Consider the following 54,829-nt stretch of genomic DNA (forward strand, 5'->3'; position numbering starts at 1 on the left):
CCGCCGCCAGCGCGGCGGCATCCGGATAACGGTCGCCCGGATCCTTGGCCAGCGTCCGCTCGATCAACGCCGCGACCGACGCGGGTACGTCGTCGGGCAGCGGCGGCGCCTCCTCGTGCAGGTGCTTCACCGCCACCTGAAGCGGATTGTCGCCGGTGAACGGCGGCTCCCCGACGATGCACTGGTACGCGACCGTGCCGAGCGCGTAGATGTCGGTGGCCGCCGAGACGGGTCGGCCGGCGGCCTGCTCGGGAGCCATGTAGAGCGCCGTGCCCGGCACCGCGTTGGCGCTGGTGATGCTGGTGATGTTGACCGAGCGGGCAACACCGAAGTCCAGCAGCCGCACCCGGCCGTCGGTCTGGACCAGCAGGTTGCTCGGCTTGACGTCCCGGTGCACGATCCCGCCCCGGTGCGCGGCGTGCAGGGCGTGCGCGACCTGCGCCACCACCCGGAGAGTCTCGGCGACACCGAGCCGGCCCGCCTCGCGGATCCGCGCCGACAGCGGCTCACCGTCGGCGTACTCCATGACCAGGTAGTCGGTCCGACCGGAAGGCAGCTCGTCCTCGCCGTAGTCGTAGACCTGGACGATGCCGGGGTGGTGCAGGGTGGCCAGCATCCGCGCCTCGGCGCGGAACCTGGCGATGAAATCGGGGTCGGCCAGCAGGGCCGGCAACAGCACCTTCACCGCGACCCGGCGACCGAGCACCACGTCGGTGCCGCGCCACACGTCACCCATACCACCGGTGGCGACACGGTCATCGAGACGGTACCGCCCGCCCAGCACGACTCCGGATTCCAGCACGTGCTCACCGTACCCAGCGAGTGGATCTCGTACCCAATCGCGGCGGCCTCTTCCGCGAGACGCACCGACGGTCGCGCGGCCCACCTTACCGACCGGCGTCGCCCGCGGACGCAACGGGGTCCCGCCCGCCCGGCGGTCGGATCACCGGCCCGGGCGGGCGGTGCGGCCTACCCCGCGAGCCGGATCGCGGTCGAGTCCTCGGCCCGGTAGAAGCGCATCCGCTCCGGGTCGACCCGGAGCCAGACCGGGCTACCGGGACCGATCCGGAAGCTCGGCGGGGTCTGCACCTTGAGCTGCCGACCCTCCAGATCCACCGTGAGCAGGATCGCGGCTCCGGTCGGCTCGACCACCTCGACCCGGGCGGCGAGCCGGTCCGGACCGTCGGCGTCGAAGACCTCGATGTTCTCCGCCCGCACGCCCACGGTCAGCTCCTCGGACGGATGGTCGGCCAGCGCCACCGGGGCCGTGATCCGCTGGTCGCCGAACCGCAACCCGAGCCGGTCGTCCGAGCGGTCCAGCCGCGCCGGAAGGAAGTTCATCGGCGGGGCGCCGAGGAACCCGCCGACGAACTCGTCGGCGGGAGCGTCGTACACCTCGAGCGGCGGTCCGACCTGGGCGATCCGGCCCTCCCGGAGCACCGCGACCCGGTCGCCGAGGGAGAGCGCCTCGGCCTGGTCGTGCGTCACGTAGACGGTGGTGGTGCCGAGCTTGCCGACGATCCGCTTCAGCTCGGTACGGAACTCCATCCGGAGCAGCGCGTCCAGGTTGGACAGCGGCTCGTCCATCAGCAGCACGTCGGCGTCCACCACGATTGCCCGGGCCACCGCGACCCGTTGGCGCTGGCCCCCGGAGAGCTGGGCCGGATAGCGGTCGAGGTACTCGGTCAGGTGCAGCAGTTCGGCCGCCTCGCCGACCCGCCGGTCGACCTCCGCCTTCGGGGTCTTCCGCATGGTCAGCCCGAACGCGATGTTCTGCCGGACCCGCAGGTGCGGAAAGATGGCGTACGACTGGAAGACCATGGAGAGCCCGCGCTGGCGGGCCGGCAGGTCGGTCACGTCCCGGTCACCGATGTGCACGGTGCCCTCGTCCGGCGACTCCAACCCGGCGATCATCCGGAGCAGGGTCGTCTTGCCGCAGCCACTGGGTCCGACGAGCACCAGGAACTCGCCGTCGCGTACGTCCAGGCTGATGTCGTCGGTGGCGGGCGTCCTGGTTCCCGGATAGGTCTTTGCCAAATTCCGCAGCACGATCTCGGCCAACGCTCGTCCCTTTCCTCGGTGCCGTTCCCGGCGACGTCAGCGGATCGTGGTTCCCCACATGTTCAACAGGTACCGGCGCATGAACGCGATGAAGACCAGGGCCGGTACGACGAGCGCGAAACCGCCGGCGAACCGGAAGGCCAGTGGTGAGTCGGCGAGGGTCGAGAGCACCTGGGCCGGCAGGGTACGGCGGTTGAGGGTGAGCACCGCCGCACCCAGCACCTCGTTCCAGGAGGTGACGAAGGTGAAGATGGCGGCGGCGGCGATCCCGGGCAACGCCTGCGGCAGCACCACCCGGGCGAAGGCCTTCGGAGCGCTGGCCCCGAACACCATCGCCGCCTCCTCGTGCTCGACCGGCACCGCGACGAAGATCGCCGACGTGATCAGTACGGTGGTCGGCAGGGCGAGTGCGGTGTGCAGCAGTGCCACCGCGTACGTCGTGTCGTAGAGCCCGCTGGCCAGGAACACCCGGGCCAGTGGCACCGAGAGCACGACGATCGGCAGGGCCCGGGTGAGCAGCAGGAAGAGTTGGTACGGTTCCCGCCCCCGGAACGCGTACCGGGCGACGGCGTATCCGGCCGGCACGCCGAGGGCCAGCGACAGGACCAGGCTGAGCAGGCCGACCTCGACGGAGTTCTGGAAACCGCCGATCACCCCGGTGCTGTCCAGGAAGACCCGCATCGTCTCGGTCGACAGGTCACCGGGCAGCAGGGAGAGCGGGAAACGGTTCAGCGACTCGCGGCTGGAGAGTGCGGCCAGCGCGATCAGGTAGATCGGTACGCCCATGAAGAGGGTGACGGCGACACAGGCGAGGTGGATTCCGACGGTGCGGCGCCGCACCGCGCTCCGCCGGCTCACCGGACGCCGCCGGTCGACGGGTCGCGCAGCACCCGCAGGTAGACGACGGCGGTGCCGAGCGACATCAGGAGAATGACCAGCGCGATGGCCGCCGAGACGTGCTCGTTCTGGAGCGTCACGTACCACTGGTAGGTCTCGCCGACCAGCAGCGGGAAGCTCCGACCGGTGAGTGCCTGGGCGACGGCGAAGGTCTGGAGTCCGAGGATCGTCCGGAGGATCAGCGCGACCTGGAGGCTCGGCCGCAACTGGGGCAGGATGACGTGCCGCAGCCGCTGCCAGTACGTCGCGCCGAAGACCGCCGCCGCCTCGTCGTAGTCGCGCGGGATGTTCTGCAGCCCCGCGACCACGATCACCAGGACCAGCGAGGTGGCCCGCCACAGCTCGGCCAGCAGCACCGCGACGAACATGCTGGTCTGGTTGTCGTACGACAGCCAGGCGAAGCCGTCACCGAGCCCGAGTCGGGCCAGGGTCGAGTTGAGGTACCCCCGGTCGGCGAAGATCGACAGCCAGACCAGGCCCGCCGCGAGATCGCTGATCGCCAGGGGCACGCACCAGACGTAGAAGTAGAACGACGACAGCCGGGGACGTTCCCGCAGCAGCAGCGCCATGGTCAGCGCGAACCCGAACTGCAGCGGGATGAGCACAACGATCAGCAGGGCGGTGTTCCGGGTGGCGGTCCAGAAGTACGGATCGTCGACCATCCGGCGCAGGTGGGCCAGCGTGGGCCCGTCCGCACCGGTGAACGCCTGCCCGACGCCGACCGCGATCGGCCAGAGGAACAGCGCGGCCAGGAAGACGACGGAGGGTGCGACGAGCAGGGCGGCGGTCGGCACCCGGGACCGCCGTCGTCGACGGGCCGCCCGGGGCGGGGTCGCCGCCGACGCCGGTTCCGACGGGGCCGGGTCGGGCGCCGTCGTCACTGCACCCGGCACGTCTGCCCCGCCGCGACCGGGTCCGGGCGCCAGCACGGCACCTTCGCCTCGTCCAGGATGGCGTTCAACTGCTGGGCCTGGCGGTCCAGGACCTGCTGCACGGGCCGGCCGTCCAGGCAGATCTCCTTGAAGCAGTTCTTGAAGATCTGCGAGACCTCTCCGTCCTTGGCGCCCAACCCGACCGGCGGCAGCGCGAGGATGGCACCCTCGGCGCTCTGCTGCCGGCGTACCGCCTCGGCCTCCAGCGCGACGGCGGGCGGCAGGTCGGCCGGAAGCTGGGCGTTGACGACCGGGAAGAACGCGTTCCGGCGCAGCACCTCGAGCTGCACGTCCGGGGTGGTCAGCGCCTCGATCACCTGGCGTGCCCGGTCCGCCTCCGGCGCGCCGCGCGGGATCGCCAGGCCGGCGACGACCAGCATGTAGCCGAGGCCCTTCGGGCCGCGCGGCGCCGGTGCCATCACCCAGTCGTCCGGCTTGTCGGCCGGGGCGTTGACCAGCCGGGCGACGTGGTCCCAGGCGATCAGCACCTCACCGCGTTGCAGCGGCTCCTGCATGTTGTCGAAGTTGGTCGACGCCGGGGCGGTCTGTGCCCACAGCTCCTTCATGTACTGCCAGGCGGCGGCCGCCTCCGGGCTGCGGAACGTGGTCATCTGACCGCCGGTGAAGCTCGGCAGCAGGTAGCCCTGGAAGAACCGGTGGTAGAGGCCCTTCGGGCCGCAGGGTAGGCCGAAGACCGGCTTGTTGCCGTTGCCCCGCCGGGCGGCGGTGATCCAGGCCAGCAGCTGGTCGTAGGTCAGGTTCTGTACGTCGGCCCCGCTGGGCAGCCACTCCAGGGCCCGCTTGTTGACGGCGAGCACGTACGACGCCTGCATCCACGGCAGGTACGTCGTGGCGCCGCCGGCCAGCTTGCCGAGGTTCGCGATCTCCGGCGGGAACTGGCGGTCGGCGAGCTTCGCGGCCAGGTCGTCGAGGTTCTCGAACTTGTCGGCGTGCGGGGCGAAGTCCCCGTGCAGGCCACCGGCGAGGCTCACCTGGACCCGGCCCGCCGCCACCTGCGAGGTGATGGTGGAGGAGAAGACGTTCGGCTCGACCGTGTTGTAGGCGACCGCGCCGGACTTCACCCGGTCGCGGAGGATCTGCTCGAACCGTTGCCGCTCCTCCACCGGAGTGAACTGGGTGGAGATGAAGGTGATCGCACCTTCGGCGTCCGAGCCGGTGGTCGAGGCCCCGCCGCAGGCGGCGAGGAGCGGAGCGGCTCCGGCGGCGAGGCCGAGGCCGAGCAGTCGGCGACGGTCGAGCCTGAGGTCTAGGGTGCCTGAGCCTGCGTGTGGTGCCATCGTGCCTCCCCGTGCGGTGGCGGGCCGGCCCGGTCGCCTGCTGCGGGCACCATCGCCGGCTTGTGCGGAGTGTCACAAGTGCACATATTCGCAAGCGTGGTGTCAAGTCGAGGAGATGCTCAGTCGGCGTTCCGGTCCGCCTCCTCGGCGAGTCGTCGGGCGAGTGGCTCGATCCGGTCCCGCCAGACGGTCAGCGCCGTTGCCTGCTCTCCGGCCGTACCGGGCGGACCGGTGTGGACGAGGACGAGGCGGGCGCCGTGCCCGGTTCCGGCGGACAGTTCCCAGCGGATCCGTCCGATCGATTGCCCGGCGGGCTGCCAGGCGTACTCCAGCAGGGACGGTGCGTCCAGTTCGGTGATCACTCCGGCCGGGAACTCGTCGGTGGTGAACCCGGGCGGCGGGATCGCACCGACCGTGGCCGCCGCTCCCGGATCCGCGCCGGCGAGGGTGCCCCAGACCGCCTCGATCGGCTGGGTCAGTTGCCGCTCGAAGCGTACCCGCCAGCCGTCCGCAGTGGCCTCGGCGATGCCGTCGGCCAGCCCGAACGCCTCGACGTACGACTCGTGCAGCCGTCCCGAGGGGCGTTCGAGCGGTCCGGTCGGTCGGCCGTCCACCAGCCGTTCGAGCCCGTCCAGGCAGTTGCGCCAGCCGGAGGCGTAGCTCGCCGCCGCCGGCCGGTCGTCGAACGTGTGGCTGAACACCAGCAGGCATCCCGGGCCGTCGGCGCGCAACTCGATCCGGAACAGGTCGCCGTCCCAGTCGAAGGCGAACAGCCGGGGCGGGTCGTACGCGCTGACGGAGCCGACGGTCTCGGCACCGCCCGGACCGAAACTGAACGTGATCCGTCCGCCCACCCGTGGCTCCAGGCGTACCTCGGCCGGGAACCACTGGCTGAGGTGCTCGGGTTCCGTGACGGCCGGCCAGACCTTCTCCGGCGGGTGCGCCAGCCGCCGCTCGATGCGTAGCCGTTGGCGCCCGTCCACGCTGTCCAGGCTCTCGTTCATCAGCGGTCCTCCGATTTCGTGCCGTCGAGCTGTCCCGGCGCTGTGTGATCGCCGGAACTGTCGGACCCGTTTGGCATGGTGTTCAGGTGTTGTTCAAGCGTGTCCAGCCGACCGGCCCACATCCACCGATACGGTGCGAGCCAGGCGTCGAGTTCGGCGAGGGGTTCGGGACAGAGTTCGTACCAGCGACGTTGCGCGTCCGGCCGGACCCGCACGAGTCCGGCGTCGCGCAACACCCGCAGGTGCTTCGAGGTGCCCGGCTGGGTGAGCCCCAGCTGCTCGGTCAGTTCGTTGACCGAGCGTGGGCGTTCCCGGAGCAGGTCCAGGATCCGGCGGCGGGTCGGCTCGGCGAGTACCTCGAACGGGGTGGCCACGGCGATGAACATACCAACTCGGTAATATGCCGAGCAAGTTATGTAACCAATGTTTCTCCAGCGGCCGGTGACGGTTGTGTACCGGCAAACGGGGTAAGGCACAACGATCGTGGCGGAGGGAGGCACCACAGGTGATGTCGTCGGATCTGGACAGCGGCACGATCTTGAACGCCGTGGATGACGCCGAGGGATACATCGCGAAGATCTGCTTCAAGACCGGACCACCCACGCTGCACGGCGTAGAACTGGAATGGACCGTTCACGACGCGGCCTCGCCGAACCGGCCGATCGAGCCGGACCGGCTCCGGACCGCCCTCGGACCCCACGCCCCGCCCACTATCGACCCGGACAGTCCCGCCGCACCGTTGCCCAGTTCCGGCACGGTCAGCGTCGAGCCCGGAGGTCAGGTGGAGATCTCCACCGCCCCGCGTCGCTCGCTCGGCGAACTGCACGAGAGCACCACCTCGGACATCGCCCACCTCGACGGCCTGCTCGGCAGCGCCGGGCTCGTGCTCGGCGACACCGGCATCGATCCGTACCGCCCGCCGGCCCCGGTGGTGGACACCCCCAGATACCGCGCGATGCGTTGTGCGTTCGACCGGCTCAATCCGGCTGGCCGGACGATGATGTACAGCACGGCCGGGCTCCAGGTCTGCCTCGACGCCGGTACGACCGGCGAGTATTCGGAGCGCTGGGCCACGGCGCACGCGGTCGGGCCCGCGTTGCTCGCCGCCTTCGCCACCGCCCGGCGGCACGCCGGTCGGGACACCGGCCGGGCATCCGCCCGGATGGCCGCCTGGCAGCGGATCGATCCGGCCCGGACCCGACCGGTCTGGACCCCGGACCGAGGCGCGGTCGACCCGGTCGCCGCCTGGGTCGGCTACGCGCTGGCGGCACCGCTGCTCTGCGTACGCCGGGACGGCGCCGACTGGAGCGTCCCGCCGGGGATCACCTTTCGGGACTGGATCGCCGGAGCCCTGCCCCAACGGCCGAACACCGACGATCTCGACTACCACCTCAGCACCCTGTTCCCGCCGGTACGTCCCCGGGGCTATCTGGAGATCCGCTATCTCGACGCCCAACCGGCGGGGGAGTGGATCGCCCCGGTCGGGGTGCTCAGCGCCCTGCTCGGCACCGACCGGACCCGGTCGGCGGCCCTCCAGGCGTGTGAACCGGTCGCCGGACGGTGGACCGAGGCGGCCCGGCGCGGGCTAGGTGACCCACTGCTGGCCCGGGCGGCCGAGACCGTGCTGGACCTGGCGCTCCGGGCGTTGGACCACACCGGCCTGCCGCCGTCGACCCGCGAGGACATCACCCGGATAGTGGCGCGGCGGCTCGCTGTCGCGCGGGGAGGACCGTCATGACCCACCTCAGTCAGGAGAGCGAGCCGACGGAGGTGTTGCGGGACCGGATCGCCGCCGTGCTCGGCCGGGCCCGCGACCGCAGCATCCGGCTCACCGAGGCAGTCGACGACGACGATCTGGTACGGCAACACTCGCCGATCATGTCCCCACTGGTCTGGGACCTCGCCCACGTGGGCAACCAGGAGGAGTTGTGGCTGGTCCGCGACGTCGGCGGTCGGGATCCCGTACGGCGCGACATCGACGAGCTGTACGACGCGTTCAAGCACCCCCGCAAGGACCGTCCGGCACTGCCGCTGCTGGGCCCGGTGGAGGCGCGGTCCTATGTGGCGACGGTCCGGGACAAGGTGTTCGACCTGCTCGACGGGTTCCGGTTCGACGGGCGCCGACTGGTCGCCGACGGATTCGCGTTCGGCATGATCGCCCAGCACGAGCAGCAGCACGACGAGACGATGCTCGCCACCCACCAGCTCCGGGCGGGGCCGCCGGTGCTCTCCGCGCCCCCGCCGCCGGCCGCCGTCGTACCGGTGACCGGCGAGGTGCTGATTCCGGCCGGGCCGTTCGTGATGGGCACCTCGACCGATCCGTGGGCGCTGGACAACGAGCGGCCCGGCCACCTGGTGGACCTTCCGGCGTACGTGCTGGACGCGGCGCCGGTGACCAATGCGGAGTACCTGGCCTTCGTCGCCGACGGTGGCTACGCCGAGCCGCGCTGGTGGAGCGGGCCGGGGTGGCGGTACCGGTCGGCCGAAGGACTCTCGGCACCGATGCACTGGCAACGGGACGGCGGCGACTGGGGTTACCGGCGATTCGGTCGGTTCGCCCCGCTGGTGCCGGACGAGCCGGTGGTACACGTCGGCTACCACGAGGCCGAGGCGTACGCGGCGTGGGCCGGGAAGCGGCTGCCCACCGAGGCCGAGTGGGAGAAGGCGGCCCGGTGGGACCCGGTCAGCGGGCGGTCCCGCCGCTACCCCTGGGGCGACGAGGACCCGACGCCGGAGCATGCCAATCTCGGCCAGCGGCACCTGGCGCCGGCACCGGTCGGGGCGTACCCGGCGGGTGCCTCGCCGCTCGGCGTACACCAGTTGATCGGTGACGTCTGGGAGTGGACGTCGAGCCCGTTCCAGGGCTATCCCGGGTTCACGGCGTTCCCGTACCGGGAGTACTCCGAGGTCTTCTTCGGTTCGGACCACCGGGTGCTGCGTGGCGGGTCGTTCGGTACCGACCCGGTGGCCTGCCGGGGCACCTTCCGGAACTGGGACCTGCCGATCCGTCGGCAGATCTTCAGCGGCTTCCGCTGCGCGCGGGACGCCCGGCCGGACGAGGTCGCGTGAGCCGACCGGGCCGTGGCGCGCCCGCGCCGGACGTCCGTTGCGCGCTCGCATTGCAGGACTGCCGTCGCGAGCGGGCACCGGAGGACTGATGTGTCGCCATCTGGCCTATCTCGGCCCACCCGTGCCGCTCGGCGCACTGGTCTTCGACCCGCCGCACTCGCTGGCCCGGCAGTCCTGGGCACCGCGCGACATGCGCGGCGGGGGCACGGTCAACGCCGACGGCTTCGGTGTCGGCTGGTACGGCGCTGCCGCCGAACCGGTGCGCTACCGCCGGGCCGATCCGATCTGGACCGACCTCACCCTGCCGGCGCTGGCCGCGTCGACGGTCTCCGGTGCGGTGCTGGCGGCGGTGCGCTCGGCGACCGTCGGCATGCCGGTGGTGGAGACCGCGGCGGCACCGTTTGCCGAGGGACCCTGGCTGTTCAGCCTGAACGGCCTGATCCGCGGCTGGCCGGACTCGGTCGCGGAACTGGCCGGTCGACTGCCCACCCGGGACCTGCTCACCCTGGACGCGCCGACCGACGCCGCCCTGCTCTGGGCGCTGGTGCGGCACCGGTTGCGTGCCGGGGCCGCCGCGCCGGAGGCGGTCGCCGAGACCGTCCGGGAGGTCGCCGCCGCCGCGCCCGGCTCGCGGCTGAACCTGCTGCTCACCGACGGGCATCTGCTGGTGGCCACGGCGGCCGGGCACGCGTTGTCGGCGCGGGCCACCGAAGAGTCGGCACTGCTCTGTTCCGAACCGCTGGACGACGAGCCCGGCTGGCGGCCCGTTCCGGACGGGACCCTCGTGCTGGCCACCGCCGGCCTCCTCGAACTGCGCCCGATCGAGGGTGCCGGTGCGCCGGGGCGGGGACGGCTTGAGCGCATCGAAGATCGGCATCAACCGCTACGCCGGGACGGCGGATCGACGGGACCGGCCCCCTGAGCGCGGCGCGTCCCGCACTGACCAGGGGCCGCCACCGCACGGGCGGCGGGTGTCGACCGGAGGGAGATAACGCGTGAGCGCGGATCCGTTGGAGATCTATCTGGAGGAACAGGACCTGGCTCGGGCGTTGCGGGCGGACGTCCGGGCCGGGCTCACCGCCGTACCCAGATGGCTGCCGCCGAAGTGGTTCTACGACGCCCGGGGCAGTGAGCTGTTCGAACAGATCACCCGACTGCCCGAGTACTACCCGACCCGGGCCGAGCGGGCCGTCCTCGCGGCGCACGCCGCCGAGATCGCCCGGCTCACCGACGCCAAGACCCTGATCGAGCTGGGTTCCGGCTCGTCGGAGAAGACCCGCCTGCTGCTCGACGCGCTGACCGCACACGGCAGCCTGGGCACCTTCGTGCCGCTGGACGTCTCGGTCAGCGCGTTGCGCCAGTCGACGGCCGAGATCGCCGCCGCGTATCCGGGCCTGCGGGTCCGGGGTATCGTCGGCGACTTCACCCGGCACCTGGACCGGCTGCCCACCGGGGGTCGGCGGCTGGTGGCGTTCCTCGGTGGCACGATCGGCAACCTCCTGCCGGTGGAGCGGTCCGGTTTCCTGGCCGCGATGCGGGCCGCGCTGGAGCGGGGCGACTGGCTGCTGCTCGGCACCGACCTGGTGAAGGATCCCGGGGTGCTGGTCCCGGCCTACGACGACGCCGCCGGGGTGACCGCCGAGTTCAACCGGAACGTGTTGCGGGTGCTCAACCGTGAGCTGGACGCGAACTTCGACGTGGCGGCGTTCGCGCACGTCGCGACGTGGGACGCCGACCGGCGGTGGATCGAGATGCGGCTGCGGGCCCGGCGCCCGATGCGGGTACGGGTGCTCGACCTCGATCTCACCTTCGCCGAGGGGGAGGAGTTGCGGACCGAGATCTCGGCGAAGTTCCGGCCGGCGGACGTCGACGAGGAGTTGACCGCCGCGGAATTCGCCGTCCGGGCCCGGTGGACCGACGACGAGGGCCTCTTCGCCGTGACCCTCGCCCAGGCCGTCTGACGACATCCCCGGCACCGCGAATCGCGGTCAGCCGTTCACGTACTGCTCCGCGTAGGCGCCGGTGGGCGGGATCGGGGTGATCACGTCGAGCAGCACCCCGTTGGGGTCGGCCACGATGAAGTGGCGCTGCCCGAAGTCCTCGCTGCGCAGCGCCAACTCGGCCGGCAGACCCTCGGCGACGACGAGGCGTTGCCACTGCGCGTCGACGTCGGTGACCTCGAAGTTGAGCAGCAGGCCCCGCACCGGCCGGCGGTACGCCTCGGGCAACGTCGGGTGGTCGTGGTCGAGCAGTGCGAGTTCGTACGCCGGTGGACCGGGTCGCCGGAGGCTGACGTACCAGTCGGCCTCGAAGGTCGTCTCGAAGCCGAGCAGTCGGGTGTAGAAGTCGCGGGTTTCCGCCAGTCGGGAGGTGCAGATGACCGGATAGAAGCTGGTCAGCTCCATGAGTGCCCCTTTCGCATACCGTCGGTATGTGAAAGGTAAGCTACTGACGTACCATCGGTATGTCAACGGACGGAGTGCGATGCCGAACCTCAGCCGCGAGCAGCAGCGGGAGCAGACCAGGCGCACCCTGCTGCGCGAGGGCCGACGCCTGTTCGCGACCCAGGGCTACGCCGCGGTCGGGCTCTCGGAGATCGTCGCGGCGGCCGGGGTGACCAAGGGAGCGCTCTACCACCACTTCGACAGCAAGGCCGCGCTGTTCCACGCCGTACTGGCGCAGGTGCAGGAGGAGGTCGCGCGGCGGGTCGCCGCGACCGCCGACGCCCAGGACGATCCGTGGACCCAGTTCACCGCCGGCTGCCAGGCGTTCCTCACCGCCAGCACCGACCCGCAGGTGCAGCGGATCATGCTCGTCGACGGCCCGGCCGTGCTGGGCTGGGCACAGTGGCGGGCCCTGGACGAGGCCGGATCGGCCCGCCACCTCACCGACGCGCTCACCGCGCTGATCGAGGCCGGAGTCCTCGCGCCGCAGCCGGTCGCGCCGCTGACCCGGCTGCTCTCCGGCGCGATGAACGAGGCGGCGCTCTGGCTGGCGGCGTCGGGGCGCCCGCAGGACATGGCGGACACCCTGGCCGCGCTGACCCGGATGCTGGGGGCGCTGCGCGTTCCGTGACCTCCCTCGCACCTCCGGGGTGTCCCCGGCGCCGCCGATCTTGATCGGGTAGGGTCGTCCGCAGCGAAGGGGAGTAGCTCCCAATGTCGTGGTCGACACACTGGCGCGTTCCGCGCCCGGCCACGCGGCCTCACCCAGGTGGGGCGGGCGAGACCTTCGACTCAGGCAGAAATGCCGGGTCGAGGTCGCCCATGCCCCCGGCCCGGTACAACCGGGAAGGGTGTCATGGAGGACTTCAACACGGCCTTGGCGATCAGCTTCGGCGTCATCTTCGTCGCCGAGCTGGGCGACAAGTCGCAGCTGATGGCGCTGACCTTCGCCACCCGGTTCAAGGCGTTGCCGGTCATCATCGGCATCACCGTGGCGACCTCGGTCGTGCACCTGGCCTCGGTGGCCCTCGGGGTGGGGCTCGGCTCGGCGCTGCCCACCGGCTGGATCGCCCTGGTCGCCGGGCTGGCGTTCCTGGGCTTCGGTGCCTGGACCCTGCGCGGGGACAAGCTGACCGACGAGGAACGGCGCAAGGCGGAGCGGACCACCAGATCCGCGATCATCGCCGTCTCGATCGCCTTCTTCCTGGCCGAACTCGGCGACAAGACGATGCTCGCGACGGTCACCCTGGCCACCCAGCACGGCTGGTTCGGCACCTGGTTGGGCTCCACCGTCGGCATGGTCGCCGCCGACGCGCTGGCCATCGGCGTCGGCCGGGCACTCGGTCGCCGACTGCCGGACAAGGCCATCCGGTACGGCGCCAGCACGCTCTTCGCGATCTGCGGCCTGTGGCTGCTGCTGGACGGGATCCGGCAACTGACCTGACCGATCCCGTGTGGGACGGCGGGTTGTGGGTAGCCGTTTCGGTGGCCGACGGGTCGGCGGACCCGGCTCGTGGCTGGAACGGAGGATCACTGCATGACCAGGCACGATGAGCCGAACGAGTACGGATTCGCCGGTGAGGGGACCGCCCCCGAGCCGGAACCGCCGCACAAGCGGGACGTGGTCGCGGAGGAGGCGGAGGAGACCGCGGTGCCGGGTTCGGATCTGTCCCGCGAGTTCCAGGAGGCACTCGCCGACTCGGACCACTACGAGGACGCGGACGACGACCCGGCGCCGGGCGACCGACCGAGGCCGATGTAGGCCCGGCCTCGGACAAAATCAGTCCGCCGCCCCGGAGCGCCGGTCGCCGGGCTCCGGCCGCTGGTAGACGTCCGGCACCCCGTCCGCGTCCTCGTCCCGGCTCTCCGCCTCGGACAGCCGCCGATGTTTCGCGTTCCGCAGGGTCAGCACGAGCGACGCCAGTACGGCCGAGATCAGGGACCCGGCCAGCACGGCGGCCTTGACGAACCTGTCCTCCTCGCCACCGCTGCCGAAGGCGAGTTCGCCGATCAGCAGTGAGACGGTGAATCCGATTCCGGCGAGCAGCGCGACGCCGAACAGGTCCGGCCAGCCGATGCCCTCGTCCAACTCGGCTCGGGTGAATCGGGACAGCAGGTAGGTGGTGCCGAAGATGCCGAGCGTCTTGCCGACGATCAACCCGGCCGCGACGCCGAGCACCACCGGCTCGCGGATCAGTCCGCCCAGGTCGGTGCCGCGCAGCGCGACCCCGGCGGCGAAGAACGCGAAGATCGGAACCGCGGCCCCGGCCGACACCGGACGCCAGCGGTGCTCGAGGTGCTCGGCCGGCCGACGGCGCTCGCCCGGACGGGTCAGCACCGGAACGGTGAAGCCGAGCAGTACTCCGGCGACGGTCGCATGCACTCCGGACGCGTGCATCAGCACCCAGCTCAGTACGCCGAGCGGCAGCAGAACCCACCACCGGGTCAGGCGCCGCTGCACCAGCAGTCCGAAGACGCCGATCGTGACCAGCGCGCCGAGCAGCGGGGGCAGGCTGAGCTGGTCCGTGTAGAACAGCGCGATGACCAGGATCGCGATCAGATCGTCGACCACCGCCAGGGTGAGCAGGAAGGCGCGCAGCCCGTGCGGTAGGTGGGAGCCGATGACGGCGAGCACCGCCAGCGCGAACGCGATGTCGGTGGCCATCGGGACCGCCCAGCCGGCGTACGCCCCGCTTCCGGAGGCCGCGATCACCGCGACGTAGATCAGCGCGGGCAGCGCCATTCCCCCCAGGGCGGCCAGCACGGGTACTACGGCTCGGCGTGGATCACGCAGGTCCCCGACGACGAATTCGCGCTTGAGTTCCAGGCCGACCACGAAGAAGAAGATCGCCAGCAGCCCGTCCGCCGCCCATCCGGCGAGGCTGAGGTCGAGGTGCACGACGTCGCCGTCGCTCCAGGGGACGTACCGGCCCAGGGCGAGATAGCTGTCGGACCACGGCGAGTTCGCCCAGCCGAGTGCGATCACCGCTCCGAACAGCAGCAGCCCGCCCCCGACCGTCTCGGTACGCAGCACGTCGGCGACGAATCTGGCCTCTGGCCAGGAGCCGCGCTGGAAGAACCGCCGGACGGCACCGGGCGGCTGGACGGGGCGCTGGCGGTCGGTCATCCGGCGGGGTCACCTCGATCTGGGCAGTGTCGATGGACCTGCCGACCAGACTTCCCGGCGCACCTGGTGATCACCTTACCCCTGTCCACCGACCGCTGCCGGGTGCAGAGTTATCGACCCGGTCGCCGTGTCTGGTACTTCTCGCGCCGTGTTGCGCCGAGTATGACTACTGAGGGCGCTCAATCATCTACATTCGGTAGGAACTGTCGAGTGACAAGTGTGAACTTTTCATACTGTTGCATTTTTTGTAATGACTAGAGGTCTTTAGCACCCCGCGACCGGTTGGTGCTGAGACGGGAGGCCTGGCTGATGGATCTGCACAACTACCTGCGCGCGCTGCGCCAACGCTGGTGGGTGGTACTCGCGACCATCATGGTCGCGCTGGGGATCACCGGATTCGTCACGGTCCGGGCCACGCCCCAGTACGCCTCCTCGGTGACCTTCTTCGTCACGTCCCCCGGCCAGGGGATGTCCGACGCGTACCAGGGTGGTCTCTTCCTCCAGCAGCGGGTCAAGTCGTACGTCGACCTGCTGACCAGCGACCGGTTGGCGCAGACGATCGCGGGGGAGGAGCAGGTGGGGCTGACCGCCGACGAGGTGCGGTCCCGGATCACCGCGCGGGTGGAGGCGGACACCGTCCTGCTCTCCGCCACCGTCACGGATACCGACCAGGCCCGGGCGTTGCGGCTCACCGAGGCGGTCGCCGCGCACTTCGTCAAGCTTGTCCACACCATCGAGACGCCGCCGGGCGCCAAGGAGGCCCCGATCAAGATCGAGGTGGTCGGCGGCCCACGGGTCGACGCCGAACCGGTCTCGCCCCGGCCGGTCCGCAACCTCGTCCTCGCCGGAGTGTTCGGACTCGTCCTCGGTGTCGGGCTGTCCGTGCTGCGCGGGCTGACCGACACCACGTTCCGGGACGGCGAGGCGCTCCAGGCGGCCACCTCGGCGCCGCTGCTCGGCAGCATTCCGTACGACAGCCAGGCCCGGTCGAGCCCGTTGATCGTCGGCGCCGCCGGCCAGTCGGCCCGGGCCGAGGCGATGCGCAAACTGCGGACGAATCTCAGGTTCGTGGACGCCCAGGAGCCGGCCCGGGTCATCGCGGTCACCAGTGCCGTCCAGGCGGAGGGCAAGTCCACCCTGGCCTGCAACCTGGCGATCACGCTGGCGGAGGCGGGCTGGCAGGTGCTGCTCGTCGACGCCGACCTGCGGCACCCACGGGTGGCGAACTACCTCGGACTCGGCTCCGGAGCCGGCCTGACCGACGTGCTGATCGGCGAGGTCGCGGTGGAGGACGTGTTGCAACCGTGGGGCGACAGGTCGCTGCTGGTACTTCCCGGCGGCTCGGTCCCGCCGAATCCGAGTGAGCTGCTCGGTTCGAAGGCCATGGCGGACCTGCTGCTCTCGCTGCGCGAGCTGACCGACATCGTCATCATCGACACCCCGCCGCTGCTGGCGTTCACCGACGGGGTGGTGGTCGCGGTGCAGGCCGACGGTGCCCTGCTGGTCACCCGGCAGGGGAAGACCCCGAGCGCGCAGACCGCCGCCGCCGCCCAGGCGTTGCACGCGGTGGCGGCCCGGGTGCTGGGCTGCGTGCTGAACATGTCCAAGGAAAACAAGATCGACGTCGAGCAGTACCGGGCGTACCGGAAGGGCACACCGGTCGAGAAGCCTCCGATGGTGCGCGGCGAGCAGATCGAGATCACCGACCCCACGCGGCTCCCCCCGCACAGCAACGGTGTCCGGATACCGGAGGACACCGCGGAACTCAGCCGGGTGCCGCGATGACGCGGTGCCGGCTGTCTGGTGATCGGGGGATGGGACATGAAGATCGGAGTCATCTCGTACTGGTTTCCGCCGGAGCCGGCCTTCATACCGGGCTGTCTGGCTGAGGAGTTGGCGGCCCGTGGGCACGAGGTCCGGGTACTCACGGGATTCCCGAACTATCCGACCGGACGGATCTATCCGGGTTACCGGCAACGCTGGCGGGAGCAGACCGAGGAGGGCGGGGTCACCATCCGGCGGGTCCCGATGTACGCGAGCCATGACGGCAGTTCGGCGCGACGAGCCGCCCGGCAGCTCTCGTACGCGATGACCAGTGCGCTGGCCGCGCCCGGCTACCTGGCCGGAGTCGACGCGCTCTACGTCTACTTCCCGCCGGCCGGCGCCTACGCGGCGGCGGCGCTGCTCCGGCTGCTGCGCCGGGTCCCGGCCGTGGTGCACGTCCAGGACGTCTGGCCGGAGGCGGTGACGGAGCCGGCCACCGAGGGTCGAGCGGAGTCCGGCGGGATGATGCACGGGCTGCTCAGCCGCACCATGCGTGGCATCTACCGGTCGGCGGCCGGGATCGCGGTGATCGCGCCGTCGATGCGCGACGTGGTGATCGAGCGGGGAGGCGATCCGGACAAGGTGCGGGTGGTGCTCAACTGGACCGACGAGCGGCTGTTCCGGCCGATCGGGACCACTCCGGCGGCCCGTCGGGCGATCGGCCATCGTGGTCACACCACGGTCATGCACGCCGGCACGATGGGTCCGTTCCAGCGGGTCGACACGGCCGTCCGGGCCGCGGCGGCGGTCGACGGAAAGGTGGACCTGGACCTGGTGCTGGTCGGGTCGGGGCCGGAGGAGCGGCAGAGCCGGCAGCTCGCCGAGGAACTCGGCGCGACCAACATCCGGTTCCTCGGCTGGCACCCGCCCGCCGAGATGGCCGACCTGTACGCCGCCGCCGAGTACCAGCTCGTGCTGTTGCGGGATCTGCCGGCGTTGCACGGGGCCGTGCCGGCCAAGTTGCAGGCCGCGTTGTCGGCCGGAGCGCCGGTCGTCGCGTCCGCCGGGGGCGACACGGTCGACCTGGTGGAACGGGCCCGTGCCGGCCTCTCCTGCCCGGCGGAGGACTGGCAGGCCCTGGCGGACCGGTTCGCCCTGGCCGCGGTGATTCCCGGTACGGCACGGGCGGAGATGGCGCAGCGGGCGAGAGACAGCTACCTGGCGCGGATGTCCCTACGGACCGGGGTCGACCAGATCGAGCAGATGTTGGCCGAGGCGGCGGCGAGCCGGCGTCGGCGGTAATCGGTGGCCCGGCGGTCAATCCGGCCGCCGGGCGCCGTCCGACCGTTTTATGAGCTTTTCTCACTACAAAGACATAAAACAGCCTTGAAGGGCCTTGAAATACCTACGAGGGGCTGTTAGGCGTGCTATAGAGATATAGGACACAAACGACATTCTGTCCGATTCATTCCAATTAGTCGAGAGCGGTGGTGGAAGTGGGGGATGTTTCCCCGGGGCGGCGGCGGCAATCGGCCCGCCGTCGAGCGTTCCGACGCAACCTGCGTCGGGCCCTGCTCACCACCCTGGTGGTCGTCTGCCTGCTCGGCCTGGTGGGCGGCTGGCTCGGGCTGCGCGGCTGGCAGGCGAGGGGAAACCTGGACAACGCCGCGAGCCTGGCCCGCGAGTTGAGCCAGCAGGTGCTCGACGGCGAGACCGTCCAGGCCCGCCGCACCCTCGCCGCCCTGCAACAGCAGACGGCGGCCGCCCGGTCCCGTACCGGCGATCTCGGCTGGCGGGCGGCCGGAAACACCCCGTACGGCGGCTCGACCCTGTCCGCCGTACGGGCCCTCGCGGTGGGCATCGACGAACTCGCCCGCCGGGCGTTCCCCCCGCTGGTGGAACTCGACCTGAGCACGCTGCTGCCCAGCACCGGGCGGCTGGACCTGGCCGCGCTGCGGACCGCGATGCCCGCCGTCGGTGCGGCGGACACCGCCGCGCAGGAGGTCCGGGAGCAGATCAGGACCGTACCCACCGACGGGCTCCAGCCCTCGGTCCAGGAGGCGGTACGGCTGCTGCGTACCGAACTGGATCGGCTGGTCACCCTCACCTCCGCCGTCCGGCGCAGCGGCACCCTCCTTCCGGTGCTGCTTGGCGGCAGCGGGACCAGGACATACCTGGCGCTCTTCCAGAACCTCGCCGAGCCCCGGGCGACCGGCGGGATCTTCGGCGCCTACGCCGTCATCCAGGCCAACGGCGGCCAGGTGAAGATCGTCAAGCAGGGGGCGGCCAGCGAACTGAGGAGCTTCGCCCGGCCGGTGTTGCCGCTGTCCCGGGAACACCGGGCGCTCTACACCGACCTGCTCGGGATCTACCCCGCGGACGTGAACCTCACCCCGCACTTCCCCACCGCGGCCACGCTCTTCCGGGAGATGTACCGGCGAGCCGGCGGCGGCACCGTTGACGGCGTACTCGCCACCGATCCGGTGGCGCTGTCCTACCTGCTCCGGGCCGTCGGTCCGGTACCGGTGCCGGGGCATCCGACCCTCACCGCGCCCACGGTGGTCCGGACCCTGCTGTCGGACACCTATCGCCGGATCGACGCGCCGGCAGAGCAGGACGACTACTTCGCCGCGTCGGCCAAGGCGGTCTTCAACGCGTTGCTGAACCGCGCGGTCAATCCGCGGGCCGTGGCGGAGGCCCTCGGCGCGGCCGTCGCCGAGCGCCGGATCCTGTTCTGGAGTGCCCGCCCGGCCGAGCAGCGGGAACTCGTCGACACCCGGCTGGCCGGTGTGCTGCCGGACCGGGAGACGGTGAACAACGTCGGCGTCTTCATCAACGACGGCAGCGGCGCCAAGCTCGGCTACTACCTGAACGGCGCCGCCGAACTGACCGTCGGCGACTGCCGCCCCGACGGTCGACGCGAACTACATCTACGCCTCACCCTGCGCTCGACCGCGCCCTCCTCCGGGCTCAGCCAGTCGGTCCGGGGCCTGGCGATGTCCGGTGATCCCTACACGATGAGGGTCCTGGTCTACGTGTTCAGCCCGCTGCGCGGATCACCGCGTGGTGCCCGGCTGGACGGCAAGCCGGCACCGGTGGGCGGCGGCATGGAGCGGGGGCGCCGGGTCGGCGTACTCGCCGTCGACATCAAACCCGGACGTACCCGCGTGCTGGAGGTCAGCCTGCTTACCCAGGAAAAAGCCAGCGGCGCGGCGGAGCTGTGGCTGACCCCCGGCTCGCGGCCCTGGACCACCCGTGTCAGTCCCGCACCCGCGTGCGATCAGTAGATCGCCGCATCAGCAGAACGTCATCCGCTCCGAAGTGAACGGCATGCGATCAGTAGAGAGAGGAACCATCATGCGGCTATCCCGCATCATCGGCTCGGTCGTGGCGACACTCGCCACGGTGGGCGCGTTCGCCATCGCGGGGATGCCCGCGGCGGCCCAACCACTACCCCAACCGCCCTATCCGCCGGTACCGCCGTCGCTGACGGTCAGCGACCCCACGGTGGAGGTGGGGACAACGTTCACCGTGTTCGGCTCGGGGTTCGGCGGCAACGAACTCGTCCGGCTCGACTTCGCGCTCGGGCCACTGGCCCTGGGTGCCCAGACGGCGGCGGACACCGGCGGGGTCGGCGCCATGCTGCCGGTCGCGCGCCAGGCGGCGCAGGTGTACACCAATCCGACCAGCATCACCGTACGGGCCAACGTGACCGGTGAGTTCTCGGTCCGGGTCCGGTTCACCCGGACCGGCACCCTGACCATCACCGCGACCGGCCTCACCACCGGGCGGGTGGCGAGCACCACCGTCACCATCGTCCAGGCGCAGCCACCGCTCCCGGTCACCGGTAGCGAGACCGGATCACAGATCGCGGTCGGCACCATGCTGTTGATCGCCGGTGCGCTGCTCGTACTGGTGGCCGTGGTCTGGCGGAGCCGGAGCCGTCGTACCGGACGGTCGCGGCAGCTGACCCCGGTCGGCTGACCTTCGCCGCCGGGCCGGGTCGGCGATGTCGCCGCCGACCGGGTCCCTGGACAACGCGCCTGCCGGACGGGTCCACCCGTCCGGCAGGCGCGTCGTGGTGGCGGGGCCCGCTTCGGTCGGTACGCGTCGTCGGGCGCGGGTCAGATCGCCAGTAGCGTCTTGCCCACCGTGGCCCGCGATTCGATCGCCGCGTGTGCGTCGGCCGCCCGCTCCAGCGGAAACCGCTGCCCGATCACCGGACGCAACCGCCCGGCCCGGGCCTCGGCCAGCGCTGCCCGGGTGAGCTCCCGCAGCTCGGCGGGATCGGACCGGGGAACCCGGACGATGGTCGCCCCCCGTTGCCTCGCGACCTCGTCCGGGATGTCCGTCCACGTTCCACTGGCCAGACCGAAACTGACCATCCGGCCGTTCCGGTCGAGCAACTCGAACGCCGCCCGCCCCACGGTGCCGCCGACACCGTCGAAGACGACGTCGACCGCGCCGACGGCACCGCGTACCCGGTCCGTCCAACCCGGAGCCTGGTAGTCGACCGCCACGTCGGCGCCCAGTTCGCGGGCCAGCTCGCCCTTTCGCCCGCCGCCCGTCGCCGCGACGACCGTGGCGCCGGCCGCCGTGCCGAGCTGGACCAGCAGACTTCCGACGCCACCCGCCGCGGCCTCGACCAGGATCCGTTCTCCGGTGCGGATCCGGGCCGTCCGGATCAGCAGGGTGGCGGTACGGCCGTCGGCCAGCAACGCCACCGCGCTGTCCAGCGGAAGCCCGTCCGGCACCTCGATCAGGTCCTCGGCCTTCGCCACCGCGCGCTCGGCATAGCCTCCCGAACCCCCGGTGCCGCTGACCACCCGCCGCCCGACCAGCGCCGGGTCGACGCCCGGCCCGACCGAGTCGACCAGGCCGCCGACGCCGTTGCCCGGAATCACCGGCAGCTCCGGTCTGAACCCTCCGGGGCCAGCACCGGCGCGGAGCTGCGTTTCCACGAAGGTGATGTTGGCGAATTCGACCGCGACCACGACCTGACCGGGCCCGGCCACCGGATCGGGCCGGTCGGTCGCGACGAGCACCTCCGGCCCGCCGAACTCCGTCAACCACACCGCGCGCATCTCGGCCCCTCCCGGCTCGACGGCACCTCGGACGCAAGTCAACAACCTGAACCTCGGTCGAGGTCAACCGCGGGGAGGGCGGAAACCGTATTTCGCCGGAGTCGGGCTCCGAGGCCCGCCGACGCGGGAGGTGGTCCCGGGCGGCGGCCGGGCCCGATCAGCCGAGCGCCGCCCGGACGGCCGGCACCACCTCTTCGGCGAAGATCCGGGACTGCTGCTCCCGGTCGCCGTTGGGCCAGAAGACGAAGGTGTTGAGGCGCTGTGCGGTGTAAAGGCCGGTCAACGTCTCCACCCACCGTTCGACCGGGCCGTGGAAGGCGTCCTTGTCGGCCGGCCCGATCAGCCCCATTACGTTGTAGAGCCGGACGAGCCGGTCCGGATCCCTACCCGCGGAGCGGGCCGCCTCGTCGATGATCTCGTTCAGCTCGCCGACCCGTGCCGGTGGCACGTACGGCGCGGAGACCGACCAGCCGTCGGCCTTCGCGCCGACCAGTCGTACCGCCTTGGGGCCGACCACACCGAGCCAGAGCCCGATGTCGTGTGCCGGTCGAGGACCGGGCCGGACCTCCTCCAGTACGTAGTGCCGGCCCTGGTGTGCGTACGGCTTCCCGGCCCAGCTCGCCCGGATGACGTCGATCGCCTCGTCCAGTGCCGCCCGAGCCGCCCCCGGAGTACGGCGGGGCCCGCCCATCCCGGCGATCGCGTCGACGAATCCGCCCGCCCCCAGCCCCAGCTCGAACCGGCCTCCGCTCAGGACGTCGATGCTGGCGGCCTGCTTGGCCAGCATCGCCGGAGGGCGCAACGGGAGGTTCGCCACGTTCGGGAACAGCCGTACCCGACTGGTCCGGCCGGCCAGCCAGGTCAGCACCGTGAAGGTGTCGAAGAAACCCTCGTTGTACGGGTGGTCCTGCACCCCGACGTACTCGATGCCGTTGTTGTCGGCGATCGCGGCGATGCGCTCGGCGATGGCCAGCCCGCCGACGTTCGGATCCACGTTGAGGCCGAATCTGACCGGTTGTCCCATGTCCGCCAGTCTGGCACCCGGGCCGTCCGGCGGCGGCTGGTACCCGCGCGGGACGGATGGGTGCTGCCGTCGCCGGGGCTGCTCAGGCGGCCGGGCCGGCGGCGTAGGCTCGGCGGGGTGAGTACTGCGGAGCCGATGCCGGGGGAGACCCTGCGACCGGGTACGGCGGCGGCGGTCGCCGAGCCGACCAACGTGCTGCTGCCGGGCCACGACGTGCCGCTGGGCCGTTACACCACCGTGCGTCGCCTGTTGCCGCAGCGACAGCTCCGTACCGTCGGGGCCTGGTGTTTCGTCGACCACTTCGGTCCGGACAACGTCGCCAACCGTCCCGGGATGGGCATCGGGCCGCATCCGCACACCGGACTGCAGACCGTCACCTGGCTGGTGCACGGCGAGATCCGGCACCTGGACAGCCTCGGTAGCGACCAGCTCATCCGGCCCGGTCAGCTGAACGTGATGACGTCCGGGCACGGGATCGCACACTCCGAGTACTCGCCTCCCGACCACCCGCCCACCCTGCACGGGTTGCAGCTCTGGGTGGCGCTGCCCGACGCCGCCCGCTCGGGCCCGCCCGGGTTCGCCCACCACCCGGACCTGCCGGTGCTGGCCGAGCCGAATCTGTCGGTGACCGTGCTGGTGGGGGAGTTCGGCGGCGTCCGGTCCCCGGCGGTGGTGCACTCCCCGCTGCTCGGCGCGCAGCTCTGGCTACCGGACGGCGGGACGGCCCGGCTGCCGCTGACCGCCGGATTCGAGCACGGCGTGCTGGTGATGTCCGGCGCGGCCGAGGTCGCCGACACCGCGCTGACCCCGGGCTCGCTGCTCTACCTCGGGCCCGGCCGTCGGGAGCTGACGGTCCGGGCCGCCGGTCCGACCCGGCTGATGCTGCTCGGCGGCGAGCCGTTCGACGCGTCCCTGGTGATGTGGTGGAACTTCGTCGGGCGGTCGCACGAGGAGATCGCCGAGGCCCGCGCGGACTGGATGGCCGGCAGCGCCCGGTTCGGCCGGGTGCGGGGCGACGACGCGGATCCGCTGCCGGCGCCGGAGATGCCGACGACCCGGCTGAAGAGCCGTGATCGGCACGGTCGCACCGTCGGATGAGCGCCGGTCCGGCGAAACCTCCGGGGCCCGGCAGCTTTGGTCCGACCCGTCGCGGGTAGTCGCCGGCATGGCGACCACTGCGACGACCAGCGTCGAGGACCGCAAGCGGCTCGTCCGCGCTCTGGTGGGGCGGAGCCGGGGCTTCGCCGAGGAGTACGGACTCCAGGTGACCAACAACCCGGCGAGTCTCTTCCAGGTGCTCTGCCTGTCGATCCTGTTGCGCCGGAGCCCGGACGCCCGCCGGGCGGTGGAGCCGGTGCTGGCGCTACGCAACCAGGGTTGGGGGAGTCCGGCCCGGATGGCCCGGTCCCGACCGGAGGCGCGGGTCGGGGTGCTCCGCGACCACGGCCGGCGCGGCGACGCGGACCGGCTCGCCGGCACGTTGGGCGATCTCGCCGTCGCGCTGGTCGAGCGCTACCGGGGAGATCTGCGACGACTGCGTGCCGCGGCGCGGTATGAGCCCGCCCGCGAGCGGACGCTGCTCCGCGAACTGCCCGGAGTGGACGCCGAGGTGGTCGAGCTGTTCCTGCGTGAGGTCCAGGCGCTGTGGTCGGAGACCCCGCCGGTCGCCGATCGGGGTGCCCTGGTCGCCGCCCGGAAGCTCCGTCTCGGAAGGACGGCTGCCGACCTGGCCGTACTCGCCGGTGGCGGCGAGTCCGAGAAACTGGCCTGGTTGGTAGGTGCCCTGGCAAGGGTCGAGCTGGAGAACACATACGACGAAATCGCCCGTTGAGTGGCTAAACAGCGTGTTTTCGCGCACAGTTTTCACGAATTCTGGCCGGTTGGACAATCCCAGATCATAAGATAGGTCAGCGGCGCTTGCTCGCCCGGTTCGGGCTGGCAGCCGCTGCCCGGCAGCGGTCCGTGTCCGGTTCGGACACGTCGACCTTGCCGGGGCAATGTCGGACGTGGCGCCCGGTTCGCGTCCAACCGCGAATGGGGCGCCTCGTCCGGTGCCTCGGTCGCGTCCGGCAGTGGGGTTACTCGGCCAGTCCGGCCAACAGGTTGATGGTCGCCGCGATGATGACCGCGCCGAACAGGTACGACAACAGCGCGTGCCGCAGCACGGTGGCCCGCATCGCCTTCGAGGTCAGGTCGGTGTCCGCGACCTGGAACGTCATGCCGATCGTGAAGGACACGTAGGCGAAGTCGGTGTACCGGGGCGGCTCCGACTCGTGGAAGTTGATCCCGCCGTCCTCGCCGGTGTAGTACAGCACGGCGTACCGGGCGGTGAAGACCGTGTGCACCACGGTCCAGGAGAGCAGCACGCTGATGATGCCCAGTCCGATGTGCAGGTCCCGTTCGAAGCCGCGGACGGACTGGTCGGTGGCCAGCAGGATCCCGATCGCCAGCAGGCTGGCCAGGCCCGCCGTCAGCAGCACCACGTCGCGTATGGCCCGGCTCGGATCCTCCCGGACGGCCAGTTCGGCGGTCTCCTGCCAGGTCCGGGGCCACAACACCCGCCAGGCCCACAGCAGATAGGTGAGCGCCGCCGCGTCCCAGCCGATCAGCGGCCCCATGATCGCCGAGTGCAGGAGCGTAATCGGCAAGCCGACGCAGAGCCCGACGGCCGTGAAGACGGCCACCTGCACCGACGCCGCGGGCGGCTCCCGTCGAGGCTTGCGTCGTGGCCGGCCCCCCTGGGAGTTCACGGCTTCCGCCCCGTCCCCGCGGAAGCTGTCAGAGCTGCCGCATGTGCCGGGCGACCCGCTGGTGGGTACGGTTGCGCGCCTTCGCGGCGAGTTCCGCGGGACTGGCGTCCGGGGCCAGGTCGGTCGCGGCCGACCGGGCCACCTCCTCGGTGTTGTGGTAGTCCACCGGCGGCATTCCGCGCAGCGCCTGGAGCACCTCGCGCGGCGCTCCCGCGCGTTCGGCCTCCCGGACGATGTCCTCCTTGGGCGCCGGAAAGTCCATCGACTCCAGGTACCGCAGTACGTCCGCGTTGGTCACCATGAGATCCTGCTCCTCGCCGGTTTGTCTGGTTCACCGGCCGGCCGGATACCCGTTGCGGGGACACTCACGCCTCCACCGGAACCCCGATCGCGGGCGGCCCGGCCCGGCTTGCGGAATATTTGCCTCGCCAGTCCGCCACGGCGGGACTAACCTCGCCCGGATGCCTGAGGTTCCCGTCCGTTACCGGTCAGCCGACGAGGACAGTGGCCGCTGGACCGGCTTCCCACACCGCCCGGGGGACGTGGTGATCAGCACCCGGTCCAAGAGCGGCACCACCTGGATGCAGATGATCTGTGCCCTCCTGGTCTTCCAGGACCCGGATCTGCCGGCGCCGCTGGCCGAGTTGTCGCCGTGGCTCGACTGGCTCGTCGAACCCCGGGACGAACTCTTCGCCCGGCTGGCCGCCCAGCCGCACCGCCGGTTCATCAAGACACACACCCCGCTCGACGGGATCCCGCTCGACACCCGGGTCGACTACATCGTGGTCGCCCGGGATCCACTGGACATGGCGGTGTCGCTCTATCACCAGGTCGACGCGCCGAGCCGAACGTGCTGCTCGTGCACTACGGCGACCTGGCGACCGATCTGCCGGGCGAGATGCGCCGGATCGCGGAGCGGCTCGGGATCGAGGTGCCGGAGCGACGCTGGCCCGATCTGGTCGAGGCGGCCACGTTCGCGCAGATGCGGGCCAGGGCGGCCCGGCTGGTGCCGGACCGGTCCGGCGTACTCAAGGACCGGTCGGCGTTCTTCCGGCGGGGCAGTTCGGGTGCGGGGCGGGAGGTGCTCAGCGCCGACGAGGTCGCACACTACCGGCGCCGGCTGGCCGGGCTGGGACCGCCGGACCTGGTGCGCTGGCTGCACCCCGACGATGGTCCGACGCAGGTCGCCCACCGTTCATCTCCGTCGATACGGCTGGTCACCGGGTCGAATTAGGTCTATCGGCGTTCACGAGTGGCGTGGAGGTCTCCGATGGATCGCCGGGCACGGTGGTTCGGAGATCACCGGGCCGGCCTTCTCGCCCGACGGCACCCGGCTCTACTTCTCCTCGCAGCGGGGGAGCAGCGGATCGTCCTCCGGCGGCATCACCCACGAGGTTCGGGGCCCGTTTCGGTCCTGATCTCGGTCGACGGCCGGATCAGGCGACGACGCCGTCGCCACGGAGTCGCCTGATCCGGTCGGCGTCGAGGCCGAGTTCGGCCAGCAGTTCGTCGGTGTGCTCGCCGGGGTGTGGCGGCGGCCGGCGGATCGCCCCGGGGGTACGGCTGAACCGGGGGGCCGGCGCCGGCTGCTCCGCCCCGGCGTGTGCGACGAACACCCCCCGGGCGGCGAGGTGCGGGTGCCGGGGTGCCTCCCGCCAGTCGAGCACCGGGACCACGCAGGCGTCGGTGTGCTCCAGCAGGCCGGCCCAGTCGTCCCGACTCCGGGTCCGGAACAGCCGCGCCCACGCCTGCCGCAGCGCGGGCCAGTTCGCGGGGTCGGTACGGTCGAGCGCCTCGTCGGGGGGCAGCGGAAATCCGGTCCGCCGGACCAGTTCGGCGTAGAACTGGGGCTCCACGGCGCCCACCGCCAGGTACTTCCCGTCCGCACACTCGTAGGTGCCATAGAACGGTGCACCGCCGTCGAACATGTTGACCCCGCGCGCGTCCTGCCACATCCCCATCCCGCGCAGGGAATGGATCATTGTGGAGAGCAGCGCCACCCCGTCCACCATGGCGGCGTCCACCACCTGCCCGGTCCCGCCGCCCCGGATGTCGAACAGCGCGCAGACCACGCCGAGTGCCAGCAGCATTCCGCCGCCACCGAAGTCACCGACCAGGTTCATCGGCGGCACCGGTGGCTCGCCGGCCCGACCGATGCCGTGCAGTACGCCGGTCAGCGCCAGGTAGTCGATGTCGTGCCCGGCGTACGGGGCGTTCGGGCCGTCCTGGCCCCAGCCGGTCATCCGGCCGTACACCAGCCGGGGGTTCATCGCCAGGCAGTCCTCCGGTCCCAGGCCGAGGCGCTCGGTGACACCCGGCCGGAACCCCTCGACGAGTACGTCGGCGTCCCGGACCAGGTCGCGCACCACCTCCCGGCCGGCGGCTGTCTTGAGGTCGACGGCCAGTGATCGTCGTCCCCGGTTCAGCAGATCGGGATGGGGGGTGCCGAACCGCTCCGGCCGGACCTCGGCGACCCGGTCGATCCGGACCACGTCGGCACCCAGGTCGGCGAGGACCATCGCCGCGAACGGGCCCGGACCGATGCCGGCGAGTTCGACGATCCGGACGCCGTGCAGTGGGCCGCCCAGGGCCGCCGGTCGGGGTGCGGTCATCCGTGCACGATAGGACAGCGCCGTCCGCGGGTCGAGCCGGTGGCCTCCGCCGGCGGCCGGTTGGCGCGCGTCGCGGGATGCTGCCTGCCGGGTTCCGGCGGCATCGTCCGCGCGCTTGCCGACCAGGGCGGTCAGCAGGGCTTATCGTCGGCGGAGACGCCGCTGGTCGTGGCGGGAGAGAACGGATCGACCGCTATGCGTACGGGCGAGGTGGGCCACAGTGGCACCGGTCGCGATGCCGTCGACAGTGCCCTTGGCAGTGCCGGTGGCAGTGCGGGTGCTGGTGCGGGGCGCCGTGCCGGTCAGGACGGGCGGCCGGCGCGGCTCGGGTACTGGCGACTGGTCGGCGCCCCGCCGCCCACCCGCGCCGAACGGCTCGGTCGACTGGTCGGACTGCGGGTGCTCCGGATCCCCGGGACGCGACGGATACTGGTCGTCGCCGGGTCGATGGACCGGCTACGGGACCTGTCGACCCGGCCCGTGTCGCTGGTAGCGACCAGTTCGGCGACCATCGTGGTGGCGTACTGGCGGGCGCCCCGGCGGGGCTGGTCCGGGGACATCGGGCCGTTGGCGCACCTCCGGGGGCACCGGGTGGCGTTGCCGGGTCGGGGGCGGGGCGTCGCCACGGTCACCGTCCGGCTCTCCCGGCCCGCGCAGTTCCGCGACGTGCTCGCCGCGGTGCTGCGCGCGTTGGGGCCGAGCCGGCCGCTTCCGGCGCCGGCCGGTCCGAACCTGACCGGCCAGGACACCCTGCCGGCCTACCTGCCGACCCAGCCGGCGGCCTCGGTGGCCCGGGGCGTGCTGCGGGACAGCCCGGAGATCCGGGCCCACGATGTGGTGCTGCGGGCGGTGGGCTCGCCGGGATCGGCGTCCGGCGCGGCGGCGTACGCGGTGGGTTGGGAGACGGGCCGGCACGGGCCGTACCTGGCCGGTGGCCCGGCCGTGCTGGTGGACGCGCGCCGGATCAATCCGCGTGGCCACCGGGCCGGTTGCTACCGGCCGGACGCCCCCCGGGTACGGCTGGAGTTCGCCCCGACGCCGGGGTGGCGCAGGGGCGGTGCCCGGACGAGACCACAGCAGCTCGACGGGCCGGGGGTGACCGCTCCGGTTCTCGCCATGCTGCGCCAGGTAGGCGTGGTCGACTGTCCGGACGTTCCCGACACCGGGCCGGTGGAGGTGGCGGCGCTGCTGGTCCAGGTGGCGATGACCGGGGCCGTGGTGTCCGCCCCGACCCTGCCGGACCGGGTGGCCGACCTGATCGTTCCGGAACTGCGGACCCTGCTGGCGAGTGCGGTGACCGAGACCGAGCCGCTGGCCCGGGAGGCGCGCAGCGTACGACAGCGGCGGGCGGCGCTGCGGGGGCACGGCACAGCGTTCGCGCTGCCGGGGCTCACCTCGGCCGTCTTTCCTCAGCTCCCCGCCTTCCCGTCGGTGAGTGCGCTGCTGACCACCCGGCGTCCCGAGCGGCTGCCGGCGGCGCTACGGATGATCATCGAGCAGACGTATCCGGAGCTGGAGATCATCCTCTGCCTGCACGGCGTCGAACTACCGGAGCCGGTACGCGCCACGCTGGCGCGGTGCGGTCGGCCGTACGAGATCGTCCAGGTGCCGGGCACCGCCAGTTTCGGTGAGGCGCTGGGCGCCGCGACCGGGCGGGCCCGGGGGAGCCTGGTCACCAAGTTCGACGACGACGACAGCTACGCCACGGAACACGTCTGGGACCTGGTGCTGGCCCGGCACTACTCGGGCGCGACCCTGGTGGGAAAGGGATCCGAGTTCGTGCACCTGGAGACGCTGGGCGTCACCATCCGACGGCCGTCGGGCGCGGCCGAGACCGACGGCGAGGTGGTGGCCGGCGGCACGATGCTGATCGCCAAGGGGGATCTCGAGGCGGTCGGCGGCTGGCGTCCGGTGCCCAGATCCGTCGACTTCGGACTGCTCGACCGGGTGCGGCGGGACGGTGGCGTCATCTACCGGACCCACCCGCTCGGCTACGTCTACCACCGGCGGGCGGCCGGACACACCTGGGACCCCGGCGAGCCCTACTTCCTCGACAGCGCGTACGCCCGCTGGACCGGTCTGCCGGCCGAGGTGCTGGGCGAAACCGATCCGTAAGATTCGAGGTTGTCACCTGCGACCCCCGATGAGGTGGTAGGACTAGCGGGTGGGCATCGTGTCTCCAGGCTTCCAGGGTCGGCGTCGACCGGCCGAGCCGAACCTGCCGCCCGGGCAGTACCTCACCGAGGACTTTCCGGTGCTCTCCGCCGGCCCCACCCCACGGGTGCCGCTGACGGACTGGGAGTTCGTGCTCAGCACCGAGACGGGTGCCGAGTTCCGCTGGTCCTGGGACGAGATGTGGGCGCTGCCCACGGAGACGCCGACGGTGGACATCCACTGCGTGACCCACTGGTCGAAGCTCGGCACGAACTGGCGGGGCGTCTCGGTGGACACCCTGCTGGACGGCGTCGACACCGCCGCCGACTACGCCCTGGTGCACTCGTACGGCGGCTACACCACCAATCTGCCGCTGGACGACCTGCGGGACGGGCAGGCCTGGATCGTCCACCAGTACGACGGTGGCGACCTGCCTGCCGAGCATGGCGGGCCGGCCCGGCTGCTGGTGCCGCACCTCTACTTCTGGAAGTCCGCCAAGTGGGTGCGCGGCATCCGCCTCGGCCTGACCGACGAGCCCGGTTTCTGGGAGACCGCCGGCTATCACGACTACGGTGACCCATGGCGCGAACAGCGATACCAGGGCGACTGACCAAGCGGGCCGGCTGGTGGGTCGCCCGCCTGGTCGACCGCCGGGAGGAGACCGCCACCGCCTGCACGCTGGTGCTGGAGGTTCCCGACTGGCCCGGGCACCTGCCGGGCCAGCACGTCGACCTGCGGCTGACCGCCGAGGACGGCTACCAGGCGGCCCGCAGCTACTCGGTGTCCGCCCCGGCCGACGGTGAGCGGATCGAGGTGACCGTCCAGCGGGTGCCCGACGGAGAGGTCTCGCCGTACCTCAACGAGGGTCTGTCGGTCGGCGACCAGATCGAGGTCAAAGGTCCGCTGGGCGGCTATTTCGTCTGGCGGATGACCGACGCCGCACCGGTGCTGCTGGTCGGGGGCGGCTCGGGCATCGCGCCGCTGATGGCGATGATCCGGGCCCGCCGGGCGGCCGGGAGCCGGGTGCCGTTCCGGCTGATCTACTCGGTCCGGACCGAGCGCGACATCTACTTCGCCGACGAACTGCGCCGCCGGGCCCGGGACGACCAGGGGCTCGACGTCGCCTACGTCTACACCCGGGAGGTGCCGGAGATTTCGCCCGCCCAGGCACACCGGATCGCGGTCGCCGACCTGAACACCCACGGCTGGCCGCCACAGCTCGAACCGACGAACTTCGTCTGCGGCCCGACCGGGTTCGTGGAGGCCGTGTCCGACATCCTGGTCGCGCTCGGTCACGAGCCCCGCCGGGTCAAGACCGAGCGGTTCGGTCCGACCGGTGGCTGACGGCAACGACGAGCGCAGCGAGGAGTGGACGTGACCGAGCAGGTGTATCCCGGGCGGCCGGGGATGGACTACGTGGACGGCAACATGCTGGCCGGTCCGTTGCAGGAGGTGTTCGCCGTGGACCTGACCACGGCCACCGGCCGGTGTGCCTCGTGTGGACAGACCGGGCCGGTGGCCGCGTTGCGGGTCTACTCGAACGCACCCGGTGTGGTCGCCCGCTGTCCGTCCTGCACCGAGGTCATGCTCCGGCTGGTCCGTACCCCGAACAGCGCCTGGTTGGACCTACGCGGTTCGACCTTCCTACAGATTCCGATGCCGGCGGAGTCGTTCACGACGCCGGGGCCGGTCGCGATGTAGCCGCCGCCGGCCCTGGGTCGAATCTGCCGGTCGCGCCGAGCCGCCGCCAGAAGGCCAGCAGCAGTAGCGTCGTCCCTGCCGCCGCTGCCCAGAACGGCACCGTGAGGCTGTCGGTTCCCGCCGCCAGGATTCCGCCGAGCAGCGTGCCGACGGCGGCGCCACCGAGGTCGAGCAACGAGTAGACGCTGTTCACCCGGCCGCGCAGCTCGTCCGGTACGAGCCGGGCCCGCAACGACATCACCAGCGCGCCCCAGACCATGGTGTGCACGCCGAACAGTGCCATGATCGCGGCCGCGAGCCAGGGTTCGCGGGTTGCCGCCAGCACCGCGTGGGTGGCGATCTCGACGACCAGGCCCGCCCGCAACAGGGCCGGGGTACCGAATCTCCTCCGCAGTCGCGGGCTGAGCCAGGCGCCGAGCAGTCCGCCGACGGCGGAACTGGTCAGCAGTACGCCGAAACCGATCTCGTCCAGCCCGAGCCGCTCCCGGCAGTAGAGGACGAAGACCGCGAACGCGGCGCAGAACACCACGTTCATCAGGCAGAGGCACACCGCCAGCATCCGCAGCACCGCCGACTCCCACATGGCCCGGAGGCCGACGACGATCTCCGCGCCAAGGCTCCGCCCCGCGCGCCGGCCGCCGGTCGGCTGCTCCGTCGGTGCGGGCCGCCAACGCAATGTGGTGAGCAGGAGCGCGGCGAGCACGAAGGTGACCGCGTTGAGCCCGAACGGCCACGCCACCGCCACCACGAAGAGATACGCGCCGAAGGGTTTCGCGATGAACTGGTTGCCCACCACGAAGGTCGCCTGCAACCACCCGTACGCCTGCTCCAGGCGTTGCTCGGGGACGACGGTGGGCAGCACCGACACGGCGGCGGTGTCGGCCATCGTCTCGCCGACGCCGAGCAGGAAGAAGGCCACGTACACCGTCGGCACGGTGACGACGTCGGCCAGTGCGAGGCCGGCGAGGGTGCCGAGCGCGACGGCCCGGCCCAGGTCTACCGCGACCATCACCCTGCGGCGGTCGAGCCGGTCCACCAACGCCCCGCCGGGAAGCGAGAACAGCAGCCAGGGCAGTTGTCCAACGAATGCCGCCCCGGCGATCAGGGCCGGGTCGTCGGTCAGCGAGGCGACCAGGAGCGGTCCGGCCACCGCCGTGACTCCGTCACCGATGTTCGAGATCGCGCTGGCGGACCAGAGCTTACCGAACTCCCGACCGAGCCGGGGCACCGGTCGGTCGGGGGTAGCGCGGTCCGGGGTGGGGCGGTCGGGCGTGGATTCGTCGGGCGTGGACTGGTTCGGTGTGGCGGCGGTGGTCATCGGTACCACCGCCGGTCAGCCGGACGGGAACACTCTCTCCGGGTGCTCGGGCACGCGGAGTTGACGTACGGGAACAAGGAAGTCTCCTCGGAGGCGATGAGGCGGCGCCGGATGTGGGCGCCGGGAATCGGGCCGTCGGGATCGGCGGCCGATGGATCGCTCCGAGGCGGAAGCCCGGGGTGGACGGATGGTGCCGGCCCGGTCGGTGACCAGGACCGGGCGCCCGGTCGGCAGGACCGGGCGCGACGTCAGCGAGTGGTGGACTTCCGCGTCGGAGCGGAGACCTGCACCGTGCCGAGGAGAGCAATGCTCATGATCAGCCTCCTGATGTCGCCGTCGAACGTCGGACGCTACCGGGGGCCGACCGCGACCGGCAAGCCCAGGCCGACCACGACCCGGCAAGCCTTCGGCGGGCGGGTAGACTGAGCCGAACGGTTCCCGTCGATGGCCCGTGTGCGCCGCGAAGCACATCTCCAATGACTGACACCTCCCGCGGCGGAGCCGCCGTCCTCCCGTGAGCCCGGCCATCCGGGTCCGCCCCCGGCGTGAGTTGAGGGCCGCGCGCCGTCCCCGGGCCCACCGATGCTGGGGCCATCTCGTCGCGGCGCCGCTGTGGCCGATGCACGGCGCCAACCTCGGCACCCTGTTGCGGACCTGCGACGCCGTCGGTGCCTGTCTGGCCGTACCACCGTGGCGCTGGGTCGACGAGGCCGTGGCACGTGGCAACACGTTGCGCCGGCCGAGCTGCGTACACCGGGTCGGTAACCCGCTGAGCTGGCTGGCCGCCGAACGGTCGGCCGGGGCGCGGATCCTCGGCGTCGAACTGGCCGAGGAGGCGGTCCGACTCGCCGACCTGCCACCCGCCCGGCGCCGGACCATCGTGGTGCTCGGGCACGAGGCCACCGGCATTCCGGCGGAGGCGCTCGACACCCTCGACGCGGCGGTGGAGATCCCGATGGTCGGTACCGGGTTGAGCCTGAACGTCGCGGTGGCGGGTTCGTTGGTCCTTTACAAGCTGGCCGGCCTGCTCTGAGAGCCGGGTAATCGGATGTGCCCAACCGAGCGTCGGCTGACACACTCAGCCGATGGCAGAACCAGTCGATCCCGCAGCCGTCCGGTACGCCCGGATGCGCTGGAACACCCCGTTGTCGGAAGACCATGCCGAGATGCTGCTGAGGCGGCTCGACATCCGGCCCGGGGCGTCCCTGCTGGATCTCGGCTGCGGCTGGGGTGAGCTGCTGCTCCGGGCGGTCGCCGGCAGCGACGGGGCCACCGGGGTCGGAGTCGACACGGACACCGACGCCCTGGAGCGGGGCCGGCTGGCCGCAGCCGAGCGGTCGCTGCCCGACGTCACCTTCGTCCGGGAAGAGGCGACCGCCTGGCAGAAGCCGGCCGACCGCGTCATCTGCCTCGGCTCGTCGCACGTTCTCGGCGGAACGGTGCCCGCCCTCGACATCCTCGGCGGGCTCGTCCGGCCGGGTGGGCGGCTCCTCTTCGGTGACGCCTACTGGCAGCGGACCCCGTCGACCGAGGCCGTGGAAATCTTCGGCGACCAGACCATGTCCCTGCCGGACCTGATCGAACAGATCCGGGTCGCGGGCTGGCGGGTCCTGCACTTCTCCACCGCAGACCAGCGGGAGTGGGACGACTTCGAGAGCACCTGGCGGGCCGCCCGGCAGGAATGGTTGCTGGAGCATCCCGACGATCCCCGCGCCGACGACCTACGGGACGAACTCGACACCCAGCTCCGGGAGTACGTCGCTGTCTACCGGAGCGTCCTGGGGCTGGGTTACTTCGTCCTGGGGCGTTGACGTTGGCGACTGCCGCACCGTCGGTGTCGGATGGCGGCTCTACACTCCGGCGCCATGATGGACGTGACCGCCGAGGTGCCCGAGGCGCGGCCGACGACGGTGATGTCGGTCCCGTTGTCGCCGTACGCGACCGAGCTGCTGCGCCTGTTGACCGGTCCGGTGGACGAGCCCGATCCGGCCGTTCGACACGTCGTCGACCTGTCCCGGATCGACGATCGGGAGTTCGGGGTGCTGCTCGCGGTCGCCCGTGAACTACCCGCCCGCGAACTACCCACCCGTCATCCCGGACACCAGCTCCACTGGGCGCTGACGGAAGCGGTCCAGGAACGACAGCCACGCTTCACCCCCGAGTCGTGCGCCGCGCTGCTGGCGGCGCTGGTGAAGGAATTCCAGGCGGATCGGTCCAGTGGCGGTCCCCTGCTGGCCGTCGGCGTTCTGCTCCGTTGCGACGGGAAATGGCCGGCGACCGCGGCGAAATCGGCCGGGGCCATCGTCCGGGCAATGGTCGCGTGGGGTCGCTCGGAGCAGCGGTACGCGATGGTGGCGCTGGCCGGGCTTGCCGGCGGTTTCACCAGGACCGCGCTGAACGCGGTCTTCCGCTGGTCGCTCGCCCCGATCGCCCGGGACGAGATGGAGCTGCTGGCGAAGCTCGGGGTGCCGGCCCAGGCGCTGGTGGCGGAGGTCTGCCGGGACCGGCCGTACCCGTCTATGCCGCAGCTCCCCGACGCCTGGCAGCGGCTGGCGGCCATCCCGGAGTACGCCGCCTTCGCCCGTCGGGCGCTCGACGCCGCGCGGACCCGGGTGGCGGCGATCCAGGCCGGCGAGGTGCCGTACGTCGCCGACAAGGCGTTCGCTCCGGACGAGGTCGAGGTGCTGGGCCGGGCCGTCCGGGTCGCGCTGCGCCACGACGAGGCGTGGCTGCCGGAGCTGCTCCGGTCGTTGCTGCTCGGGGTGGCGGTCGCCCCGACCAGCGCCCGAACGCTGCCGTCGCAGGCACTGCTGTACGAGGTGGCCCGGGCGGCCGGGGACTTTCCCACCCCGGAGGCGCTGGCGGCGCTGGTGGCCGTGCGGGGCGTGGTCCGGCACAAGGGCGTGCCGAGGCAGCTCGACCGGATGTGCAAGCGGATCGAGCGGGCGCTCGCGGAGCGGCCCGACACGGTGCTGCGGCTGCCTGACCTCGGGTTCGACCCCGACGGAACGTGTGTGGTCGCGGTCGGCGGCCATCGGGCGGTGCTGGTCGCGTCGGACGAGGTCGTACTGCGGTGGCGGCGTGCGGACGGGACACTCTCGGCGACGGTGCCGGTGGCGGTGCGGCGGGACCATCCCGACGAACTCAAGGAACTGCGCGGTCGGGTCAAGCAGGCCCGGGACCAGGTCGCGGCGCTCGTCCGGACCCTGGAGGCGGGATATCCGGTGGCGTCGGCGCAGCCGTACGGGCAGTGGCGTGCGGGGTTGGCGGCGAACGGCCTCGGCTGGCAGGTCGCCCGGCGACTGATCTGGGAGGTCCGGCAATCCTCGGGGGAGTGGCGGGCGGTGCTTCCGGACGGCGACGCCGACGACGAGCGGTTCGTCGACGCGTCCGGCGGGTCGGTGGCCCGGCCCGAGCCGGACGCCGTGCTCCGACTGTGGCACCCGATCCGGGCCGGGGTCGACGAGGTCCGCGCCTGGCGGGACCTGCTCACCGAGCGGCGGCTGCGCCAGCCGGTACGACAGGCGTTCCGTGAGGTGTACCTGCTGACGCCGGCCGAGGAGGCGACCGGGACCTATTCGCTCCGGTTCGCCGCGCACATCGTGCACTACCGCCAGTTGTATCCGCTGTTGCGCTCGCGTGGCTGGACGACCCAGATGCTCGGACCGTGGGACGGCGGCGACGCCGCGGAGGCGTACCGGGTGCTGGCGTCGGGGGAGTGGCGGATCGGCTTCCGCCACGACTACCTCGGCGAGGAGGGCGAGGGGGGCGTGGCGTGCGCCAGCACCGGCCAGGTGTGGTTCGAGCGGTCCACCGAGGGAGCCTGGCGGGCCGCGCCGTTGACCGAGGTGCCGCCGGTGGTGTTCAGCGAGGCGATGCGGGACGTGGACCTCTTCGTCTCGGTGACCTCGATCGCCGCCGACCCGTACTGGACGGACCGACGGACGGAGCACGGCGACTACTGGCGTGCCGAGAGCCGCCGTGAACTCGGGGCGACGGCCCAGGTACGACGTACCGCGCTGGAGCGGATCCTGCCCCGTACGAAGATCGCGGACCGCTGCACGCTGACCGACCGGTATCTCGTGGTCCGGGGCGAGCTGCGGACGTACAGGATCCATCTGGGTAGCGCGAACATCCTGATGGAGCCGGACGACACGTACCTGTGCATTGTTCCGGCCCGGCGGACCCCGACCGGCGACATCTTCCTGCCCTTCGAGGAGGACCGGCTCGGGTTGATCCTCAGCAAGGCGTTCCTGCTGGCCGACGACACCCGGATCACCGACGCGTCGATCGTGGCGCAGTTGCGCGCCCGCCGTTGACCGCCGCCGCACAGGCCGAGGCCCGGCACGCGGGGAGCGTGCCGGGCCCGAGAGTTGGTGTGTCAGGCTCGGTCAGGCGCGTCGGCGGCGGATCGCGCTGACGCTGTCGATCACGTCCCAGATCACGACCACCGCCAGGACCACGGCGGTGATGTTGGCCACCGTTCCCAGGTTGTCACCCTCGCGGAGCCACTCGAAGCGCTGGACGAACTCCGGGCTGAGCAGCCGGTCGGAGAGGATCAGCCAGGCGGCCGGCACCGCGAACGCCAGGTGCAGCGCCACGTTGACCCCGATCAGCGGCCAGGTCCAGCGCCCGACGCGGTACTTCACGATCTCGAAGACCACACTGCCGACCAGCACGGCAATGAGGACCGGGAGCCAGGACGACCACAGCGCCGGGTCGATGATCGGGATATTGGCGCCGCTGTCGCTCTCGATCCACGACTGGAAGTGCTGGAGGGGCAGGTACGCGATGGCGAACAGGAGCCAGGCGACCGCCGTCGCGGTACTCGCCAGGGACACCTCACGGTCGATCGGGACGTTGGGAAGCCGGTCGACGTTCCAGTCGCCCAGGCCCTGGACGGGCTTGGTCCGCTCCAGGATGGCGAAGGTCGGGGTGAGCCAGAAGGCTATCTGCACCGCCACCTCGATCGCGGTGCCGATCCCGGAGCCGATCGCGCCGCCGACCCCGACGTCCCCGGTGGCCGCGCCGGGCACGGCGTCCACGGTGCCGACGATCGCCGGGACGAAGGCGAGCAGGAGTCGCAGCAGCCGTAGCCAGATCAGGTAGTAGGTGGGGCCGATGAGCTGCAACCGGCGGTCTAGAGGGACAGCATTGCGCCCAGCGGGGGCATGGGCGTTCAGGGCAAGTCTGGTGATTTCATCAGGAAGCGCATCCTCGACGGTGGCCGGCGGCCGTTGTATTTTAGTAATGACTAAAATTCGGACCGGGCTCGGAGGCGATCATGGCAGGAGGACGACCGCGCACCTTTGACAGCGACACGGCTCTCGACCGGGCGCTGGAGGTGTTCTGGCGCCAGGGCTACGAGGGCACGGGAATCTCCGACCTCACCAGGGCAATGGGCATCAACAACGCGCCCAGTCTCTACAACGCCTTCGGGAACAAGGAGCAGTTGTTCAGAAAGGTGCTCGACCGCTACGCCGAGGGCCCCGCCCGGTACATCCGTGAGGCATTCGACCAGCCGACGGCACGAGCGGCGGTGGAGAGCCTCCTGCACGGGGCCGCCGACGCGACGACGGATCCTGACCACCCGCGCGGATGCATCACGGTGCAGGGTGCTCTGGCATGCTCGCCGGGCGCGGAGTCCGTACGCGACGAGTTGGTGGCACGCCGGGCGGCCGGCGAGGCGGCCCTGCGTGAGCGGTTGCAGCGGGCCCGTAGCGACGGGGAACTACCGGCCGGCACCGATCCCGACGGACTTGCCAGCTACTTCGCCACCATCTATCAGGGCATCGCGGTCCAGGCCGCCGGCGGAACAAGCCGGAAGCAACTGCACGAGATCGTGGACACGGCCATGACCGTATGGCCGCAGCGGGCAGACGCCTGATCGGCCATCACGGATCCCCACCCCCCGGGCCTCGACGGAGCCCCTTCGCCATCGGTGACGGGGCCTCCTGTGGCCGTGGCCGTGGCCGTGGCCGTAGCCGTAGCCGGAACCGGCGACGGGTCGTCGTGCGCGGCATGACGGGCCAAACGTCGCGTCCGTTCCTCGCCGCCTGATTCGGGCCGCCCGCCGGGCAGGAACCCGGGTGCGGGACCCCGTCAGAGCGACACCCGCGACCCATCCATTTGACACTCGCCCTCGACGGAGATAGTTTTTTAGTGTTCGATAAAAAACAGCGAGAGCAGTGGGTCGGGGCAGGGTGAAGGCGACAAACGATCGTCGGCGCCTGCTTGAACGCCCTCATATAAGACAAAGGGAGCAATCAGCATGGGACAGCTTGACGGCAAGACAGCCATCGTGACCGGGGGCACCAGCGGAATCGGCCTGGCCACCGCGGAACGCTTCGCGGTAGAGGGCGCGCACGTCTACGTCACCGGCCGCCGCCAGGACGCACTCGACGCGGCGGTGGCCAGGATCGGCCACAATGCGACCGGCGTACGCGGCGACGTCGCCGATCTGGCCGACCTGGACCGGCTCTACGAGGAAGTGGCCAAGCAGAACCGGCGCATCGACGTGCTGTACGCCAACGCGGGTGGCGGCGAGTTCTCCACTCTTGAGCAGGTCACCGCGAAGCACTTCGACGAGACGTTCGGCCGCAACACAAAGGGGCTGCTGTTCACGGTGCAGAAGGCACTGCCGCTGCTGAACGACGGTGCGTCCGTCATCCTGCAGTCCTCCAACGCCGGCACACTCGGCAACGAGGCGTTCGGCGTGTACGCAGCCTCCAAGGCGGCCGTACGCTCCTTCGCCCGCACCTGGGCGGCAGAACTCAAGGGCCGTTCGATCCGGGTCAACGCCATCAGCCCCGGCACGATCGACACTCCCGGTATCGACGGTCTCGTCCCCGACCAGGAGCAGGCCGACCGGCTCAAGTCATACATGGCCAGCACGATCCCGATGGGACGTATCGGGCGCCCCGACGAGGTGGCGAGCGCCGCTCTCTTCCTCGCCTCCGAGCAGAGCAGCTTCATCACCGGCATCGAGCTCTTCGTCGACGGCGGCCGTAACCAGATCTGACCGTCGCAACCACGGCAAGCCGTCCTGGCTCCTGGCCTGGCCTGGCCTGGCCTGGCAGGAGTCAGGACGCCGTCCGCGTACCGCGCCACATCCCCGAACGAATGCGAAACCCGCACAGATAGGACCCGAGCAATGCACCTGGGATCGACCGGTATTTGGAGTATCGAGCTGCGAGTGGCCGACCCGTACGAGATCGCCGACGCCGCGACCGAACTGGACGAGATGGGCTGGGGGACCCTGTGGATACCGGGTCTGGGCGGCGGCGACATCCTCGGCGACTCGGAGCGGCTGTTGCGGGCGACGCGCACGGCGAAGGTGGCCGTCGGAGTCGCGAGCATCTGGCGGCATCAAGCCGCCGAGATGGCGGCCGGGCACGCACGTCTCCAGGACGCCCACGGCCGCCGGCACCTGCTGGGCCTCGGCGTCAGCGATCCCGCGGCCGCGAAGAACGCGGGACAGGCGTACCGGCCACTGGCGGACATGGGCGGTTACCTCGACGAACTCGACCAGGCTCCCGTGCCGGTGCCCCAGGCGGAGCGACTTCTGGCGGCACTCGGCCCCAGGATGACCGAACTCGCAGGACGACGCACCGCCGGCGTCCATCCGTTCATGGTCACGCCGGAGTACTCGGCGGTGGCGAGGGAACAGTTGGGTGACGGGCGACTTGTGGCGCCCTACCAGGCCGTCGTGCTCGAACGCGACCCCGACCGAGCCCGCACCGCAGCCCGCGACTTCCTCAGCGCATTCCTCGGGATGGACCACTACGCGCGAAGCCTGCGCCGCCAGGGCTTCGCCGAGGAGGACCTCGCTGCCGGGGGAAGCGACCGGCTCATCGACAGCGTCGTGGCCTGGGGAGACGTGGAGACGATCGGCGCGCGCATCCAGGCGCACCACCAGGCCGGCGCCGACCATGTCTGCCTGCATGTCGTGGGCGCCGGCCCGGGCATGCCACTGCCCCAGTGGCGCGAACTGGCCCCGCTCACCACCTGAACGAGGACCACCAGCTGACGCGTGTGGCTCGACCGACGACCTGGAAGACGCGATCGCCCCGGACGGGCACCGCGCGGTAGACGTCCCTCCCAATGACGGGCGCTGGCCGGCGTGTTCGTTCCCACGATCGCAGGCTCGGACATGTGAGGCGGTGGGCGAGATCTGGACAGCGGTCCGGCCTTGTTAGGAGGGGCGAGAGCAGAAATCTTGGTTGGCTGTCGGATTCGGACTCCTGCCGGTCGTCTACGAGGTGACGACAGCCGCCTGCCTGGGCGGTGAGCAGCGACAAGGAGTCAGTTGATGAAAGCGACGATGAACGCGATCGACGTGATCGTGTCGGACTTGGCCGCGTCCGTTGCGTTCTACCGGATGCTCGGCCTGGAGTTCCAGGTCGACGAGAGGATGCCCGACCACGCGTCCTGTGACCTTCCGGGGGGTCTGCACCTGATGTTGGACACGGAGAAGCTGGCGGGGATGGCCCGGCCGGGTTGGTCGCGGGGTGCGGGGAGTCCGGCGGCATTCATGGCGTTGGAGTTGGGCAGCCCGGCCGAGGTGGACGCCGCCTACGCTGAGCTGACCGACGCTGGACACCGGGGGTCGCGCGAGCCGTGGGACGCGTTCTGGGGCATGCGGTACGCAACGGTGCTGGACCCGGACGGCAACGGCATCGACCTGTACGCCACGTTGCCGGACAACCGCGAGAGGGCTGGGGCATGAAGTATGTGCTGATGTTCGTCGAGACCGAGCAGTTCGCCGCTGACCTGCGGGCGATGGACGAGCCGGAGCGGGAGCGGGCCTACGCACGGGTGCAGCAGTGGTTCGCCGACCACGGCGACAAGATCACGCATCACGCCCACCTGCTGCCGGCGGACACCGCGACGACGGTGCGGCTCGACCGCGGGGAACCGTTGATCTCTGACGGGCCGTTCGTGGAGGGCAAGGAGGTGATCAGCGGCTACGCGGAGATCGATGTCGCGGACCTGGACGAGGCGATGGCGATCGTACGGGCGTGGCCGGCGTGTCCGCTGGTCGAGATCCGGCCCATCGCCGGATGACCGATGTGCCGCATGGTGAGCTGGTCCGGGTGGTCCGTGATCACGCGGGCCGGCTCGCCGCGTCACTGGTACATCTGATCGGGGACTTCACCGCCGCCGAGGACCTGGTCCAGGACGCGGTGGAGGCGGCGCTGCGGCACTGGCCCACCGACGGGATTCCGGACCGGCCCGACGCCTGGCTCTACACGGTCGCCCGGCGGCGGGGCCTGGACCTGCTGCGCCGGGACGCCGTGCACCGCAGCAAGCTCGCCCTGGTGGCGTGGCCGACCCAGCCGGACCCGGCCGACCAGCTCCGGCTGATCTTCACCTGCTGCCATCCGGCGCTGCCGCGCACCGCGCAGGTCGCGCTCACCCTGCGGGTGGTGTGCGGGTTGACCACCGGCCAGATCGCGAAGGCGTTCCTGGTCCCGGAGAGCACGGTGGGGCAGCGGATCACCCGCGCGAAACGGAAGATCGCCGAGGCCGGCATCCCGTACCGGGTCCCCGCCGCCGACGAACTCGGCGACCGGCTCGCCGAAGTCCTGGCCGTGGTGTACCTGCTGTTCAACGAGGCGTACCTGCCCAGCACCGCCGTCCCCGCCCAGGACCGGGACCTGGCCGACGACGCCGATTTCCTCGCCGCGACACTGCACAACCTGATGCCCACCGAGCCGGAGGTGACCGGGCTGCTCGCGCTGATCCGACTGCACCGGGCCCGCACCGCCGCCCGGTTCGACAAGCAGGGCGGCATCATCCAACTTCCCGACCAGGACCGGACGCTCTGGAACCAGCAGGCGATCGCCGACGCCGGCATGCTCATCGCGAACGCCGCCGCCCGCAGGCGGCCCGGTCCGTACCAGCTCCAGGCGGCGATCGTGGCCTGTCACGCCGAAGCCGTCCGGTGGGAGGACACCGACTGGGCACAGATCCTCGTCCTCTACGACATGCTGCTGCACCTGGCCCCGTCCCCGGTCACCCGGCTGCACCGGGCTGTCGCCAACCGCTACGTCACCGGCCCGGCCGCCGCGCTCGACGACGTCGACACCCTCGCCGACGCCCTCGGCGGCTACCACCTGTTCCACGCCACCCGTGCCGAACTCCTCCGCGACCTGAACCGCCTCGACGAAGCGCACGCCGCTGACGAGAAGGCGCTCGCCATGACCGCCAACCCGGCCGAACAATCCCTGCTGCGCCAGCGCCTGAGCTGGGCCTGATCCGGACCGCTGGACGGGCGCCCTTCGTACTGGCCCGGGAGGCGGCCACCAACGTCCGTCTGGAGTCGGACCGGCAGTCGTGCCTGCCTCGGGGGAAGCGACCTGGTCGTCCACACCACCGGTGGGGCGGCCTATGATCAAATTTGTGAAGGCGCGGGATGCCGACCAGCCTGGTCCAGGACTCGTGGACCCCGACGTGGCGGTCGCGTCAGTTCAGCTCGGTCAAGGAAACACCGACATCATCCAGTCGGGGCCCGACGGGCCACCACGTCCGCCGCAGAGGATCGCGGTTGGTCTCGCACTGGTCCTCATCGTCGCGGCCGCAATGACGGGCTACCTGTTCGGCAACCGGCACCGTGCTACCACTGCGACGCCGGGTACACCGTCATCGTCGACCACCCCGGTCGTTGTCCAGCCGATAGCCGGGACCAGCAAGCGATGCTCGGTCCAGCTGAAAGATCGATTGCAACTCGGCGTAGAGATCATCAACCAGTCAACGACCACCATGACCCTGCGCCAGGTGCAAGCGGTCCTCCCTCTCCACGGGCTCCGCCCGTCGGTAACGACGTGGGGTAGTTGCGGTCAACTTCCACCCGCGGCCAGTGGCGACAACTACCCCCTGCCCGCGGGTGCCACGACCTGGTTGACGATCACCTTCGATGTCCTTGTCCCCTGTCCGGGGCCAATTCCGGTCCGCTTCACCGTCGACTACACGCAGGGGAGCCGCTCCGGCACCGCCGACCTGCCGGGCTTCCCCGATCTCGGCGACGTTCCCTATACCAGCACCAAGTGCCCTCCCGGTTCCTCGTAACACTGGTACGGCGGGTCGTTGGGTGACGGACCCGGGAACTCGGCGTCGGCCATGGCATGTCCTGGCGCGCGCGGGGTGAACGCCACCACCGCGCGCGCGTTGTCTCATGGGACATCTGGAGTCTGGAGAAGGACGGGCTCAGATCCGCGAGGTGAAGGTGGAGAAGAAGTCGTGCGGTATCGGGCTGCCGGTGTTGTCGAAGCAGAGCGTGTCGACCTCGGCGGCGGTCACGGTGAGCTTCCACGGCTGCGTCAGGTGGCAGTATTCCGACCCCGAGCCGTAGGCGGTGACCTGGGCGTGCGTCTCCTTCTCGCCGAGGAACGGGTACTCGACCAGGTAACGGCCGGCAGGGACGAGCGGAGTCGAGGAGTTGAAGCCGAACCCGCCGGCCGGGTAGTTCCAGTTGGTCTGGCCGACGTTGGGGGAGAAGAAGTATCCGGTGTACTTCGGTGGGCCGAACGAGCCGAACACCGCCCGCTCGCGGTGGTAGGACAGGGTGAACTCGCTGGCGACCGGCGCTCCGGCCTGGTCCCAGCAGGTGACGTACGCGATGATGTCGAGCCCGCTGTTGCCCCAGCGGATCACCTTGCACCGGCGCGGACCGGCGTTCGGCTGCACCGCCGTCACCTGGAGGTTGCCGGCGAGCACGCCGGCCACGCCGACCCCGCCGAGCCGGACCTGGTACAGGCCGACGCCGCCGGCCAGCACGCTCACCCCGCCACCGGTCGAGTTGTACGACTGCACGACCGCCGCCCCGCCCCACTGGAGCCAGGCATGGCTGCCGTCGGTCGTCGGGACCAGCCCGGAACTGTACGTCCAGAGCACGGTGAACTGGGTGTCGTCCCGCCCGCCACCCGGCCGGTGGCACTGGACGTCGACGATCTCGTCCGCGCCGGACTGACCCCAGCGGACGATCTCGCAGTAGTGCCCGGTCCGGTTCACCGGGGTGACGTGCACGTTGCCGCGTGACCCGGTACCCACCTGCGGAAACCTGATGTTGTACCGGCCCGGGGCGAGCCGTATCCCCTCGGCGGACAGGGCGGGGAAGGCGGTCTTCCAGCTACCCCACTGGCGGGTGGGGTCGAGGACGGTCCAGACGGGCATGATCGGGTTGTCGACGTACGCGAAGCCGTACCGGTCGGCGGCGGCGGCCTGGCTCGGGCCGGGCGGGCCCAGGACGGTGGCCGCCAGCGCGGCGACCAGGGTGATGGCGAGCATGCGGGGACGGAGTCGCATCTGGCCTCCAATTGGCGTGATCCGATGTGCTCCGGAGTGTGCGGTCCCGCTCGCCGTGGCCGCTGTCGGCTCCTGGGCAGTCGTGGCACCGGAGCGCCAACACCCACTTGGGGCGTAGCCGGAATATGCAGCGGTATCCGGAACGTGACGGAAGGGCTCCGGCGCCCGTGCCGGTTGCCGCCAGCGTCGCCGGAGCCCTCCCGTTGGTGATCGAGTCGGGTCAGGGGGAGGTGCTGCGGACCCAGCCGAGGAAGCGCGTGCTCAGATCGCGTGCCTCGGGGGCCGCGCCGGGATTGAGCGCGTGCAGGTCCCGGAACGCCTCGGCCAGCGAACTGCCGAGGTGGATGGTCAGGGCCGTGGGCTGGCCGGCGTACTCGCGGGTCAGGGCGAGACGCGCGGACCCGCACGGCCAGGGTTGCCCGTCGGTCCGGCACAACCAGAGCGGACGAAGCGCCGTGTGCGGCCCGGGTCGTGGCTCGGGTGCGCTCACCGGCCCGTCACCTCGGCCCGTCCGCCGCGCCGTCGCTGGCCCACGGTGTACGCGGCCTCGGCGTCGATCAGCGTCGGAGGGTTTGCGCCGAAGCGGTTGTTGCGGTTGCCGTTGTACGGGCGGGGGCGAGGAGAAGGGCCGCCCGCTGTCGCGAGTTGGGGCGGAGTGTCGGGCCTCGGTAGAACCCGGTGCACCAGGACCGACCGGCCCCGGCTCGGACAGGAACGCCACCACAGCCCGCACCGGCAGTGGAGCCACCAGCGGCGCCAGTGACGACGGTGACGTACGACGAGCGGTGTCGAAATCCGCCGGTCGATCCTCCGCATTGCACCCTCCTGTTGCTCGTTCGCCGGTTCGTTGGATGGGGGTCACCCCATTACAGGGGGAAGTGGGGTGACCCGCTCGGTTCCGCCCTGGCGGTCTGGCCGGTCCTGAGCGGTCCCGCTGGTGACACTCTGCTGTGGCATCCTTACGGTCGACAGTGGATAAGCCGCATTCCGGAGCAATGGGTGGATCTTCTGGATGCTCTGAAATCGGCGAAATGACCTTGGAGAGGCGTGGAAGGCGTGGGCATCTCACCTTCGGAGTACTTGCTTCGGGAACTGCGGCGGCGCCGCAAGGCGGCCGGCGTGTCACAGGAAGTGTTGGGCGGGCAGTGTTTCTGCTCGGACTCGCAGATATCCGCCATCGAGACCGGCTCGTCGCCGGCCACGCTGAAGCACCTGCGCCTGGTGGACAAGGCTCTGAAGACCGGTGGCTACTTCGAAACGCTCTGGGACGAGCTGGTCAAGGACGACGCGGCGCCCGTCTGGCTGCGCGAGTGGCTGGAGTACGAACGCGAGGCATGCTGCCTCCGCTGGTACGAGCCGGCGTTCGTGCCGGGACTCTTCCAGACCGAGGCGTACGCCCGTGCGGCGCTGGCGCTGGGCCGGCTGTCTGCCGCCGAGGTCGAACAGCGTGTCGTGTCACGGATGGAGCGACAGGGCATCCTCGACCGCGATGATCCGCCGCAGATCTTCGCGGTGCTGGACGAGATGGTCATCCGCCGGCTCTGCGGCAGTCGGCAGGTGGTTGCCGAGCAGGTTGAGCACCTGCTGAGCCTGGCCGAGCGGCCGAACGTCAACCTGCACATCGTCTCGACCTCCCTTGGCCTGTACTCGGGCATGGCCGGCGGGTTCATCATCGCGGACTTGCCCGACACGAGCCGAGTCGGCTACGTGGACAATCAACTCACGGCGCAAGTCGTCACTCGCGGCGAAGACGTTGCTAGCCTTGGGGTGTCGTGGGATTCCGTACAGGGCGATGCGCTGCCCCGCGCGCAGACCCTGGATCTCTTGAAGGAAGTGACCAAGTCATGGACGTGACTGGCGCACAGTGGCGGAAGTCGACCCGCTCGACCTCCAACGGTGGCGCGTGTGTCGAGGTAGCCGACAACCTGCCCGGCGTCGTGCTGGTCCGCGACACCAAGGACCGTGACGGCGGCACCCTGGCCTTCCGGCCGGCGGGCTGGCAGGCGTTCGTCAACCTCGCGAAGCAGATCGGGTCGATCGGTTAGCGCATAGCAACTCCGTAGGGCGGTGCAGAGCAGCCGTACGGATGGTCCACGTCGCGGCTTGGCCGCCATGTGTCAGAGTCGATGCATGTCGACCTCGCCGGATCCCAGGATCGATGGGCGTTCGAGAGCAACAGCCTCCTCCGGCATTGCAGGTCGGCTGCGGCAGGACCTACGGCAGGACCTACGGCAGGGCCGGAATCTCGATCTCTACATCGCCGTCGCGGTCGCGGTCGTCATCGCCGCGCTCGGCGTATTCGGTGTCGTTGACGCGAAAGTCCTGGCGGCCTCCACGCTCGCGGTCCTTGCCGTCATGGCGATCTCCGGACTTGCCAGTCGGCACGAGGTCGACGGTGTCCGGACGGCACTCAACCGAATCGCGGCCAACGAGGCCGGGGAGGTCGCGGCGGAACGCTTCCTGTCGTCGCGTCCGCCGGCCGTCGACACGGAGATCGCGACCGCGACCGACATCGCCATCGTCGGCGTAACGCTGACCCGTACCGTCCGGGACATGCTTCCGGTGTTGGACCGCCGGCTGCGGGCCGGTGCACGGGTTCGAGTCGTGCTGATCGACACGGACAGCGGGGCCAACGTGGAGGCAGTGGCGCGCAGTAGGAAGGCTGACACGCCTGAGTTCTACCGGAACCGGGTGTCGGCCACTCTCGACCTCCTGCGCGTCCTCGCATCCTCGGGGACGAGTGAATCGGCCCTACAGATCCGCCTCCTGCCGTTCGTACCGACCTTCGGGTTGTGCCTGGTGGACGCCGATGATGTCCATGGGCGCATCCGCGTGGAGATGTACCAGCATCGGACCCTCGAACCCAATCCGACGTTCGGCCTTCGCGCCGATCGCGACGCCTGGTGGTACGGCCTGTTCAAGGGCCAGTTCGAAACGATGTGGGAGAGCGCCCGCGAGCTTGAACCGGGCACGGGTGGTCGTGCCGTGGGCGGTGGCAACAACTGACCTTGTGGCGTAGCGCTTGGCGCCAGGTCAGCTCGTCGGGCTCCAGCCGAGGGCCGGACCGAGTTTGGTGGCCATGTCGGTGAGGATCTGGACGTAGTCGTCATGCTCGAACGTGAAGGGCAGTGCGAACGCGACTTCGTCGATCTCGCGGAACGCGGCGTTCGCATACAACCGTTCGGCGATCTCCTCGGCGGACCCGACAAGATCGGGCGCGAACATCATCCGGGCAGGTCCCTGCGGTGTGGCGGTACGGGGCGTCCGCTTCCGGGCGTACTCCTGGTATTTCGCACGCTGTTCGGGCGAGGCGCTGTCGGTGGGGATGACGACGAGTCCCTGCGAGACGCGGGCGCGGTCGCCGTCGGGGTGGTGGGCGCGGAAGGCCCGGATGTGCGAGAGCTGGATCTCGGTGAAGTCCTCGGACTCCTCCGCCTTCACGACGCTGCTGGTCAGGAAGTTCATCCCGTGCTCGCCGGCCCACTGAGCCGACCGCAGGCTTCCGCCGCCGTACCACATGCGGCGGCCCAGGCCCTGAGCGTGCGGCTGGACACGGTCGGAGAACACCTCGAAGCCCTCCATGCCGCGCAAGTCGCTGGCCGGTACGCCACGGACGAAGTCCAGCAGTCGCTTCACCCGGTTGTAGCTGAAGTCCTCGACGTCGGAGGTGTCCGGGTACAGCGCCTCCTTCACCCGCTCGTAGTGCATCGGCGGGCCGACGCTGACGCCGGGATTGAGCCGTCCTCCGGACAGGATGTCCACCGTTGCCAGATCCTCGGCGAGGCGCAGCGGGTTCTCCCAGCTGAGCGGAATGACAGCGGTGCCCAGTTCGATGCGGCTGGTGCGCTGCGAGGCCGCCGCCAGGACGGCGATCGGGGACGAGATGCCGTACTGGAGATGGCGGTGCCGTACCCAGGCGCTGTCGAATCCCAGCCGCTCGCCCAGTTCGATGATCCCGAGCGTCGACTCGTGGCCCTGGCGAGGATCGGCAGCGTCAAACAACCCGATGGTCAGGAAGCCCAGTTTGCGCAAGGACTCCGAGGTCAGCGGCAAGGGATCCTCCATCGTTCGCGGCATGCTCAGCCGGACACCTCACTCTCTGATTCTGTCAGTCCGAGGGTCGCAGGCCGTCTCCGGACGGGCCGGCCACGACCTCCACGGTCACGTCCGGCTCCTCCTGTAGAGTTAGTTACGCGCATAACATTATGTCCGTAACCAACTCTGTCGAGGAGAGTTCATGGACTTCGTTGATCAGGGCATGGCGTCGACTGGTGAGTACGAACCGAGCCCGTCGGGATGGGTCCGCGAGCAGGTCGAGCAGATCATGCGTACCGGCACGACCGACGGCGTCACGATCAGGGACCTGCCCATCGTGCTGATGACCTACCGGGGCGCCAAGACCGGCAAGGTCCGCAAGACGCCGGTGATGCGTGTCGAGCACGAGGGTGCCTACGCGGCCGTCGCGTCCAAGGGTGGTGAGCCGACCAACCCGCAGTGGTACGCCAGCCTGGTCGCCGAGCCGGTCGTCGAGCTTCAGGACGGAGTGGTGAACCGGGTGTACCGGGCGCGCGAAGTGTTCGGGGACGAGAAGGCCCTTTGGTGGCGCCGGGCCGTGGACGCGTATCCACCCTATGCCGACTACCAGCGCAAGACCGACCGCCAGATCCCGGTCTTCGTGCTCGAACCAATCAGCGGAGGCAAACCGGCCGACGACGACACCGAGGGCTACCGCGTGTTTCATAACTCCTGATGGGGTCATGTCACACCGCCCTTCTCGGGCGTCCTCACCTCGCCGTGTGGCGTAGGTGGGGTTCCTCCGTCATCGAGGCTGGTTTCGCCCGCGCGGTCGCGTGGGCCAGAGCCGTCCTCTCGGGAGGCATTGGTAACCGGGCCCCGTGCGTCGGGGTCCCGGATCTGGGCGTGGTGCCGCTCGGCCCAGATGGCGAGGTTGATCGCCGCGTTGAGGTCCCGGTCCAGCCGACACCCACATCCGGGGCAGTCGAAGACGCGGGTGGACAGCGGCATGCCGGTGGCGATCTGCCCGCAGTGGTGGCAGGTCTTCGTCGACGGGTAGAACCGGTCCACCAGGGTCAGGTGCCCGTGGCGCCAGGCCTGCTTGTATCCGACGATCCGGTACGGGTGGCCCCAGCCGGCGTCGCTGATCGCGGCGGCCAGCCGGTGGTTGGCCATCATCCCGGTGATGTGGAGGTCTTCGAACGCGAGCCGGTCGTGGGTCTGGACCAGCCGGTTCGCGACCTCGTGCAGGAACTCGTGGCGGATGTTACGGATCCGGTCGTGGGCCCGACCGAGTCGAGCCGCGGCCCTGGTCCGGTTCGTCGACCCGTTCCGTTTCCGGGTCACCGCCCGCGACAGGTGTCGCAGTCGGGCCTGCCCGGTGCGTAGTGGGCGGGGTGGGGTGATCCGGAGGACTTGCCGGCCGGTGGTGGTCGCGGCGACGACGAACGCGGTCAGGCCCCGGTCCACCCCCACCCAACCACCATTCCCACCCGGACCCTCAAGGTTGGGATGCTGGTCGTTGGGATGCTGGAGGTTGGGGTGTAGGTCGGCGGCCCGTACGGTCACTGACACCGTCCACCGTCCGGCCCGGTGTGACACGGTCACGAACCGGATCTCGGCCCGGCCCAGGTCCACCGCGGCTTCCTCGAACACCTGGGTACGCCAGCGCAGACCGGTCACCTTGACCGATGCCGACCCTTGCCGGTCGACAACGATGACCCGGCCGGCATCCTCGCCCCGTTTCCACTGGTTGAAGGCGTTGATTAGGTCAAAGCCCGACCACGGCACCGTCACCGATCCGTCGACCCGCCGGGCGTCCAGAGCCTGCTTCACGATTGCCAGGCACTGGTTGAACCCGAACCGGGCCGCCCCGGCATGCCGTGCCAGCACGGCCGACTGAGCCGTTGACGCGTCGATCGTGAACCGAAACGCCGTGAACCTCCCCACGGCCACCGACTATCACCCACACCACCGACACTTCTAAAACACGCCGTAGCCGCAATGCCGGGTAGTTGAGGACTCTGGCTGGTTGCCAAGGGCGTGTCGGTAGGTGTGATGGAGGCGGAGCTCCGCTAGAGGGGTTTGTCCTCGGGAGACGACCGCTGAGGGGTTGTCCTGGCCGGGGATCAGGGCCTCGAAGCCGGTCGGGCACCGATGTCAGTCGAGGACCGTCGCCGAGCGCCCTTCGTCCACGGTGTACGCGCCTGCGGAGATCGCGCCGAGGCTCGTGGGGTTGAGGGTCAGCGAGACGACGCCGCCGGGCAGCACGCGCGAGCTCTCTTCGACGGTTGCGAACGTCGCGGGCGTCGATCCGTCCGGGAACAGGCGCTTCCCCGTGCCGACGATGACCGGGTATTGGAGCAGCCGGTAGACATCGACGAGTCCTGCCTGGTGCAGCGCCTGCACGAGTTTCCAGCTTCCGTGAACCTGGAGTTCCTTGCCGGGAAGCTCCTTGAGGCGGCGTACCTCGTCGGCCAGGTCAGCGCGTAGGACCGTCGTCGGGCTCCAATCGGCTTCGTCGTCGGTCAGCGTAGAGCTGACGACATACTTCGGCAGCGTGTTGAGCTTGGTGGCGATCAGGTTGTCAGGCTCGGTGACCTTCGGCCAGTACCCGCCGAGCAGGCCGAAGCTGGTGCGGCCGAAGAGGAACGCGTCGGCCTCACGGAACCAGCTTTCGACGACCTCGTTGGTGTGCGTGGAGGCGTGCGGGACGAGCCACCCGCCGCGGTCGAAGCCGCCGGAGCGGTCCTCGTCGGGAGCTCCGGGTCCTTGCATGACGCCGTCGAGACTGACGAAGGTGTTGACGCTGAGTAGCACGGTTCTCCCCTGAATTCGGGTCGCGGACAGCCGGCCAGGGTTGGCTGGCAGACGGACGCTAGCTGCCGGGCCCAGGGTGGGTCTTGTACAGGTACGACATCGCGGCAAAGTGACCCGCCTGCAGGTCACGTGCGGTGCACCCGACGTAGCGACGCAGCGCGTGCGCGAGGTGGGCTTGGTCGAAGTACCCCAACGTCTCGACGACTGCGCGCCAGTCAAGGCCGTCGCGCAGCATCGTGGCTGCGGCGTTCGCGCGGTCGATCTGCCTTACGGCGGTTCGCGAGAGACCAATGATCGCTCGGTAGCGACGCTGCAGGGTTCGCTCGGTCGGGCTGGCTTCGGGATGCTCGGCGACCTGCTCCTCGTCCCCGAGATGCGATCGCACCAGCAGACCCGCGTCCTGCAATCGCCGGACGAAGTGCTCGACGTTCTCGAACGTCGGCGCCTCCCAGCCCTCGCCGCCGATGACGATTTTGCCCGATTCCGTCACTGGGAACGGCACGTACCCGTCGACGATCGAGGCGGCAGGATGCGGCCGAAGAACCGCGCCGAATGCGAACCGGACCCCGAGGAACTCGGTGCCCGGCGGGACCGGTGCCGTAGTCGCCCTCGTCTCCGGCCCGCGCAGGCTGGCGAGTAGGCGTCCCTGCGCCCGCGAGAGGATCAGATGCCAGCAGGTGCGGGCTGCGGACGTCATCGTCTCCTCCGCGTCAGAGCGGGTGCGCCACACGCGGTCGACGAGGCTCACGTCGATCTCGGTGTCGCGATGCTCGAACCGCAGGGCCATGGCCTCCTCCGTCTTCAATCTGCCGAGCTTCCTCCTGAGGAGGCTAGCTCCGTCGACTCGTGTCGCTGGGCGTCCGGGTCGTCCTCATTCCCAGGGGAGTCTGAGCAGGGCGAGTTCGGCCAAGCGTCGAAGGTCTTCGCGGCTGGCGCCGGAGGCGGCCTGGACCGCGATGCCCTGGGACAGGGCGATGACGTACGCCGCAGCGTGCCGGGGCTCGACGGTGGGCGGAAGGTCGCCGGCTTCCCGGGCGCGGGTGAACCGTTCGGTGAGCATGACCTCGGCGGCTTGGCGTCGGGCGCACAGATCGATCTTGGCATCCGTGGAGGCGTCCCCAGTTGCCAACGCGCCTTGAACCAGTAGGCAGCCGGGCGGGGTATCCGGCCCGGTCGTGGCGTCGGCGGCCCCCAGCAGCCACCGCCGCACCACTTCCCGAGCGCTGTCGGCCTCCAGTGCCGCCGCTCCGTAGCCGAAGATCGTGGTGCTGTAGCGCTCGACGACCTGCTTGAACAGGCCCGCCTTGGAGCCGAACGCGCCGTAGATGCTGCCGGCCTTGAGGTTCGTCGCGGCCGACAGGTCGGCCATGGTCGTCCCCTCGTAGCCCCTGGTCCAGAAGAGGCGCAGCGCGGACTCCAGGACGCGTTCGACGTCGAACTCGCGTGGTCTGCCGATGGCCAATGGTGGCCTCCCCCACTTTTTGACTACCCGTTCAAGATATCACTTGTCGCGTCCGGCCGGGCATGACATCTTGAATGAGCACTCAATAATGATGGAGGTACATCAGATGACTCATACTTTGTCCGGTAAGGTCGCGATCGTCACCGGTGGGTCGCGCGGTATCGGTGAGGGCATCGCGCGGCGGCTCGCGGCGGCGGGCGCGACCGTCGCGATCACCTACAACTCCTCTGGGGAGCAGGCCGAGCTGGTGGCGAAGTCCGTCCGGGAGGCGGGCGGGACGGCGCTGGCGGTGCGGGTCGACGCCGGGGACCGGTCGGCCGTCCGTACGGGGATCGCGGAGATCGTCGGTAGGCTCGGCCGCCTCGACATTCTTGTCAACAACGCCGGCGTGGGCGGCGTCGGTGCCATCGACACCGTCACCGACGCCGACTATGACCAGGCCCTGGCCGTCAACCTCACCGGGGTCTTCGTCGCCAGCCAGGAGGCATTGCGGTATCTCGGCGATGGCGGGCGGATCATCACGATCGGCAGTATCAACGCCGATCGGATCCATTTCGGCGGCGGCAGCGTCTACGCCCTGACCAAGGCCGGCGTCGCCGGGTTGACCCGGGCGCTCGCCCGGGAGGTCAGCAGCCGGGGCATCACCGTGAACACGGTGCAGCCCGGACCCGTCGACACCGACATGAACCCGGCCGACGGGCCCTTCGCCGAGGTCACCCGTCCCTACATCGCCGCCGCCCGCTACGGCACCACAGCCGAGGTCGGCAGCCTGGTCGCCTATCTCGCGGGTCCGGACGCGGCCTACATCACCGGCGCCACGATCAACGTCGACGGTGGCTACGCTGCTTGAGCAGGCAGGAGAGGACACGGACCATGAAGGTCGGGCTGATCGGCGCTGGCGCCATCGCCCAGGCGGTCGCGGTACGCCTGGGCGCTGCCGGCATCGAGGACATCGTGCTGAGTAACAGCCGGGGCGCCCCGTCGCTGG

The 54,829-nt window shown here is 70.7% G+C and carries 56 protein-coding genes and 2 pseudogenes (2 of these 58 running past the window's edge); 35 read left to right on the plus strand and 23 right to left on the minus strand.

Annotation, left to right across the window (positions count from 1 at the left end; genetic code table 11):
* The 7 genes from ACFP2T_RS11885 to ACFP2T_RS11915 form a co-directional block, all read right to left on the minus strand.
* A protein-coding gene (locus ACFP2T_RS11885) for a serine/threonine-protein kinase (protein ID WP_465264260.1) crosses the window boundary here: on the minus strand, positions 1–736 show its 5' portion. 233 nt of this gene lie to the left of the window's left edge; the window shows 736 of its 969 coding nt (coding positions 1–736); its start codon is at positions 734–736; its stop codon lies off the left edge, out of view.
* A gap of 233 nt (positions 737–969) precedes the next feature.
* Entirely contained in the window at positions 970–2,061 is a 1,092-nt protein-coding gene (locus ACFP2T_RS11890; protein WP_377420714.1) for an ABC transporter ATP-binding protein, read from the minus strand.
* Between the two features lie 36 nt (positions 2,062–2,097).
* Positions 2,098–2,901, minus strand: coding sequence for a carbohydrate ABC transporter permease (locus tag ACFP2T_RS11895; RefSeq protein WP_377420716.1), 804 nt, complete (start codon positions 2,899–2,901; stop codon positions 2,098–2,100).
* 14 nt (positions 2,902–2,915) lie between these two features.
* A complete protein-coding gene (locus ACFP2T_RS11900; RefSeq protein WP_377420718.1) occupies positions 2,916–3,839 on the minus strand; it encodes a carbohydrate ABC transporter permease in 924 nt (307 codons plus the stop codon).
* Positions 3,836–5,188, minus strand: coding sequence for an ABC transporter substrate-binding protein (locus ACFP2T_RS11905; protein ID WP_377420720.1), 1,353 nt, complete (start codon positions 5,186–5,188; stop codon positions 3,836–3,838). The genes ACFP2T_RS11900 and ACFP2T_RS11905 overlap by 4 nt, the downstream gene beginning before the upstream one ends.
* Positions 5,189–5,307: 119 nt before the next feature.
* Positions 5,308–6,192 carry an SRPBCC family protein gene (locus ACFP2T_RS11910; RefSeq protein WP_377420722.1) on the minus strand — a complete coding sequence of 295 codons (885 nt, stop codon included), beginning with the start codon at positions 6,190–6,192 and terminating at the stop codon, positions 5,308–5,310.
* Positions 6,192–6,578: an ArsR/SmtB family transcription factor gene (locus tag ACFP2T_RS11915; RefSeq protein ID WP_377420724.1), complete on the minus strand. Its 387-nt coding sequence runs from the start codon at positions 6,576–6,578 to the stop codon at positions 6,192–6,194. Before ACFP2T_RS11915 ends, ACFP2T_RS11910 begins: the two co-directional genes overlap by 1 nt.
* Before the next feature lie 122 nt (positions 6,579–6,700).
* Between ACFP2T_RS11915 and ACFP2T_RS11920 the strand changes: the two genes are divergently transcribed.
* The 4 genes from ACFP2T_RS11920 (at position 6,701) to egtD (ending at position 11,222) form a co-directional block, all read left to right on the plus strand.
* Complete coding sequence (locus ACFP2T_RS11920; RefSeq protein ID WP_377420930.1) at positions 6,701–7,930, plus strand: glutamate-cysteine ligase family protein; 1,230 nt, start codon at positions 6,701–6,703, stop codon at positions 7,928–7,930.
* Entirely contained in the window at positions 7,927–9,261 is a 1,335-nt protein-coding gene (gene egtB, locus ACFP2T_RS11925; RefSeq protein ID WP_377420726.1) for an ergothioneine biosynthesis protein EgtB, read from the plus strand. Before ACFP2T_RS11920 ends, egtB begins: the two co-directional genes overlap by 4 nt.
* Before the next feature lie 88 nt (positions 9,262–9,349).
* Positions 9,350–10,183: an ergothioneine biosynthesis protein EgtC gene (gene egtC / locus ACFP2T_RS11930; RefSeq protein ID WP_377420728.1), complete on the plus strand. Its 834-nt coding sequence runs from the start codon at positions 9,350–9,352 to the stop codon at positions 10,181–10,183.
* A gap of 73 nt (positions 10,184–10,256) precedes the next feature.
* Positions 10,257–11,222, plus strand: coding sequence for an L-histidine N(alpha)-methyltransferase (egtD, locus tag ACFP2T_RS11935; RefSeq protein WP_377420730.1), 966 nt, complete (start codon positions 10,257–10,259; stop codon positions 11,220–11,222).
* Between the two features lie 27 nt (positions 11,223–11,249).
* Here egtD and ACFP2T_RS11940 read toward each other — a convergent pair whose 3' ends face one another.
* Complete coding sequence (locus tag ACFP2T_RS11940) at positions 11,250–11,666, minus strand: VOC family protein (protein WP_377420732.1); 417 nt, start codon at positions 11,664–11,666, stop codon at positions 11,250–11,252.
* A gap of 79 nt (positions 11,667–11,745) precedes the next feature.
* Between ACFP2T_RS11940 and ACFP2T_RS11945 the strand changes: the two genes are divergently transcribed.
* From ACFP2T_RS11945 to ACFP2T_RS11955, 3 genes are all read left to right on the plus strand, one after another.
* Positions 11,746–12,336, plus strand: a complete 591-nt coding sequence (locus ACFP2T_RS11945; protein WP_377420734.1) for a TetR/AcrR family transcriptional regulator — start codon at positions 11,746–11,748, stop codon at positions 12,334–12,336.
* Between the two features lie 225 nt (positions 12,337–12,561).
* On the plus strand, positions 12,562–13,149 hold the full coding sequence (locus tag ACFP2T_RS11950) for a TMEM165/GDT1 family protein (protein WP_377420736.1): 588 nt from the start codon (positions 12,562–12,564) through the stop codon (positions 13,147–13,149).
* Between the two features lie 93 nt (positions 13,150–13,242).
* Positions 13,243–13,467, plus strand: coding sequence for a hypothetical protein (locus ACFP2T_RS11955; RefSeq protein WP_377420738.1), 225 nt, complete (start codon positions 13,243–13,245; stop codon positions 13,465–13,467).
* Positions 13,468–13,485: 18 nt separating this feature from the next.
* Here ACFP2T_RS11955 and nhaA read toward each other — a convergent pair whose 3' ends face one another.
* Entirely contained in the window at positions 13,486–14,832 is a 1,347-nt protein-coding gene (gene nhaA, locus ACFP2T_RS11960; RefSeq protein WP_377420740.1) for a Na+/H+ antiporter NhaA, read from the minus strand.
* Positions 14,833–15,117: 285 nt separating this feature from the next.
* Here nhaA and ACFP2T_RS11965 point away from each other — a divergent pair, with 285 nt between their 5' ends.
* From ACFP2T_RS11965 to ACFP2T_RS11980, 4 genes are all read left to right on the plus strand, one after another.
* Positions 15,118–16,617, plus strand: coding sequence for a tyrosine-protein kinase domain-containing protein (locus ACFP2T_RS11965; RefSeq protein WP_377420742.1), 1,500 nt, complete (start codon positions 15,118–15,120; stop codon positions 16,615–16,617).
* Positions 16,618–16,653: 36 nt separating this feature from the next.
* Positions 16,654–17,898: a glycosyltransferase family 4 protein gene (locus tag ACFP2T_RS11970; protein ID WP_377420744.1), complete on the plus strand. Its 1,245-nt coding sequence runs from the start codon at positions 16,654–16,656 to the stop codon at positions 17,896–17,898.
* A gap of 194 nt (positions 17,899–18,092) precedes the next feature.
* Complete coding sequence (locus ACFP2T_RS11975; RefSeq protein WP_377420746.1) at positions 18,093–19,883, plus strand: DUF4012 domain-containing protein; 1,791 nt, start codon at positions 18,093–18,095, stop codon at positions 19,881–19,883.
* A 70-nt stretch (positions 19,884–19,953) separates the two neighbouring features.
* Entirely contained in the window at positions 19,954–20,580 is a 627-nt protein-coding gene (locus tag ACFP2T_RS11980) for a hypothetical protein (protein WP_377420748.1), read from the plus strand.
* 140 nt (positions 20,581–20,720) lie between these two features.
* Here the strand turns inward: ACFP2T_RS11980 and ACFP2T_RS11985 are convergent, their stop codons facing one another.
* Together ACFP2T_RS11985 and ACFP2T_RS11990 are read right to left on the minus strand one after the other, a co-directional pair.
* Entirely contained in the window at positions 20,721–21,680 is a 960-nt protein-coding gene (locus ACFP2T_RS11985; protein WP_377420750.1) for a zinc-binding dehydrogenase, read from the minus strand.
* 157 nt (positions 21,681–21,837) lie between these two features.
* Positions 21,838–22,704 (minus strand): LLM class flavin-dependent oxidoreductase, encoded by an 867-nt coding sequence (locus ACFP2T_RS11990; RefSeq protein ID WP_377420752.1) that lies wholly within the window; start codon positions 22,702–22,704, stop codon positions 21,838–21,840.
* A gap of 117 nt (positions 22,705–22,821) precedes the next feature.
* Between ACFP2T_RS11990 and ACFP2T_RS11995 the strand changes: the two genes are divergently transcribed.
* Both ACFP2T_RS11995 and ACFP2T_RS12000 read left to right on the plus strand, forming a co-directional pair.
* The gene (locus ACFP2T_RS11995) at positions 22,822–23,802 is read left to right on the plus strand and encodes a pirin family protein (RefSeq protein ID WP_377420754.1); all 981 of its coding nucleotides are present in this window, start codon (positions 22,822–22,824) and stop codon (positions 23,800–23,802) included.
* Between the two features lie 67 nt (positions 23,803–23,869).
* Positions 23,870–24,535, plus strand: a complete 666-nt coding sequence (locus ACFP2T_RS12000) for a hypothetical protein (protein WP_377420756.1) — start codon at positions 23,870–23,872, stop codon at positions 24,533–24,535.
* A 247-nt stretch (positions 24,536–24,782) separates the two neighbouring features.
* Here ACFP2T_RS12000 and ACFP2T_RS12005 read toward each other — a convergent pair whose 3' ends face one another.
* Both ACFP2T_RS12005 and ACFP2T_RS12010 read right to left on the minus strand, forming a co-directional pair.
* Positions 24,783–25,454 carry a DUF1345 domain-containing protein gene (locus tag ACFP2T_RS12005; protein ID WP_377420758.1) on the minus strand — a complete coding sequence of 224 codons (672 nt, stop codon included), beginning with the start codon at positions 25,452–25,454 and terminating at the stop codon, positions 24,783–24,785.
* 28 nt (positions 25,455–25,482) lie between these two features.
* Positions 25,483–25,755, minus strand: coding sequence for a DUF2795 domain-containing protein (locus tag ACFP2T_RS12010; RefSeq protein ID WP_192769493.1), 273 nt, complete (start codon positions 25,753–25,755; stop codon positions 25,483–25,485).
* Positions 25,756–26,041: 286 nt separating this feature from the next.
* Between ACFP2T_RS12010 and ACFP2T_RS12015 the strand changes: the two are divergent.
* Positions 26,042–26,688 (plus strand): annotated as a pseudogene (locus ACFP2T_RS12015) (sulfotransferase domain-containing protein).
* Positions 26,689–26,728: 40 nt separating this feature from the next.
* Positions 26,729–26,872, plus strand: a pseudogene (locus tag ACFP2T_RS12020) (translocation protein TolB); the annotation flags it as partial.
* An 18-nt stretch (positions 26,873–26,890) separates the two neighbouring features.
* Here the strand turns inward: ACFP2T_RS12020 and ACFP2T_RS12025 are convergent.
* Entirely contained in the window at positions 26,891–28,066 is a 1,176-nt protein-coding gene (locus ACFP2T_RS12025; RefSeq protein WP_377420761.1) for a CaiB/BaiF CoA transferase family protein, read from the minus strand.
* Between the two features lie 39 nt (positions 28,067–28,105).
* On the opposite strand from ACFP2T_RS12025, the gene ACFP2T_RS12030 reads away from it, so the two are divergent.
* From ACFP2T_RS12030 to ACFP2T_RS12045, 4 genes are all read left to right on the plus strand, one after another.
* Positions 28,106–30,181, plus strand: a complete 2,076-nt coding sequence (locus ACFP2T_RS12030) for a hypothetical protein (RefSeq protein WP_377420763.1) — start codon at positions 28,106–28,108, stop codon at positions 30,179–30,181.
* 58 nt (positions 30,182–30,239) lie between these two features.
* Positions 30,240–30,830 (plus strand): molybdopterin-dependent oxidoreductase, encoded by a 591-nt coding sequence (locus ACFP2T_RS12035; RefSeq protein ID WP_377420932.1) that lies wholly within the window; start codon positions 30,240–30,242, stop codon positions 30,828–30,830.
* On the plus strand, positions 30,800–31,564 hold the full coding sequence (locus tag ACFP2T_RS12040; RefSeq protein WP_377420764.1) for a ferredoxin reductase: 765 nt from the start codon (positions 30,800–30,802) through the stop codon (positions 31,562–31,564). Before ACFP2T_RS12035 ends, ACFP2T_RS12040 begins: the two co-directional genes overlap by 31 nt.
* Positions 31,565–31,627: 63 nt before the next feature.
* Positions 31,628–31,921 carry a DUF6510 family protein gene (locus ACFP2T_RS12045; RefSeq protein WP_377420934.1) on the plus strand — a complete coding sequence of 98 codons (294 nt, stop codon included), beginning with the start codon at positions 31,628–31,630 and terminating at the stop codon, positions 31,919–31,921.
* On the opposite strand, the gene ACFP2T_RS12050 is transcribed toward ACFP2T_RS12045, so the two are convergent.
* Complete coding sequence (locus tag ACFP2T_RS12050; RefSeq protein ID WP_377420766.1) at positions 31,893–33,239, minus strand: MFS transporter; 1,347 nt, start codon at positions 33,237–33,239, stop codon at positions 31,893–31,895. The genes ACFP2T_RS12045 and ACFP2T_RS12050 overlap by 29 nt on opposite strands.
* 514 nt (positions 33,240–33,753) lie before the next feature.
* Between ACFP2T_RS12050 and ACFP2T_RS12055 the strand changes: the two genes are divergently transcribed.
* From ACFP2T_RS12055 to ACFP2T_RS12065, 3 genes are read left to right on the plus strand one after another with little or no spacing between them, the layout of a single operon-like run.
* A complete protein-coding gene (locus tag ACFP2T_RS12055; protein WP_377420768.1) occupies positions 33,754–34,272 on the plus strand; it encodes a TrmH family RNA methyltransferase in 519 nt (172 codons plus the stop codon).
* A gap of 52 nt (positions 34,273–34,324) precedes the next feature.
* Positions 34,325–35,050 carry an SAM-dependent methyltransferase gene (locus ACFP2T_RS12060; RefSeq protein ID WP_377420770.1) on the plus strand — a complete coding sequence of 242 codons (726 nt, stop codon included), beginning with the start codon at positions 34,325–34,327 and terminating at the stop codon, positions 35,048–35,050.
* 54 nt (positions 35,051–35,104) lie between these two features.
* A complete protein-coding gene (locus tag ACFP2T_RS12065; RefSeq protein WP_377420772.1) occupies positions 35,105–37,558 on the plus strand; it encodes a DUF4132 domain-containing protein in 2,454 nt (817 codons plus the stop codon).
* A gap of 72 nt (positions 37,559–37,630) precedes the next feature.
* On the opposite strand, the gene ACFP2T_RS12070 is transcribed toward ACFP2T_RS12065, so the two are convergent.
* Positions 37,631–38,371 (minus strand): hypothetical protein, encoded by a 741-nt coding sequence (locus ACFP2T_RS12070; RefSeq protein ID WP_377420774.1) that lies wholly within the window; start codon positions 38,369–38,371, stop codon positions 37,631–37,633.
* A gap of 152 nt (positions 38,372–38,523) precedes the next feature.
* Between ACFP2T_RS12070 and ACFP2T_RS12075 the strand changes: the two genes are divergently transcribed.
* From ACFP2T_RS12075 to ACFP2T_RS12105, 7 genes are all read left to right on the plus strand, one after another.
* Complete coding sequence (locus ACFP2T_RS12075) at positions 38,524–39,126, plus strand: TetR/AcrR family transcriptional regulator (RefSeq protein WP_377420776.1); 603 nt, start codon at positions 38,524–38,526, stop codon at positions 39,124–39,126.
* A gap of 384 nt (positions 39,127–39,510) precedes the next feature.
* Complete coding sequence (locus ACFP2T_RS12080) at positions 39,511–40,260, plus strand: SDR family NAD(P)-dependent oxidoreductase (protein WP_377420778.1); 750 nt, start codon at positions 39,511–39,513, stop codon at positions 40,258–40,260.
* 132 nt (positions 40,261–40,392) lie between these two features.
* Complete coding sequence (locus tag ACFP2T_RS12085) at positions 40,393–41,250, plus strand: TIGR03620 family F420-dependent LLM class oxidoreductase (protein ID WP_377420780.1); 858 nt, start codon at positions 40,393–40,395, stop codon at positions 41,248–41,250.
* A 300-nt stretch (positions 41,251–41,550) separates the two neighbouring features.
* Positions 41,551–41,967, plus strand: coding sequence for a VOC family protein (locus ACFP2T_RS12090; RefSeq protein WP_377420782.1), 417 nt, complete (start codon positions 41,551–41,553; stop codon positions 41,965–41,967).
* A complete protein-coding gene (locus ACFP2T_RS12095; protein ID WP_377420784.1) occupies positions 41,964–42,305 on the plus strand; it encodes a YciI family protein in 342 nt (113 codons plus the stop codon). The genes ACFP2T_RS12090 and ACFP2T_RS12095 overlap by 4 nt, the downstream gene beginning before the upstream one ends.
* Entirely contained in the window at positions 42,302–43,498 is a 1,197-nt protein-coding gene (locus ACFP2T_RS12100) for an RNA polymerase sigma factor (protein ID WP_377420786.1), read from the plus strand. The genes ACFP2T_RS12095 and ACFP2T_RS12100 overlap by 4 nt, the downstream gene beginning before the upstream one ends.
* 133 nt (positions 43,499–43,631) lie before the next feature.
* Positions 43,632–44,309, plus strand: a complete 678-nt coding sequence (locus ACFP2T_RS12105; protein WP_377420788.1) for a hypothetical protein — start codon at positions 43,632–43,634, stop codon at positions 44,307–44,309.
* Between the two features lie 138 nt (positions 44,310–44,447).
* Here the strand turns inward: ACFP2T_RS12105 and ACFP2T_RS12110 are convergent, their stop codons facing one another.
* Both ACFP2T_RS12110 and ACFP2T_RS12115 read right to left on the minus strand, forming a co-directional pair.
* Complete coding sequence (locus tag ACFP2T_RS12110) at positions 44,448–45,545, minus strand: hypothetical protein (protein ID WP_377420790.1); 1,098 nt, start codon at positions 45,543–45,545, stop codon at positions 44,448–44,450.
* Positions 45,546–45,765: 220 nt separating this feature from the next.
* Positions 45,766–46,035: a hypothetical protein gene (locus ACFP2T_RS12115; protein ID WP_377420792.1), complete on the minus strand. Its 270-nt coding sequence runs from the start codon at positions 46,033–46,035 to the stop codon at positions 45,766–45,768.
* A gap of 557 nt (positions 46,036–46,592) precedes the next feature.
* Between ACFP2T_RS12115 and ACFP2T_RS12120 the strand changes: the two genes are divergently transcribed.
* The 3 genes from ACFP2T_RS12120 to ACFP2T_RS12130 all read left to right on the plus strand — a co-directional run bounded on the left by ACFP2T_RS12120 (position 46,593) and on the right by ACFP2T_RS12130 (position 48,551).
* On the plus strand, positions 46,593–47,399 hold the full coding sequence (locus ACFP2T_RS12120) for a helix-turn-helix domain-containing protein (protein ID WP_377420794.1): 807 nt from the start codon (positions 46,593–46,595) through the stop codon (positions 47,397–47,399).
* Positions 47,396–47,590, plus strand: coding sequence for a DUF397 domain-containing protein (locus ACFP2T_RS12125; protein ID WP_377420936.1), 195 nt, complete (start codon positions 47,396–47,398; stop codon positions 47,588–47,590). The genes ACFP2T_RS12120 and ACFP2T_RS12125 overlap by 4 nt, the downstream gene beginning before the upstream one ends.
* 85 nt (positions 47,591–47,675) lie before the next feature.
* Positions 47,676–48,551, plus strand: a complete 876-nt coding sequence (locus tag ACFP2T_RS12130) for a hypothetical protein (RefSeq protein ID WP_377420796.1) — start codon at positions 47,676–47,678, stop codon at positions 48,549–48,551.
* A gap of 27 nt (positions 48,552–48,578) precedes the next feature.
* Here the strand turns inward: ACFP2T_RS12130 and ACFP2T_RS12135 are convergent, their stop codons facing one another.
* Positions 48,579–49,610, minus strand: coding sequence for an LLM class flavin-dependent oxidoreductase (locus ACFP2T_RS12135; RefSeq protein ID WP_377420798.1), 1,032 nt, complete (start codon positions 49,608–49,610; stop codon positions 48,579–48,581).
* A 172-nt stretch (positions 49,611–49,782) separates the two neighbouring features.
* Here ACFP2T_RS12135 and ACFP2T_RS12140 point away from each other — a divergent pair, with 172 nt between their 5' ends.
* On the plus strand, positions 49,783–50,295 hold the full coding sequence (locus ACFP2T_RS12140) for a nitroreductase family deazaflavin-dependent oxidoreductase (protein WP_377420800.1): 513 nt from the start codon (positions 49,783–49,785) through the stop codon (positions 50,293–50,295).
* A 5-nt stretch (positions 50,296–50,300) separates the two neighbouring features.
* Here ACFP2T_RS12140 and ACFP2T_RS12145 read toward each other — a convergent pair whose 3' ends face one another.
* From ACFP2T_RS12145 to ACFP2T_RS12160, 4 genes are all read right to left on the minus strand, one after another.
* Positions 50,301–51,509 (minus strand): RNA-guided endonuclease InsQ/TnpB family protein, encoded by a 1,209-nt coding sequence (locus tag ACFP2T_RS12145; protein WP_377420802.1) that lies wholly within the window; start codon positions 51,507–51,509, stop codon positions 50,301–50,303.
* A 210-nt stretch (positions 51,510–51,719) separates the two neighbouring features.
* Complete coding sequence (locus ACFP2T_RS12150; RefSeq protein ID WP_377420804.1) at positions 51,720–52,379, minus strand: dihydrofolate reductase family protein; 660 nt, start codon at positions 52,377–52,379, stop codon at positions 51,720–51,722.
* A gap of 58 nt (positions 52,380–52,437) precedes the next feature.
* Entirely contained in the window at positions 52,438–53,184 is a 747-nt protein-coding gene (locus ACFP2T_RS12155; RefSeq protein WP_377420806.1) for a helix-turn-helix domain-containing protein, read from the minus strand.
* A 66-nt stretch (positions 53,185–53,250) separates the two neighbouring features.
* The gene (locus tag ACFP2T_RS12160) at positions 53,251–53,841 is read right to left on the minus strand and encodes a TetR/AcrR family transcriptional regulator (protein ID WP_377420808.1); all 591 of its coding nucleotides are present in this window, start codon (positions 53,839–53,841) and stop codon (positions 53,251–53,253) included.
* Positions 53,842–53,947: 106 nt separating this feature from the next.
* Between ACFP2T_RS12160 and ACFP2T_RS12165 the strand changes: the two genes are divergently transcribed.
* Complete coding sequence (locus tag ACFP2T_RS12165; protein WP_377420810.1) at positions 53,948–54,691, plus strand: 3-oxoacyl-ACP reductase family protein; 744 nt, start codon at positions 53,948–53,950, stop codon at positions 54,689–54,691.
* A 23-nt stretch (positions 54,692–54,714) separates the two neighbouring features.
* Positions 54,715–54,829: the 5' end (the start) of an NAD(P)-binding domain-containing protein gene (locus tag ACFP2T_RS12170; protein ID WP_377420812.1), read on the plus strand. 137 nt of this gene lie beyond the right edge of the window; 115 of the gene's 252 nt are visible here — the first part of the coding sequence; the start codon lies at positions 54,715–54,717; its stop codon lies off the right edge, out of view.

It is taken from the genome of Plantactinospora solaniradicis (assembly GCF_042658085.1).
GTDB classification, from domain to species: Bacteria; Actinomycetota; Actinomycetes; order Mycobacteriales; family Micromonosporaceae; genus Plantactinospora; species Plantactinospora solaniradicis.

What these genes read in the sequence shown, in the direction of transcription:
- ACFP2T_RS11905 (WP_377420720.1), bottom strand. Translation starts at nt 5,188, where the DNA reads ATGGCACCACACGCAGGCTCAGGCACCCTAGACCTCAGGCTCGACCGT.
- ACFP2T_RS11910 (WP_377420722.1), bottom strand. Translation starts at nt 6,192, where the DNA reads ATGAACGAGAGCCTGGACAGCGTGGACGGGCGCCAACGGCTACGCATC.
- ACFP2T_RS11915 (WP_377420724.1), bottom strand. Translation starts at nt 6,578, where the DNA reads ATGTTCATCGCCGTGGCCACCCCGTTCGAGGTACTCGCCGAGCCGACC.
- ACFP2T_RS11920 (WP_377420930.1), top strand. Translation starts at nt 6,701, where the DNA reads ATGTCGTCGGATCTGGACAGCGGCACGATCTTGAACGCCGTGGATGAC.
- egtB (WP_377420726.1), top strand. Translation starts at nt 7,927, where the DNA reads ATGACCCACCTCAGTCAGGAGAGCGAGCCGACGGAGGTGTTGCGGGAC.
- egtC (WP_377420728.1), top strand. Translation starts at nt 9,350, where the DNA reads ATGTGTCGCCATCTGGCCTATCTCGGCCCACCCGTGCCGCTCGGCGCA.
- ACFP2T_RS11940 (WP_377420732.1), bottom strand. Translation starts at nt 11,666, where the DNA reads ATGGAGCTGACCAGCTTCTATCCGGTCATCTGCACCTCCCGACTGGCG.
- ACFP2T_RS11945 (WP_377420734.1), top strand. Translation starts at nt 11,746, where the DNA reads ATGCCGAACCTCAGCCGCGAGCAGCAGCGGGAGCAGACCAGGCGCACC.
- ACFP2T_RS11950 (WP_377420736.1), top strand. Translation starts at nt 12,562, where the DNA reads ATGGAGGACTTCAACACGGCCTTGGCGATCAGCTTCGGCGTCATCTTC.
- ACFP2T_RS11955 (WP_377420738.1), top strand. Translation starts at nt 13,243, where the DNA reads ATGACCAGGCACGATGAGCCGAACGAGTACGGATTCGCCGGTGAGGGG.
- nhaA (WP_377420740.1), bottom strand. Translation starts at nt 14,832, where the DNA reads ATGACCGACCGCCAGCGCCCCGTCCAGCCGCCCGGTGCCGTCCGGCGG.
- ACFP2T_RS11970 (WP_377420744.1), top strand. Translation starts at nt 16,654, where the DNA reads ATGAAGATCGGAGTCATCTCGTACTGGTTTCCGCCGGAGCCGGCCTTC.
- ACFP2T_RS11980 (WP_377420748.1), top strand. Translation starts at nt 19,954, where the DNA reads ATGCGGCTATCCCGCATCATCGGCTCGGTCGTGGCGACACTCGCCACG.
- ACFP2T_RS11985 (WP_377420750.1), bottom strand. Translation starts at nt 21,680, where the DNA reads ATGCGCGCGGTGTGGTTGACGGAGTTCGGCGGGCCGGAGGTGCTCGTC.
- ACFP2T_RS11990 (WP_377420752.1), bottom strand. Translation starts at nt 22,704, where the DNA reads ATGGGACAACCGGTCAGATTCGGCCTCAACGTGGATCCGAACGTCGGC.
- ACFP2T_RS12000 (WP_377420756.1), top strand. Translation starts at nt 23,870, where the DNA reads ATGGCGACCACTGCGACGACCAGCGTCGAGGACCGCAAGCGGCTCGTC.
- ACFP2T_RS12010 (WP_192769493.1), bottom strand. Translation starts at nt 25,755, where the DNA reads ATGGTGACCAACGCGGACGTACTGCGGTACCTGGAGTCGATGGACTTT.
- ACFP2T_RS12025 (WP_377420761.1), bottom strand. Translation starts at nt 28,066, where the DNA reads ATGACCGCACCCCGACCGGCGGCCCTGGGCGGCCCACTGCACGGCGTC.
- ACFP2T_RS12040 (WP_377420764.1), top strand. Translation starts at nt 30,800, where the DNA reads ATGGCGCGAACAGCGATACCAGGGCGACTGACCAAGCGGGCCGGCTGG.
- ACFP2T_RS12045 (WP_377420934.1), top strand. Translation starts at nt 31,628, where the DNA reads ATGGACTACGTGGACGGCAACATGCTGGCCGGTCCGTTGCAGGAGGTG.
- ACFP2T_RS12050 (WP_377420766.1), bottom strand. Translation starts at nt 33,239, where the DNA reads ATGACCACCGCCGCCACACCGAACCAGTCCACGCCCGACGAATCCACG.
- ACFP2T_RS12060 (WP_377420770.1), top strand. Translation starts at nt 34,325, where the DNA reads ATGGCAGAACCAGTCGATCCCGCAGCCGTCCGGTACGCCCGGATGCGC.
- ACFP2T_RS12065 (WP_377420772.1), top strand. Translation starts at nt 35,105, where the DNA reads ATGATGGACGTGACCGCCGAGGTGCCCGAGGCGCGGCCGACGACGGTG.
- ACFP2T_RS12075 (WP_377420776.1), top strand. Translation starts at nt 38,524, where the DNA reads ATGGCAGGAGGACGACCGCGCACCTTTGACAGCGACACGGCTCTCGAC.
- ACFP2T_RS12080 (WP_377420778.1), top strand. Translation starts at nt 39,511, where the DNA reads ATGGGACAGCTTGACGGCAAGACAGCCATCGTGACCGGGGGCACCAGC.
- ACFP2T_RS12085 (WP_377420780.1), top strand. Translation starts at nt 40,393, where the DNA reads ATGCACCTGGGATCGACCGGTATTTGGAGTATCGAGCTGCGAGTGGCC.
- ACFP2T_RS12090 (WP_377420782.1), top strand. Translation starts at nt 41,551, where the DNA reads ATGAAAGCGACGATGAACGCGATCGACGTGATCGTGTCGGACTTGGCC.
- ACFP2T_RS12095 (WP_377420784.1), top strand. Translation starts at nt 41,964, where the DNA reads ATGAAGTATGTGCTGATGTTCGTCGAGACCGAGCAGTTCGCCGCTGAC.
- ACFP2T_RS12100 (WP_377420786.1), top strand. Translation starts at nt 42,302, where the DNA reads ATGACCGATGTGCCGCATGGTGAGCTGGTCCGGGTGGTCCGTGATCAC.
- ACFP2T_RS12105 (WP_377420788.1), top strand. Translation starts at nt 43,632, where the DNA reads ATGATCAAATTTGTGAAGGCGCGGGATGCCGACCAGCCTGGTCCAGGA.
- ACFP2T_RS12110 (WP_377420790.1), bottom strand. Translation starts at nt 45,545, where the DNA reads ATGCGACTCCGTCCCCGCATGCTCGCCATCACCCTGGTCGCCGCGCTG.
- ACFP2T_RS12130 (WP_377420796.1), top strand. Translation starts at nt 47,676, where the DNA reads ATGTCGACCTCGCCGGATCCCAGGATCGATGGGCGTTCGAGAGCAACA.
- ACFP2T_RS12135 (WP_377420798.1), bottom strand. Translation starts at nt 49,610, where the DNA reads ATGGAGGATCCCTTGCCGCTGACCTCGGAGTCCTTGCGCAAACTGGGC.
- ACFP2T_RS12140 (WP_377420800.1), top strand. Translation starts at nt 49,783, where the DNA reads ATGGACTTCGTTGATCAGGGCATGGCGTCGACTGGTGAGTACGAACCG.
- ACFP2T_RS12165 (WP_377420810.1), top strand. Translation starts at nt 53,948, where the DNA reads ATGACTCATACTTTGTCCGGTAAGGTCGCGATCGTCACCGGTGGGTCG.